This is a genomic window from Mesorhizobium sp. CA8, from assembly GCF_020164955.1.
GTDB lineage: Bacteria > Pseudomonadota > Alphaproteobacteria > Rhizobiales > Rhizobiaceae > Mesorhizobium.
Genome location: NZ_JAIUHG010000030.1, coordinates 1 through 56,073, shown reverse-complemented (window position 1 = coordinate 56,073; position 56,073 = coordinate 1). Strand labels below are relative to the sequence as shown.

The 56,073-nt window shown below is 61.3% G+C and carries 58 protein-coding genes and 2 pseudogenes (1 of these 60 only partly in view); 35 read left to right on the top strand and 25 right to left on the bottom strand.

What is annotated here, in order from left to right:
* Positions 1–1,513, top strand: the 3' portion of a protein-coding gene (locus tag LB553_RS26075; RefSeq protein ID WP_224517491.1) for a type I restriction enzyme HsdR N-terminal domain-containing protein. Its footprint begins 626 nt before the window's first position; 1,513 of the gene's 2,139 nt are visible here — the last part of the coding sequence; its start codon lies off the left edge, out of view; the stop codon is at positions 1,511–1,513.
* Between the two features lie 163 nt (positions 1,514–1,676).
* Here the strand turns inward: LB553_RS26075 and LB553_RS26070 are convergent, their stop codons facing one another.
* The gene (locus LB553_RS26070) at positions 1,677–2,366 is read right to left on the bottom strand and encodes a hypothetical protein (RefSeq protein ID WP_224517490.1); all 690 of its coding nucleotides are present in this window, start codon (positions 2,364–2,366) and stop codon (positions 1,677–1,679) included.
* Between the two features lie 574 nt (positions 2,367–2,940).
* Here LB553_RS26070 and LB553_RS26065 point away from each other — a divergent pair.
* From LB553_RS26065 to LB553_RS26045, 4 genes are all read left to right on the top strand, one after another.
* Complete coding sequence (locus tag LB553_RS26065) at positions 2,941–3,267, top strand: DUF736 domain-containing protein (protein ID WP_224517488.1); 327 nt, start codon at positions 2,941–2,943, stop codon at positions 3,265–3,267.
* Positions 3,268–3,774: 507 nt separating this feature from the next.
* Positions 3,775–4,440, top strand: a complete 666-nt coding sequence (locus tag LB553_RS26055) for a hypothetical protein (protein ID WP_224517486.1) — start codon at positions 3,775–3,777, stop codon at positions 4,438–4,440.
* 130 nt (positions 4,441–4,570) lie between these two features.
* On the top strand, positions 4,571–4,765 hold the full coding sequence (locus LB553_RS26050; RefSeq protein ID WP_224517484.1) for a transcriptional regulator domain-containing protein: 195 nt from the start codon (positions 4,571–4,573) through the stop codon (positions 4,763–4,765).
* Positions 4,766–4,820: 55 nt separating this feature from the next.
* The gene (locus tag LB553_RS26045; RefSeq protein WP_224517482.1) at positions 4,821–5,321 is read left to right on the top strand and encodes a DUF2285 domain-containing protein; all 501 of its coding nucleotides are present in this window, start codon (positions 4,821–4,823) and stop codon (positions 5,319–5,321) included.
* 20 nt (positions 5,322–5,341) lie between these two features.
* Here LB553_RS26045 and LB553_RS26040 read toward each other — a convergent pair whose 3' ends face one another.
* Positions 5,342–5,881, bottom strand: a complete 540-nt coding sequence (locus tag LB553_RS26040) for a dihydrofolate reductase family protein (RefSeq protein WP_224517480.1) — start codon at positions 5,879–5,881, stop codon at positions 5,342–5,344.
* Positions 5,882–6,191: 310 nt separating this feature from the next.
* On the bottom strand, positions 6,192–7,274 hold the full coding sequence (locus LB553_RS26035; RefSeq protein ID WP_263484246.1) for an MFS transporter: 1,083 nt from the start codon (positions 7,272–7,274) through the stop codon (positions 6,192–6,194).
* 167 nt (positions 7,275–7,441) lie between these two features.
* Here LB553_RS26035 and LB553_RS26030 point away from each other — a divergent pair, with 167 nt between their 5' ends.
* Positions 7,442–8,845, top strand: a complete 1,404-nt coding sequence (locus tag LB553_RS26030) for a PLP-dependent aminotransferase family protein (protein WP_224517478.1) — start codon at positions 7,442–7,444, stop codon at positions 8,843–8,845.
* A gap of 123 nt (positions 8,846–8,968) precedes the next feature.
* On the opposite strand, the gene LB553_RS26025 is transcribed toward LB553_RS26030, so the two are convergent.
* The 3 genes from LB553_RS26025 to LB553_RS26015 are packed head-to-tail and all read right to left on the bottom strand — an operon-like array spanning position 8,969 to position 13,088.
* Positions 8,969–10,408 (bottom strand): GH39 family glycosyl hydrolase, encoded by a 1,440-nt coding sequence (locus tag LB553_RS26025; protein WP_224517476.1) that lies wholly within the window; start codon positions 10,406–10,408, stop codon positions 8,969–8,971.
* The gene (locus LB553_RS26020; protein ID WP_224517474.1) at positions 10,405–11,949 is read right to left on the bottom strand and encodes a GMC oxidoreductase; all 1,545 of its coding nucleotides are present in this window, start codon (positions 11,947–11,949) and stop codon (positions 10,405–10,407) included. Before LB553_RS26020 ends, LB553_RS26025 begins: the two co-directional genes overlap by 4 nt.
* Before the next feature lie 23 nt (positions 11,950–11,972).
* Positions 11,973–13,088, bottom strand: coding sequence for an SDR family oxidoreductase (locus LB553_RS26015; RefSeq protein WP_318011536.1), 1,116 nt, complete (start codon positions 13,086–13,088; stop codon positions 11,973–11,975).
* On the opposite strand from LB553_RS26015, the gene LB553_RS26010 reads away from it, so the two are divergent.
* The 6 genes from LB553_RS26010 (at position 13,075) to LB553_RS25985 (ending at position 17,896) form a co-directional block, all read left to right on the top strand.
* Complete coding sequence (locus LB553_RS26010) at positions 13,075–13,470, top strand: DoxX family protein (RefSeq protein ID WP_318011535.1); 396 nt, start codon at positions 13,075–13,077, stop codon at positions 13,468–13,470. The genes LB553_RS26015 and LB553_RS26010 overlap by 14 nt on opposite strands.
* Positions 13,467–13,910: a cupin domain-containing protein gene (locus LB553_RS26005; protein ID WP_224517470.1), complete on the top strand. Its 444-nt coding sequence runs from the start codon at positions 13,467–13,469 to the stop codon at positions 13,908–13,910. Before LB553_RS26010 ends, LB553_RS26005 begins: the two co-directional genes overlap by 4 nt.
* Before the next feature lie 4 nt (positions 13,911–13,914).
* Positions 13,915–14,817: an SMP-30/gluconolactonase/LRE family protein gene (locus LB553_RS26000; protein ID WP_224517468.1), complete on the top strand. Its 903-nt coding sequence runs from the start codon at positions 13,915–13,917 to the stop codon at positions 14,815–14,817.
* Positions 14,808–15,860: a VOC family protein gene (locus LB553_RS25995; RefSeq protein WP_224517466.1), complete on the top strand. Its 1,053-nt coding sequence runs from the start codon at positions 14,808–14,810 to the stop codon at positions 15,858–15,860. The genes LB553_RS26000 and LB553_RS25995 overlap by 10 nt, the downstream gene beginning before the upstream one ends.
* Positions 15,861–17,171, top strand: a complete 1,311-nt coding sequence (locus tag LB553_RS25990; RefSeq protein ID WP_224517464.1) for a glucoamylase family protein — start codon at positions 15,861–15,863, stop codon at positions 17,169–17,171.
* Positions 17,172–17,599: 428 nt separating this feature from the next.
* Positions 17,600–17,896 carry a hypothetical protein gene (locus tag LB553_RS25985; protein ID WP_224517462.1) on the top strand — a complete coding sequence of 99 codons (297 nt, stop codon included), beginning with the start codon at positions 17,600–17,602 and terminating at the stop codon, positions 17,894–17,896.
* A 498-nt stretch (positions 17,897–18,394) separates the two neighbouring features.
* Here LB553_RS25985 and LB553_RS25980 read toward each other — a convergent pair whose 3' ends face one another.
* From LB553_RS25980 to LB553_RS25970, 3 genes are all read right to left on the bottom strand, one after another.
* A complete protein-coding gene (locus LB553_RS25980) occupies positions 18,395–18,859 on the bottom strand; it encodes a hypothetical protein (RefSeq protein WP_224517459.1) in 465 nt (154 codons plus the stop codon).
* Positions 18,860–19,037: 178 nt separating this feature from the next.
* Complete coding sequence (locus LB553_RS25975; protein ID WP_224517456.1) at positions 19,038–19,526, bottom strand: hypothetical protein; 489 nt, start codon at positions 19,524–19,526, stop codon at positions 19,038–19,040.
* 65 nt (positions 19,527–19,591) lie between these two features.
* Positions 19,592–20,434: a PRC-barrel domain-containing protein gene (locus tag LB553_RS25970; RefSeq protein WP_318011534.1), complete on the bottom strand. Its 843-nt coding sequence runs from the start codon at positions 20,432–20,434 to the stop codon at positions 19,592–19,594.
* Between the two features lie 782 nt (positions 20,435–21,216).
* On the opposite strand from LB553_RS25970, the gene LB553_RS25965 reads away from it, so the two are divergent.
* The 8 genes from LB553_RS25965 to LB553_RS25930 all read left to right on the top strand — a co-directional run bounded on the left by LB553_RS25965 (position 21,217) and on the right by LB553_RS25930 (position 27,613).
* On the top strand, positions 21,217–21,543 hold the full coding sequence (locus LB553_RS25965; protein WP_224517454.1) for a DUF736 domain-containing protein: 327 nt from the start codon (positions 21,217–21,219) through the stop codon (positions 21,541–21,543).
* A gap of 295 nt (positions 21,544–21,838) precedes the next feature.
* Complete coding sequence (locus LB553_RS25960; protein ID WP_041002472.1) at positions 21,839–22,120, top strand: helix-turn-helix transcriptional regulator; 282 nt, start codon at positions 21,839–21,841, stop codon at positions 22,118–22,120.
* A gap of 17 nt (positions 22,121–22,137) precedes the next feature.
* The gene (trbF, locus tag LB553_RS25955; protein ID WP_224517452.1) at positions 22,138–23,142 is read left to right on the top strand and encodes a conjugal transfer protein TrbF; all 1,005 of its coding nucleotides are present in this window, start codon (positions 22,138–22,140) and stop codon (positions 23,140–23,142) included.
* On the top strand, positions 23,139–24,197 hold the full coding sequence (gene trbG / locus LB553_RS25950) for a P-type conjugative transfer protein TrbG (protein WP_224517450.1): 1,059 nt from the start codon (positions 23,139–23,141) through the stop codon (positions 24,195–24,197). The genes trbF and trbG overlap by 4 nt, the downstream gene beginning before the upstream one ends.
* Positions 24,194–25,330 (top strand): TrbI/VirB10 family protein, encoded by a 1,137-nt coding sequence (locus LB553_RS25945; RefSeq protein ID WP_224517448.1) that lies wholly within the window; start codon positions 24,194–24,196, stop codon positions 25,328–25,330. Before trbG ends, LB553_RS25945 begins: the two co-directional genes overlap by 4 nt.
* Position 25,331: 1 nt before the next feature.
* Complete coding sequence (locus tag LB553_RS25940) at positions 25,332–25,553, top strand: DUF2274 domain-containing protein (protein WP_224517446.1); 222 nt, start codon at positions 25,332–25,334, stop codon at positions 25,551–25,553.
* Between the two features lie 468 nt (positions 25,554–26,021).
* Entirely contained in the window at positions 26,022–26,939 is a 918-nt protein-coding gene (locus tag LB553_RS25935; RefSeq protein ID WP_224517444.1) for an NADP-dependent oxidoreductase, read from the top strand.
* Positions 26,940–27,475: 536 nt separating this feature from the next.
* Positions 27,476–27,613, top strand: a complete 138-nt coding sequence (locus LB553_RS25930; RefSeq protein WP_224517442.1) for a hypothetical protein — start codon at positions 27,476–27,478, stop codon at positions 27,611–27,613.
* Here LB553_RS25930 and LB553_RS25925 read toward each other — a convergent pair.
* On the bottom strand, positions 27,610–27,936 hold the full coding sequence (locus tag LB553_RS25925) for a hypothetical protein (RefSeq protein ID WP_224517440.1): 327 nt from the start codon (positions 27,934–27,936) through the stop codon (positions 27,610–27,612). The two genes, LB553_RS25930 and LB553_RS25925, sit on opposite strands and share 4 nt — an antisense overlap.
* On the opposite strand from LB553_RS25925, the pseudogene LB553_RS25915 reads away from it, so the two are divergent.
* The 3 genes and pseudogenes from LB553_RS25915 (at position 27,927) to LB553_RS25905 (ending at position 29,868) form a co-directional block, all read left to right on the top strand.
* A pseudogene (locus LB553_RS25915) lies at positions 27,927–28,427 on the top strand (glycosyl hydrolase 108 family protein). The gene LB553_RS25925 and the pseudogene LB553_RS25915 sit on opposite strands and share 10 nt — an antisense overlap.
* A 66-nt stretch (positions 28,428–28,493) precedes the next feature.
* A complete protein-coding gene (locus LB553_RS25910; RefSeq protein WP_224517436.1) occupies positions 28,494–28,703 on the top strand; it encodes a hypothetical protein in 210 nt (69 codons plus the stop codon).
* Between the two features lie 922 nt (positions 28,704–29,625).
* Entirely contained in the window at positions 29,626–29,868 is a 243-nt protein-coding gene (locus LB553_RS25905; protein WP_224517435.1) for a hypothetical protein, read from the top strand.
* A gap of 177 nt (positions 29,869–30,045) precedes the next feature.
* Here the strand turns inward: LB553_RS25905 and LB553_RS25900 are convergent, their stop codons facing one another.
* Positions 30,046–31,239, bottom strand: a complete 1,194-nt coding sequence (locus LB553_RS25900) for a cation:proton antiporter (RefSeq protein ID WP_224517434.1) — start codon at positions 31,237–31,239, stop codon at positions 30,046–30,048.
* A gap of 321 nt (positions 31,240–31,560) precedes the next feature.
* Positions 31,561–31,794 (bottom strand): polymerase, encoded by a 234-nt coding sequence (locus LB553_RS25895; protein WP_224517431.1) that lies wholly within the window; start codon positions 31,792–31,794, stop codon positions 31,561–31,563.
* Between the two features lie 399 nt (positions 31,795–32,193).
* On the opposite strand from LB553_RS25895, the gene LB553_RS25890 reads away from it, so the two are divergent.
* The 5 genes from LB553_RS25890 (at position 32,194) to LB553_RS25870 (ending at position 35,288) form a co-directional block, all read left to right on the top strand.
* Entirely contained in the window at positions 32,194–32,712 is a 519-nt protein-coding gene (locus LB553_RS25890; RefSeq protein ID WP_224517429.1) for a sigma-70 family RNA polymerase sigma factor, read from the top strand.
* Positions 32,699–33,484, top strand: a complete 786-nt coding sequence (locus tag LB553_RS25885; protein WP_224517427.1) for an anti-sigma factor family protein — start codon at positions 32,699–32,701, stop codon at positions 33,482–33,484. The genes LB553_RS25890 and LB553_RS25885 overlap by 14 nt, the downstream gene beginning before the upstream one ends.
* A 489-nt stretch (positions 33,485–33,973) precedes the next feature.
* Positions 33,974–34,273: a hypothetical protein gene (locus LB553_RS25880; RefSeq protein ID WP_224517425.1), complete on the top strand. Its 300-nt coding sequence runs from the start codon at positions 33,974–33,976 to the stop codon at positions 34,271–34,273.
* A complete protein-coding gene (locus LB553_RS25875) occupies positions 34,270–34,524 on the top strand; it encodes a hypothetical protein (RefSeq protein WP_224517423.1) in 255 nt (84 codons plus the stop codon). Before LB553_RS25880 ends, LB553_RS25875 begins: the two co-directional genes overlap by 4 nt.
* A gap of 44 nt (positions 34,525–34,568) precedes the next feature.
* Positions 34,569–35,288 (top strand): DUF4336 domain-containing protein, encoded by a 720-nt coding sequence (locus tag LB553_RS25870; RefSeq protein WP_224517420.1) that lies wholly within the window; start codon positions 34,569–34,571, stop codon positions 35,286–35,288.
* A 168-nt stretch (positions 35,289–35,456) separates the two neighbouring features.
* Here LB553_RS25870 and LB553_RS25865 read toward each other — a convergent pair.
* The 5 genes and pseudogenes from LB553_RS25865 to LB553_RS25845 all read right to left on the bottom strand — a co-directional run bounded on the left by LB553_RS25865 (position 35,457) and on the right by LB553_RS25845 (position 39,603).
* A pseudogene (locus LB553_RS25865) lies at positions 35,457–36,809 on the bottom strand (chloride channel protein).
* A 284-nt stretch (positions 36,810–37,093) separates the two neighbouring features.
* The gene (locus LB553_RS25860) at positions 37,094–38,284 is read right to left on the bottom strand and encodes an FAD-binding domain (protein ID WP_224517419.1); all 1,191 of its coding nucleotides are present in this window, start codon (positions 38,282–38,284) and stop codon (positions 37,094–37,096) included.
* A 14-nt stretch (positions 38,285–38,298) separates the two neighbouring features.
* Positions 38,299–38,862 (bottom strand): SH3 domain-containing protein, encoded by a 564-nt coding sequence (locus LB553_RS25855; protein WP_224517417.1) that lies wholly within the window; start codon positions 38,860–38,862, stop codon positions 38,299–38,301.
* A 13-nt stretch (positions 38,863–38,875) separates the two neighbouring features.
* The gene (locus LB553_RS25850; RefSeq protein ID WP_224517415.1) at positions 38,876–39,184 is read right to left on the bottom strand and encodes a DUF982 domain-containing protein; all 309 of its coding nucleotides are present in this window, start codon (positions 39,182–39,184) and stop codon (positions 38,876–38,878) included.
* Complete coding sequence (locus LB553_RS25845) at positions 39,184–39,603, bottom strand: hypothetical protein (RefSeq protein ID WP_224517413.1); 420 nt, start codon at positions 39,601–39,603, stop codon at positions 39,184–39,186. The genes LB553_RS25850 and LB553_RS25845 overlap by 1 nt, the downstream gene beginning before the upstream one ends.
* Positions 39,604–40,786: 1,183 nt before the next feature.
* On the opposite strand from LB553_RS25845, the gene LB553_RS25840 reads away from it, so the two are divergent.
* On the top strand, positions 40,787–40,927 hold the full coding sequence (locus LB553_RS25840; protein ID WP_224517412.1) for a hypothetical protein: 141 nt from the start codon (positions 40,787–40,789) through the stop codon (positions 40,925–40,927).
* Between the two features lie 277 nt (positions 40,928–41,204).
* Here the strand turns inward: LB553_RS25840 and LB553_RS25835 are convergent, their stop codons facing one another.
* The 4 genes from LB553_RS25835 to LB553_RS25820 all read right to left on the bottom strand — a co-directional run bounded on the left by LB553_RS25835 (position 41,205) and on the right by LB553_RS25820 (position 46,160).
* Complete coding sequence (locus LB553_RS25835; protein WP_224517410.1) at positions 41,205–41,903, bottom strand: ABC transporter ATP-binding protein; 699 nt, start codon at positions 41,901–41,903, stop codon at positions 41,205–41,207.
* Positions 41,900–43,741 (bottom strand): ABC transporter permease subunit, encoded by a 1,842-nt coding sequence (locus LB553_RS25830; RefSeq protein ID WP_224517408.1) that lies wholly within the window; start codon positions 43,739–43,741, stop codon positions 41,900–41,902. The genes LB553_RS25835 and LB553_RS25830 overlap by 4 nt, the downstream gene beginning before the upstream one ends.
* A 13-nt stretch (positions 43,742–43,754) precedes the next feature.
* Complete coding sequence (locus LB553_RS25825) at positions 43,755–44,630, bottom strand: branched-chain amino acid ABC transporter permease (RefSeq protein ID WP_224517406.1); 876 nt, start codon at positions 44,628–44,630, stop codon at positions 43,755–43,757.
* A 174-nt stretch (positions 44,631–44,804) separates the two neighbouring features.
* Positions 44,805–46,160 carry a substrate-binding protein gene (locus LB553_RS25820; protein WP_224517405.1) on the bottom strand — a complete coding sequence of 452 codons (1,356 nt, stop codon included), beginning with the start codon at positions 46,158–46,160 and terminating at the stop codon, positions 44,805–44,807.
* 213 nt (positions 46,161–46,373) lie between these two features.
* On the opposite strand from LB553_RS25820, the gene LB553_RS25815 reads away from it, so the two are divergent.
* The 5 genes from LB553_RS25815 to LB553_RS25795 all read left to right on the top strand — a co-directional run bounded on the left by LB553_RS25815 (position 46,374) and on the right by LB553_RS25795 (position 49,529).
* On the top strand, positions 46,374–47,111 hold the full coding sequence (locus LB553_RS25815) for a Crp/Fnr family transcriptional regulator (protein WP_224517402.1): 738 nt from the start codon (positions 46,374–46,376) through the stop codon (positions 47,109–47,111).
* 293 nt (positions 47,112–47,404) lie between these two features.
* Positions 47,405–47,791: a cupin domain-containing protein gene (locus LB553_RS25810; protein WP_224517401.1), complete on the top strand. Its 387-nt coding sequence runs from the start codon at positions 47,405–47,407 to the stop codon at positions 47,789–47,791.
* 123 nt (positions 47,792–47,914) lie between these two features.
* Entirely contained in the window at positions 47,915–48,439 is a 525-nt protein-coding gene (locus tag LB553_RS25805) for a TetR/AcrR family transcriptional regulator (protein WP_224517399.1), read from the top strand.
* An 88-nt stretch (positions 48,440–48,527) separates the two neighbouring features.
* A complete protein-coding gene (locus LB553_RS25800; RefSeq protein ID WP_224517397.1) occupies positions 48,528–48,797 on the top strand; it encodes a hypothetical protein in 270 nt (89 codons plus the stop codon).
* Between the two features lie 96 nt (positions 48,798–48,893).
* Positions 48,894–49,529, top strand: coding sequence for a DsbA family protein (locus LB553_RS25795; RefSeq protein WP_224517521.1), 636 nt, complete (start codon positions 48,894–48,896; stop codon positions 49,527–49,529).
* Between the two features lie 146 nt (positions 49,530–49,675).
* Here the strand turns inward: LB553_RS25795 and LB553_RS25790 are convergent, their stop codons facing one another.
* Together LB553_RS25790 and LB553_RS30855 are read right to left on the bottom strand one after the other, a co-directional pair.
* Complete coding sequence (locus LB553_RS25790) at positions 49,676–52,216, bottom strand: membrane-bound PQQ-dependent dehydrogenase, glucose/quinate/shikimate family (RefSeq protein ID WP_224517395.1); 2,541 nt, start codon at positions 52,214–52,216, stop codon at positions 49,676–49,678.
* 284 nt (positions 52,217–52,500) lie between these two features.
* On the bottom strand, positions 52,501–52,920 hold the full coding sequence (locus LB553_RS30855; protein WP_411962229.1) for a BA14K family protein: 420 nt from the start codon (positions 52,918–52,920) through the stop codon (positions 52,501–52,503).
* 488 nt (positions 52,921–53,408) lie between these two features.
* On the opposite strand from LB553_RS30855, the gene LB553_RS25780 reads away from it, so the two are divergent.
* Positions 53,409–54,092, top strand: a complete 684-nt coding sequence (locus LB553_RS25780; protein ID WP_224517393.1) for a DUF4396 domain-containing protein — start codon at positions 53,409–53,411, stop codon at positions 54,090–54,092.
* An 898-nt stretch (positions 54,093–54,990) separates the two neighbouring features.
* Here the strand turns inward: LB553_RS25780 and cyoD are convergent.
* A complete protein-coding gene (cyoD, locus tag LB553_RS25775; RefSeq protein ID WP_224517391.1) occupies positions 54,991–55,401 on the bottom strand; it encodes a cytochrome o ubiquinol oxidase subunit IV in 411 nt (136 codons plus the stop codon).
* The gene (cyoC, locus tag LB553_RS25770) at positions 55,401–56,066 is read right to left on the bottom strand and encodes a cytochrome o ubiquinol oxidase subunit III (RefSeq protein ID WP_224517519.1); all 666 of its coding nucleotides are present in this window, start codon (positions 56,064–56,066) and stop codon (positions 55,401–55,403) included. Before cyoC ends, cyoD begins: the two co-directional genes overlap by 1 nt.
* Positions 56,067–56,073 lie beyond the last annotated feature (7 nt).

The window sequence follows — 56,073 nt, the reverse complement described above, 5'->3', positions numbered from 1 at the left end:
ACAGCTGGGCAATTTCGAGATTCGGTTCACCACACGGCACTGGAAGGACGACCAAGCGAAGATCGAAGTGCTACGGCTCGCAGACCTGCCGGCAGTCACTGCCGAGCGTGTTATTGATGTCGAAGAGCGTGATCCTGCCTCAGGGGACCGTCTCGGCACGCGGCAAACATTCAACCTCTCCCACTATCAGCTCGATGCCGAACAGTATGATCTTCCGCGCAACGCCATCGCCTTCTGTGCCAAGTCCACGCCTGTGAAGGACATCACGGGTCACTACCTCAGGACGCGTACCGAGCAAAACAACCCGGTGGGCGGTTTCCATCATATCGTGCTGATCGAGGCTGACTATCTGGACGCACGCGTCAACGAGCAGCGTGACGACTTCGACAATATTCCCGACGAGATTCCGAGCGGCGATATGTTTTCGTCGGAAAAATTGTCCTACGCCGACATTCATGAGGCGCTCGATCCGGTCATCGACGAGATGGTCACTCCTGCCGACTGGAAGAAGGAGGCGGTGCTCAAGGAGGCCACCCTCCAGTTCGGCATCAGCGAAGCGATGCTACAGGATACCAAGACCAGGATCGTGTACGGCGAATCCGCCCAGTCGGTCGCTGAACGCGTGTTGAGCAAATACCAGAAGGCCGTCATCGACGAGACTGCCGCGATCTTCAGCCTCAAGGAGGAGATCATGGCAGCCGAGCCGGACTCCGACGAGTTCCGCCAGAAGATCCATGAGCTTTCCTGGAAATATACGTCATCGCTCAAGAACTTCGACATGGCCAACCTGTCGCAGCTAATCGTGCGTCGCGCCGCGATCGTCGATATCCTCGATCTCGCCTGCGGCCAGCGGCTTGCCATGCAGGCGGCCGCCGACGGCATCAGACGCAAGGATGAGCAGATCATCCACAGCATCTTTTTCCCGATGCGCAAGGACAGCACCGAAACGACTGATCACGATATCTGGTTGCTGAGCGAAGAGTACCGATATTATGACTATATCGCGTCGGACTTGCCGCTCGCGAACATCAAATGGAACGATGACACCAGTGTATTCGAAAGTGATATCGATGAGGCACTTCGAAAAATTCTTGCGAAACGCACGAGTGACAACGGGGGCAAGCGTCCCGACATCGCGGTGTTCAGCAAGGAGGGCTCGGCGATCATCGTCGAATTCAAGGCGCCTGGTGTTTCCACTGATGAGCATATCGGCGATCTTTCTGAATATGCTCAGCTGCTTGCGGCGAAATCCGGCGGCAAACTTAGAAAATTCTATGGCTATCTGATCGGCGATAGCGTCAATACGCTGCGTCTGAGCGGGAACTGGACGCCGTTCCCGACCGGCAAGGGCTGGTTTCAATCAAGCGAACTGAAGGATCCCGAGACGCGACAATCGCTGGGCGAGACCTATTTCGAGATACTGCATTTCAGTGATGTGATCGACCGCGCCAAAAAACGCATTGGCGTCTACCAGGAGAAACTCAAACTGGACTTCCGTCGCAACAACATTTGAACTGCGACCGCGCCCGTTGGATACGCCTAGTCTAGCGCGTTTGAGTTCCGGGAGCGGACTGGCAGGACTTGGCCCCTCGGGCACCAGCTAAACGTCGACGATAACGGGAGGTCCTAAGCCGCCAACCCGTAGTCGTTTCAGTGACGGGCTGCTGAGATCGACTTCAATTTCTGACGTGAAGGGAACTGCGTAAGTTTCGGCGTCGAATCCCCTGAAAGCGACTCCGGCAGCCTTCATCGCCTTGAATACCTTGCAAACGGCAGAAACGAAGATGGGCATCAAGTCCAAATAGATTGATCTTCGGGTATCGGTCACGTAAGCCGCGGTCGCGGATTGCCGGAAGTTTGAGCTGCATATCGATCCCTTCCATCCTCCGCACTGCCTTGTCGCTGCCGACGGTGGTGTCGAGGTACGGCGAGGCGCATGAAGGATCAAGCCGCGCGTCAAGATCGTCCAGCCTGACGCAATGGGACGTCTGGATTGGAGTGCCATGAAGCGTGGGGTGGCGCGCAAGAAGGAAGGAAGCGCCGCACCAGCGATCCAGATCGGTATCGAGGTACAGACGACGATTCAAACTGTGGAACAGGGGATGATTACGATGATGGATGGCATTGCGTACCGCTAAGAGCACGGTGGTATCGCCGCGACCGAAATATGGGAACAGACCCTTCGAGACATCATAGAGCGTGTGAAAGGCCTCAAGCTTCATTTCGAAAGTGCGATCTAGGTTGTCAATCGCCTCCTCGGGATCAACTTTGAATAGCTCACCAAAGCGCATATGCGTCTCGACATACATTCGCATGATGTTCGCTAAGCTGCCCATCGCTCTTTCTATGATCTGATTGCTGCTCAATCGTGTCGTTCCGATATGGTGGCCATCGTGCAGTCGCCACGCCAAGCCGTTGTCCCAACGACGCGTGCCGCGGAGCGCTTCTTGTAGACCGACGGTCTTGGTTGACCAAGATCAATGGCAGCCTTCCGACCTTTGAAGTCCAGCAGCCGCCAGTCCGCTTCCGGCCCAAATAAGACGTTCATGGTCGTCGTTATGGGCGCTTGTCGCCGGGTAGGCGAAGGCTTGATGTAGGCAAGCCGTTGTAGCTCATAACTTGACGGACCAATCCGCTCTGTTTCTGAGCCGCCATGCCGCCATTGCCTCCGTGGCCACTTCTCAGAGCGCACCAGCGACCTCTCGAACGGGCTGATCTGGCCGAAGGACGGCTGAAGCCTCGACCGCCTATGCCGCAATGGCGCGTCGCGAGTTTCTTCCCCTGGGCTAAGCCCATTCCTCGCGCAACCAAGAAACGCGCGCCTGCGCCATCCTCCGCTCTGCTGCGGTCGCAAGCGATGCGGCGGCGGTCGCCTTCGGCCTCACGATCGCCATCGAGGCCGCATGGTGCGGGCTCGGAAACGAAAACGGAGACTGAAAAATGGCCACCATCGGCACCTTCAAGAAGACCAATGCGAACGAGTTCACCGGCGAGATCATCACCCTCAGCGTCCAGGCCAAGGGCGTGCGCATCATCCCCGACACCCGGGCCAGCGGCGAGAACGCCCCAAGCCACCGCGTGGTGGTCGGCAAGGCCGAGATAGGCGCCGCCTGGTCCAAGCGCTCCAACGAAGGCCGCGACTATCTCGGGCTCAAGCTGGACGATCCGAGCTTCACCGCTCCGATCTACGCCAATCTCTTCGCCGACGAGGAAGGCGAGGGCCATAGCCTGATCTGGTCCCGCCCCAACCGCCGCAGCGGCGAGTGAATCGGCAGACGCCTCGCCCGACACCGGGCGAGGCGTCCTCTGATGCTGACTGCGAAACCTTACTACGATGGATCAGAGCGGCTGGCGAGCCGGACGCCCGCACCACCGCCATTCTCCGGGATGAACTGAATGCCTGCGGATTCGAGTGCGCGTCGCAACGCGTCAATGGTTACCCTGTTTGCACTTATTGGACCGGTTAGAGGCTCTAGTCGTTTGATCGTAGCGAGCGAAACCTTGGACCGTTCCGCAAGCGTTTTCTGATCCCATTGAAGCAAAGCACGTGCGGCTCGAATTTGTCCGCTTGTAAGTTCAGCTATACCAAAAGTATCATTTGATGCCATAGGGCTTGATTTTTTGCCTGCGTTCACTTAAATCACCGCTAGTTGCCACCGCCTGCGACCCACGAGAGATCATCTCCAGGTCATGGACGGGGGTGAAACGGTCGAGCAGGGTGCAGGAACACCTTGCCCGACCTGACCAAAGCCAAGCTGTGTGGGAGCTCGGATCATGGCTGATTCCGACAATACCACGACTTTGCCTTCCGTCACGCTTGGACGGGAGATGCAATCTCTGTTGACCAAAGACCGTGCTGGCTCTTCAGCCGAAGCTCCGTCGTCACTCGATCCCGCACTTCTCCTGTCCCTTGCCTGGATTGATGCCCATATAGAGATGCTGGCTTCGTGCGTCCGGCAGCAGCATGAAGAAGAGGAGAGGCTGTTACAGCACGAATTCTTGTCCGTCGGCGCTCTTATTGGGCGCGGGGAGGGGGCTAGCGCCGACTGCGACGATCTCGATGGCCGGGAAGAGAATGCCGCGGACAAGGCCGACGCCCTGTTGGCTGAGATTGCCGCGACGCCGGCACAATCGTTGGCAGGCGTGGTCGCCAAGCTTGCGGTCGTAGTTCGGGAAGCGAAGGACAACACCGATCTTTGCGAATTTCCGCTTCCGCAGATCCGCTCTGCCTTGGCCGATCTGCGGCGCCTCGCTGATGTCACGATATGCGACCAGCCGGTCGGCTGGCCCGCCGGCGACCAGTCGATCGGCTCGCTGTTCGAGCAGCCCGCCTCGTCCTTCGCGGCCTGGCGCGCCTTCAGCGCGTGGAGCCAAGGTGATGACGAGGCCTATCGCAGCTGGACGAACACATTCAAAATACTGCAGGGCGCAAGCCAATAGGCCTTGCTAGCGCCCCGGCCTGATCGCTCGCCGCCGGGTTCTCTCCTCGTCCGTTCGTCAATGACGGAATCCAAGGATTTCGCTTAACGCCGCATCTCCCTATCAAATCCTTGAGAAGGGAAGGATGCGGATGAAGCCGGATACATCGCAGTGGCGTGACCCACAGGCATATGCATTCATCAAAGGCGCAGCCGCCGATGAGATTGCCTGGGAATTCCTGCGCCGCAATCCGCGGTATCAGCAGGACTTCGCCACCTCGCGCTCGGCTAAGGCGATGCGCGCATTCCGCAAGCGCTGGGGTTTGCAGTTTCGCCGCCCGGCCTGACCAGTCCGCGGTAGAGCAGCCCGTCTATTGGGCACCGGAGATCAACCCTGGGGTCGTGAACCTTGTCGAGGTTCCGCCGGATCTGCAAACGCGGGAGGGCAGCGCCTTCGACGTACCGCTTGCCGCGGGCCGACGTGACGAACTCGGCCTTCACATGCGCTCTTCACCGGGCGGCACGCAACTGGCGCTTCTCGGCGACACCAAGCCAGCCGAACCGCTTGCCGCCATCATCCCGCTCGACGACATGGCGCACGATCGGCTGCAAGCCATCGAACGGTTCATCCGCTCGATCCACAGGCCGCACCTTCCCGACGCGCGGTTGACCGCGGCGCAGCGCCGGCGCCTTGCCCACATGCTGCGATGCCTCGATGGTCGGGAAGAGCAGGCGTCCCATTTCGAAGTCGCGACCGCTTTGTTCGGCCGACGGCTGGTCAGCGCCGCCGACTGGCACGACTCGGCTTTTCGCTATCAGACGCATCGCTTAGTGCGCGACGGCCTGAAGATGGTCGAGCGCGGCTACCGCCAATTGCTCCGCGCGCGACGGCGTCATTCCTGAAGGTTCAGACGCCGCCTTGCTCAGTGCGGACGATATGTGAGCGCCACGACACCATTCGCGAAGCGGTGCGTGCGGACGAGTTCCATGTTCATCTTGTCCGCATCGATGTCCGCAAAAGCGCGCCTGCCCTCACCGACTTTGGTAGGCATGATTAAAAGGTCGTATTCATCGACTAAGTTGTTGTCCAACAGTGTCTTGTCTAGCCCGGTGATACCGTATTTCAGGATATGCCCGCCGGCCTGCCTCTTGAGCGTGGCAAGTCCTTCGGCCACATCGCCTTTGATAAGTGACGCGTTCCACTTGACCTCGTTGAGCGTCGTTGACGCTACCAGCTTCTTCAGCCCGTTGATGCGATCCATGTAAGCGCTTCCGGTCGCGTTTGGCCACACCGGAACGAAGTATTCATAGGCTTTGCGCCCGAGAAGGAAGAACTCGACGTCGTCTAGCTTCCGATGGGCAAACGCTTTGACCTCGTCGTCGAAAAACCGTGAGGCCCAGGTCATCGGCGACTCGACGATGCCGTCGAGGGAGACGAAGCTCGAAACCAGCAGTTTTCTCATGTCATCACTCCTTGTGTTGCGTGCCAAAACACAGGCGGGCCCATCTGGGTCGCGCCTTTTAATCTCTCCACCTGTCGTCGGCGAGGAGTACTCGATTGCGCTAACCATCGCCGGTCCCGTCGCCCTTCTTGCGAAGCGGATTGGCTACCGACATGACGCCTCAGCGCGCCGGTAGCGATCGGCACATGGACGTCGCTGTGGCGAACATCGATCAACCGGCGCCCCTGGCGCGTTCCGGCCCGATTCAGTCCAGGGATCGCATCCATCTGGTCACGAAGTCCGGTGACGATATCTGAAAGAAATTGGCGCCTCAGCATTCACGGCCCCCTCTCGTTGTGGCGAGATGGAGGAGGGCAACGAGCGTGAAAACGCCAGCTGTCGCGACGGACGCCGTACTGAACCCGATCGCTGTCGCAAGGCCGCCGAACGCAAACCCGCCGAGACCGAGGCCCGCGTCATAAGCGCCGTTCCACAGTGCGCTTGCACCATCCACCTGCGAGGGAGCCGCGCGGGCGAGCAGCTCGGCGAGCGTCGCGGTTTGCAGCACGCCGAAGGCTATCCCGCTCAAGAGCATGCCGGAGAGCACCTCTGCCTCGCCCGTGGCGGCCAGGCCGATTGCGGCGACGACACACGCGGCGAGGCCGGCGAGCATAGGTAGGCGCGTGCCGTGCCTGTCGACATGCCGTGCCGAAAGCCAGCGGCTAACGGGTGCTCCCAAACCCTGAAGCAGCAGGCCCAGTGTGATCGTCCCGCTGGTCGCCTCCGGATGGGCGAGAGGAAGGAAGGTGACCGTTGCACCGACAAGGACCGCGCCGCAGCCGAGCGAGATTGCCGGCCAGATCGCCACGGCCAAAGGCGGAAAGCAATGAGCCTCGTGCGTTCCGATCTTCCTCTCGGAAGGAAGGACCGCGGTCGCGGCAAGGGCGGCAAAGGCAAGCGCCGCCGCGCAGACGGCTGTCCCCGGTGCAGCGAGATTGGTCAGCACCCAAGGGCCAAGGGGAACGGCCACGATCGCCGGAACCGCCGACGCGACCCCATATATGCTCATGGCTTCGGCACGCCGCGACGGCGGTGCCATCTGGGCCGAGAGACCGCTGGCGGCGACGAGCAGCACGCCAAGTGCAAGCCCGCGAACTGCGCAATTCAGGAGCAGCAGCGCAAGCGAAGCAGGAAAGGCCGTAAAGCAGGCTAGGCCGAGCAACCCGAGGGCGAGCGCCAGCGCGCCCTTGCGACCGACGCGGTTGGTCACATGCGGCGCGGCAATTTCGCCGACGATGGTGGCCGCCATCAAAGCGCCGGTTGCGGCGCCTGCGCCGCGGGTCCCTCCGATAGCCGACGCATGCGCCGGAATGGCCGACAGGAGCAGATAGAAGCTGCTCATTGCCGAAAGCATCACTCCTGCAACGCTCAGCATGGGAGCCATCAAAATTGGTTCAGGAGCGGTTCGCGCCCGTGGCGCGGTAATTGCGGTTGTCGGCATGGCCTTGTTCTCACAGATGACGAGGCCAGGCTTACCGTGCTACTGGTCTTAACGACATGGCCAGTTGTCGAGGAGTTTTGTTGACCAGTTTGAACGCGGATATCGCTCTCAGCCTTGACCGCTCCATCGATGAGAGCCTCGGCAGCCAGCTCCGCCGCGGCCTGCTGACCCGAATTCGATCCGGGGCCTTGCGGCCTGGCGTCCTCCTTCCCTCGACCCGCGCGCTTGCCGCTCAACTGGGTGTCTCGCGGCCACTTGTGGTCGACGTGTATGCGCAACTCGCCGCCGAAGGATTCCTGACCGTGCGTCAGGGCGCACGGCCGATGGTCGCCGCCGGCTTGGCGAATGTCGCCGCCCCGGCAGAGCAGCGGTCCGCCGATCAAGTGATCCGCTACGACCTGCGACCGGCCATGCCGGACGTGGGCCATTTTCCGCGCAAAGCTTGGGTGAGCGCCGTCAGGCAGGTACTCCAGACGCTTCCGGCGAGCGATCTCGGCTATGGCGAAATTCGCGGGAGTTCCGTGCTTCGGGTTGCGCTCGCCGATTATCTCGGCCGCGTGCGCGGCCTCATCGCCGACCCCTCATGCATCTTCATCACCAGCGGCTTTGCCGAAGGGCGCGCGCTGGCCTGTGTTGTTCTGCATGCGGTCGGAGTGCGCAGGGTTGCGGTCGAGGATCCGGGCTACAGCGATTGGGTCGCGGTCGACAAAGCCGGGTTGGTCCGGGTGCCGGTGCCGGTGGATGAGGATGGGATCGACGTCGACCAGCTCATCGCGACTGGCGCCGATGGAGCGCTGGTCACGCCCTCGCATCAGTTTCCGGTTGGCAGCGTGCTCAGCGCGGTTCGGCGACAGCGCCTGGTCAAATGGCTTCATGAGACGGACCGCTACATTCTTGAAGACGATTATGACGCGGAGTTCCGCTACGATCAGGCGCCGGTCGGGGCGCTGCAGGGTCTTGCTGCCGATCGCGTCATCTACGCGGGAACCGTAAGCAAGACGCTGGCACCAGCGTTGCGCCTTGGCTGGCTTGTCGTTCCGCCGCAATTGGTCGCGTCGATGGTTGGAGAACTTCGGCGATGGAGTGAAGGACCTCCGCGCATCGATCAGGATGCGCTTGCGCACCTTCTGCAGTCGGGCACCTATGATCGGCATTTGAGAAAGATGCGCCGCATCTACCGTGATCGCCGGAACAGCCTGCTGAGCTGCTTGAGGGACGAACTCCCGGACGTCGAGGTCGAGGGCGCGGCAGCGGGTCTCCATGTAACAGTGCGACTGCCCGCAACCATTGATCGAGCCGGTGAGGCCGGCATCGTCGCGCTTCTGCGAAGACGGGGCGTGGCGACCGAAGCGTTCGGGCGATATTCCCAAACCGCGGCCGGGCCACGGCGCTTATTCATCGGCTACGGCCGAATTGCCGACAGCGCCATTGCTTCCAGCGTGCGTTTGCTCGCGCAGACCATCCGTGACGTCTCGACCCGGTGAAGTCCGGCGATCGCGTTCGTTGCATGCATTTTTGCCATCGCGCTGAGCCCTCGATGCATGGTTCCGATCCGCGAGCTTCTAACCGAACGTGCCAAGTTTTTGAATTGAGGTGAGCCGGTATTCTTAGCTATGCAAGAAATGAATTGCAGTGACCGATTGAGGGGGTGTCGAAATGTTCAGGCGCAAGGTGTCCCCCTCCAGGCTACTCACAAACGGCTCGCTTCGTAGCTCCGACACCTCTTTGAGTTCATCGACCGCCGCGGCGCTCAAATACTCTGGCTTGCCCATCTCTTCCCAGCGGCGCTTGGCGTTGGCGTGCTCGGTGTCGATCCGCTGAACAGAGGCGGACGTGGCAGGTGGTGCGCTCGTCAGGGTGAAGCATACCTGCTCGGTGACGATCGGATGACGCGGCAGGGCGAAGTTCGTAAGCATTAGAGTGGAGCCGCCGTTGTCGCCTCGCACGAACCATGCGTCCACGGTCTCGTGCGCTCCATCGACCTGGACCATCTCGGTGCCGAGTCCATGGAGCAATTGGAAGGCGCGGTAGGCGGGCTTGGCGATGCCATGGATGTTCAGAAGTCCGAACCCGCCCTGGAAAGGGACCGACGGAAAATAGTTCTCCTCGAAAATGTCAGAGAAGGTCCAGTAGCTGTACCCTCGCACCAATCCGTTCGCTTCCAGCACGGTCTTGACGATAAACGCGGCCGCGTATGGGTCGTCATGCATGGAATCGCGCGGATTGGAGGAGGTGGACCATTCAGTGTAGTACACCGGAACATTGCCCGCCTGCTTGCGCACGAGGCGAGCTTCTTTGCGCAAGGCGCTGCGCCTGCTCGCGGCGAGCTGCGCTTCTGTGTCGTCCCCCGGCTGGCCGAAATCGTCGGTCGGGTAATGGTGCGTGCTGACGAAATCGGCGGGCAGGTGGGCGGCTCGGCAGAAATTCAGAAAATCCTCAATCCACGCGTTATCGGCGGTCGCCGGGCCGCCGACCTTCAACGCGGGGTCGATGCCTTTGATGGCTTCGGCAGTGTAGCGGTAGAGCTCGAAATAGTCACTCTGCTTACCGGTGCCGAAGGCCGTCAGGTTCGGCTCGTTCCAGACTTCAAAGAACCATTGGCGCACCTCGTCCAGCCCGTAGCGGTCCACCCAGTGGCCCACCAGCTTGCGGATCAGTACCGCCCATTGCGCATAATCCTTCGGCGGTGTGACGTTGGCGCGGTAGTGGAAGACGGTTTTGTCGCCCGACGCCAGGACGCCTGGCATGAAGCTCAGCTCGACGAAGGGCCTCATGCCAATCGAGCGCAGGAAGTCGATGATCAGGTCGGCGTTGAAGAAGGAGTAGAACAACGTGTCGCCCTCGCCGATTAGAGTGCCCACGTCGTCGCACAATATGCCGTGGAATCGGACATGACGCATGCCGAGCTCGTCGTGCACCCGCTTCAGCTGCGCCTGCCAGTCGGCGCGCAGGCCAAGCGTGGCGTGGCCGCTGCCGACCGTATGTTCCCAGAAATGCGGCAGCTCCGTCGCCGGTCCGTTCAGGTCGCACGAAAACGTCGCGGTCATGTAAGCCGCTCCTTGATCCTGTCCGCCACGCGCAAGGCGTTGGCGATGATGGTCAGCGTGGGATTGACCGCCGCAATGGAGGGAAAGAAGCTCGCATCCGCGACATAGAGATTATCGAGTTCGTGGGCCCGACAATCGAGGTCGAGCACCGATGTCACGGGATCGGTCCCGAAGCGGGCCGTCCCGGCCTGATGCGCGGTGCCGCCAATCGGAATGTCCAGGCCGAAGTAGAACCTGCGCTCCAGCAGCACGGGGCGGAAGCCGGCCCTGCTCAATATCTGCTTCAGCTTGTTCCGCAGCCGGCGATGGGCTTCAAGATCGCTCTCGACCATCTCCAGGACGACACGATCTCCGTCGTACCGAATTCGGTTTTCCGGGCGCGGGAGGTCCTCGCTCGACAGCCAGAAATCCATTGAGCGGCGGGCCATGGCCTCAAAGGGCGCCTTCGGCAGCCATTCCAGCCAGTGGGGCAATGCCTCGCCCCTGATCTGCGCGCCATGCGAGGTGGCGCACATCTGGATCAAACCGAGCGGAAAGTCCCAGTCGTCCGATCCGAAGTAGAAGTCGGAGACGGCGAGCGTCTTCTGGAAGACCGTGTCGTTCGGCTCGAGCATCAACGCCATCAGCACGGATTGATCGTGACGCATGTAGTTACGGCCGACCAGGCCGGAACCGTTGGCGAGGCCGTCCGGGTGCCGGTGGCTGGCCGAGCGCAGCAGAAGCAGCGCCGTCGAAAGCGCGCCGCAGGCCACCACCACTATGGCCCCGCGGAAGCGTTCTTCCTTGCCGTGCCGCCGCACAATTACATCAGTCACCGTCCTGCCCGTGGCGTCCGTATCGAGCCTGGAGACATAGGCGTTGGTCAGCAGCGACAGATTGGGATAAGCCGCGAGCGCCGGGTCGACGCATATAACCTGCGCATCTGCCTTGCCGTTCAGCAAGCAGGGAAACCCATCGAACGCATCGCAGCGGATGCAAGTGCTGGTCGGCGCGGCTCTGCCGCCCTTCTCCTCCAGCAGGATGCCAAGCGGCAGGTGGAACGGGTGTAGCCCGTCTTTCGCCAGGCTATCGTGAAGGTCCTGAATGCGCGGCTCGTGCGACACGGGCGGGTAAGGAAAAGGGCCGCTCGCCGGAGGCTCGGTCGGGTCCTCGCAGCGCTGGCCATGGACGTGGAACAGCAGCTCCGCTTCGGCATAGTAAGGCTCGAAGACCTCATATCCGAGCGGCCATGCAGGAGATACACCGGCCTTGTGACGGAGTTCGCCGAAATCGCGTTCGCGCATGCGAAAGAGCGCCCCGCCATAGACCTTGGAATTGCCGCCGACATAGTAGTGCAGGCCGGGATGAAAGCTATCGCCGTTCTTGCCGTACCAGGTTTCCGTGGCCTGGTAAGCGCCGTCCACAAACACCGTCTGCGCGTCCCAATTTGCCCGTGACCGCGGCAGGTATCCGCCGCGCTCGATAAGCAGAATGCGCTTTCCGGTGGGTGCGAGACGATGCGCGACCGAGGCGCCGCCGGGACCGCTGCCGATGACGATCACATCATATTGCCCGTCCATCGCCCTCAGCCATTGGTCGCGAAGCCGGGAAAGAGCGTCATGCCGCCGTCGACGAACAGTGTCGTGCCGACAACGTAGTCGGATTCGTCGGACGCCAGCCAGACCGCAGCCCGTGCGACGTCTTCTGGGAGCCCGATGCGCCCATAAGGTATTAGCGTCAGCAGGTTTTTCAGCGCTTCGGGCGTGTTCCAGGCGGCGGTGTTGATAGGCGTGCGTATCGCGCCGGGCGCGATGCCATTGACCCGGATGCGCTTGGGAGCAAGCTCTTGGGCAATGCTTTCCATCAGCAGCTTGATGCCGCCTTTCGAGGTAGCGTAGTTCGCATGCCCCGCCCACGGTATTTCCTGGTGCACCGAACTCATGCAGATGATCTTACCGGCCGCGCATGAGACGGAAGGCACGACGCCGCGTCGCAGGAACTCCCGCGTGGCGGCCTGGGCGCAGAGGAATTGACCGGTCAGATTGACCTCAAGAACTTTGTTCCATTTTTCCAATGACATCTCGGCGAACGCGCAATCGCGTTGCAGGCCGGCATTGGCGACGAGGATGTCGATGGTCCCGAATTCGCGCACGGCGCGCTCGAACATGTCCTCGACCTGATCCTGCGCCGAGACATCGGCCCGATGTGCCACCGCCTTGCAGCCGGCCTGATGGATTCGGTCGACGACGCCGTTCGCCGCGTCCTCGTTCTCGACATAGTTCACCACCACGTCGGCGCCGGCCAGGCCGAGCGCGATCGCGACGCTCTCGCCGATACCTGAATTAGCCCCGGTAACGATGGCTTTCTGCCGCGCCAACGGCTTGTGGTCGGACATTGGAAGCTCACTGGAACAACGTGTCTGCCGGCCGAAACCGGCACCGGGTACAACGGAGTTCAGGGGCAAAAGCTCCGGCTTCTTCCGCCACCAGGCGGTGCGGGAACGCGAATGTGATCTCGGCTCCCGAACCAAATTCGCGCTCCAACGTATGAGAGTTGGAGAATATCGCGCCCGATCAGCGGGCGCGGATCCCGTGTCGAAGGATATCGCAATGCCCGCTGTCCTGATCGCGTTCGCAACGCGCTGCTTGCTGGTCGGGTTGTTCTTGCCTTTCAGTGCGCTCGACAAGGTGTTGAACTTCAAGCTGGCGACCGACCAGGCATCTCAGGTGATCTCTAGGCGCTGGCTCGCCACGGTGATGATCATCGGCGGCTTCTGCATCGAGCTGTTCATGTCACTTGCGATTCTGAGCGGCGTTGCCGATCGGCTCGCTGCCTTGATCCTTGCTGGCTATTGCCTCGTCACGGCGCTGTTGTGGAAGCAGTTCTGGAATCGGCCCGACTTCAGGCTCAAAGGCAAGAGCAGAGGCAGGGAAGTCTTTTGGGATTTTCTCAAGAACCTCGCCCTTGCCGGCGGCTTTCTTCTTCTCACCTTCGGATCCGGGGCGGCCGGGGTCGAGCGTTTCTTGCGCCACCCGCTGGCGTCCTCCCACCCCTACCGGACAGTTCAGGGGGACCTGCAGTGAGCACCGCGCCGGCAGTCCCCTACTGGCATCTGTGGACGGATGCTGACGGGATCAGCCACCAGAGTCGTTGCGCGATGACGGAATTCGACCTGGAATCGATCAAGCCGCCCGCCGAGCCCCAATGGCAAGGCTGGCGCGCGAGCGGGCGCATGACGGTGCTCCTCACGGTTCTGCCCGTCGGCTGGATAGGTACATGGCACGAAAACCCGAAGCCACAATGGATCGTCCCGCTCTCGGGACGCTGGTTCGTGGAATCCATGGACGGAGCGCGCGTCGAGATGGGGCCGGGCGAGCTGTCCTTCGGCGGCGATCAGAATTGCCGACAGACGGACGGCAAGCGGGGCCACCGCTCCGGCACGGTGGGCGATGAGCCGGCCGCGTTGATCGTGATCCAACTGGAGGATGCCCCCACGCAGTCACTGGCTTGCGAATTCAGGTAGACAGATGAACGACTTCGAGATCGTCGATCGACGGTTTGCCCACTATATCCTGGAGAACGCTCCGCTCGAAGAACTTGCCGGCGGCTTTCGCTGGATCGAGGGACCGGTCTGGATGGGCGACGCGAATTGCCTGTTGTTCCAGGATCTTCCGCGCGACCGAACCATGCGCTGGATCGAGGATGCCGGCATATCCGTCTATCGCTCGCCGTCGGGATACGCCAACGGGCAAGCGCGCGACAGGCAGGGGCGGTTGATTTCCTGCTCGCATCGCGAGCGCTGCCTATTCCGGACAGAATGGGACGGATCGCTGACACGGCTCGTCGACCGGCACGAGGGCAAGCCTCTCAACGCGCCCAACGACGTCGTCGTAAAATCCAACGGCTCGATCTGGTTCACCGACCCTCTCTATGGCATTCAGAACGACTATGAAGGCGGCCGACAGCTTTCCGAGCAGCCACCCGCACTTTATCGGTTCGACCCGCAAAGCGGGCACATTGCGATCGCCGCAGGCGACTTCGACGGGCCGAACGGCCTGGCGTTTTCGCCGGACGAAACCCGTCTATACGTATCGGAAACAGGCGACCAAACCACCGACGCCCCCCGGCAATATATCAGGGTCTTCGACGTTGCAGCGGGCGACAGGCTATTTGGAGGCGAAGTCTTTCATAAGATCGAGCCGGGCTATGCCGATGGGCTGTGCGTGGACGAGGACGGCAACATCTGGTCGAGCGCGGCGGACGGCGTGCACTGCATTGCGCCCGACGGCGAACTGCTCGGCAAGATCCTCGTTCCGCATCGCGTGTCCAACCTGACGTTCGGCGGCTTCGCTCGCAACCGACTGTTCATCGGCGGCTCGCATACGCTCTATGCAGTCTTCCTCAATCGCCGGGGGGCGACATGGCCATGAATGCCGCAACTTTGCGCGTCGAAAGGCTCATCCGCTTCAGCCTCACCACGGCCGACGCCGAAAGCGCATCCCGATTCTACGAGGCCGCTTTCGGTTGCCGCCGGACCGCGGTGGACCGGCTGGCTGGCGAAGCATTCGAGCGCCTGATGGGCGTCTCCGGTGGCGCCGATCGCATCACCCTCCGGCTGGGACGGGAAACTCTGGAACTCCTGCAGTTTGACGTATCGGGCAGCCCCTATCCGCGACAGGCATCCTCAACCGATCTTTTCTTCCAGCATTTCGCGATTGTAACCTTGGACATGGAAGGAGCTTTCGAGCGGCTTTCTAGCGTGGCGGGCTGGAAGCCCATCTCTGTGGGCGGGCCGCAGCATCTGCCGGCCTCTTCCGGCGGCGTCACCGCGTTCAAGTTCCGCGATCCGGAGGGGCATCCCCTCGAACTGCTCGCGTTCCCCAAAGGTGGCGATCCCCGCTGGTCTAAGCCGCCGTCCGGCGAGCCCTGTCTTGGCATCGACCATTCGGCGATCAGCGTTTCCGACACTGGCCGGAGCGTTGCCTTCTACGAAGGCCTTGGCCTTTCCGCGTCGGCGCATTCCCTCAACCACGGCGTCGTCCAGGAGATGCTGGACGATGTCGATGGCGCCGAGGTTGACGTCACCGCGCTGGCCCCGTCCTACGGTACGCCGCATCTCGAACTGCTGTGTTACCGAAACAAGCGTGGCCGCGACGAGTACGTCATTCCCGCGCCGCGAAACAACGACATCGCCTGCACCCGACTGGTCTTCGAGCTTGCCCCGGTTCAAGCCCGCAACGATGGCGAGCGCCTCGTGCGCGATCCGGACGGTCACGCCTTTCTGCTCGTTTCGCGAGCGTCGCCGCGCTGGGCGGCCTCAGGGGATGCGGAGCGGAGCAGGGGCCTGGAACCGACATCGCCAATAAGGCAGGCGCGAGCGGTGAAGTCCGCTCGCCCTGACATCGTTCTCCGTCCCATTGTCGGGTCGGCGAAGCGAACGCGCGACGCCGGAGTTTTTATGGAGCGGCCTTGAATGCAGAACAAGCCCAAACAGGTCGCGCCCGGCGATGAGTTTTTGGCGGCTCTCCAGACCAGGACGTTCGACTACTTTCTTTATGAGGCCAACGAGGCCAACGGTCTCATAGCCGATCGGACCAGAAAGGGTTCGCCCGCCAGCATCGCGGCTGTCGGACTGGCTCTCTCGTCCTATCCGGTCGGCGTGGCCCGAGGCTTCATGACGCGCCAGCGCGCTTGCGCAAGAACGCTCGCCACTTTGCGCTTCTTGCGCAACAGCGCCCAAAGCGCCCAACCGGACGCAACCGGCTACAAGGGATTTTACTACCATTTCCTGGACATGGAGACGGGCCGGCGCGTCTGGCAATGCGAACTGTCCACGATAGACAGTGCGCTCCTGATCGCAGGCGTTCTGACGGCCGGCGCCTTTTTCCAGGAAGACAGCGAGGAGGAGAAGGAGATCCGCACGCTTTCCGAGGCGCTTTACGAGCGGGTGGACTGGGATTGGGCGCGCAACAGCGGCGCCACCGTCACCCATGGCTGGACGCCGGAAAACGGATTCATTGGCTACCGCTGGGAAGGCTATGACGAAGCCCTGATCCTGTATGTGCTCGGACTCGGTTCGCCCACCCACGCTCTGCCGCCCGAAAGCTACGCGGCATGGCTCCAGTCTTATCGGTGGAAGAAGATCTACGGCCAGGAATTCGTCTACGCCGGGCCGCTCTTCATTCACCAGCTTGCACATGTCTGGCTTGATTTCCGTGGCATCCGGGACTCCTTCATGCGTGAACACGATTGCGACTACTTCGAGAACAGCCGCCGTGCCACCTATGTCCAGCGAGAATATGCCATCCGCAATCCACTCGAGTTCGTCGGATATGACGAGACGAGTTGGGGCGTGAGCGCCAGCGACGGCCCGGGCTGGCGGACGTGCCGGATCGACGGCGTCGAGCGGCGGTTCTACGGCTACAGGGCTCGGGGCGTGCCGTTCGGACCCGATGACGGCACGCTGTCGCCCTGGGCGACGGCGGCATCGCTGCCGTTCGCTCCGGAGGTCGTCCTGCCAGCCTTGCGCCACTTTGATGAGATCGATCTCAATCTTGACAATTCCTACGGTTTCAAAGCGAGCTTCAACCCAACGCTCAAATCAGATAGCGGTCATATCGCCGGTTGGGTTGCGTCCGATCATCTCGGACTGAACCAGGGCCCTATCGTGCTAATGATCGAGAACTACCGATCCGACTTTCTCTGGCAGCTGATGCGCAACTGCCCACATGTAGTGCGCGGACTACGCCGGGCTGGTTTCACCAAGGGCTGGCTCTCTTCTTGAGCCCAACCGGCGCGGAAGACAGCTGACAAGTCGCTGGCAGAGGCCGGCTCTCCGCCGATATGGCTCGAGCCATTTCGAACAGTTCGCGGGCAAACGCCTGTGGCTTCGGCAACGGCCGCCGGCGTCTCGCCGCTCCCGAACTGCTTTATAAGAACAAGGTCCGCTGGTCCTTCTCGCGATTGGCGTAGGACAGGGCAAGCAATCCTGCGAGCGCCCGCATTGGGTCGCTGATCACATAAAAATTGCACGCAATTTCGGATGAAATTCGTTTGCATGAATCCACCGATGGCGGGAAACTGCCGGATAAGAGCTGCGCAACTCCGGTCTGGAGACGGAGGCGGAACTAGGAAGCCCTCTCGAGCACCGGCAAGAGCGCAACGGGTCGTCGCCAAGCAGGTAGGTCGTCGTGACGGAAAGGAGTTTGAGTTATGTCCGGATTGCAACAGGAATTTCAGGTCGCCACGGATTCGCGCGTCGTTGCGCCCATTCGGCGTAATTCAAAGATCGTCAAGTTCGCCAAGGAGGTTGCAGGCGAAGAGTCCCATGAGATGCCGACCTCGGTTGAAATCTTTTCGGACAGGGGGCGCTGGTACTGTCAGGTCCGTCGCGGGAATGAAAAGACGCGGCCGATGGGCCCCTATACCAAACTGCAGGCTGAACGGATTCAGGAAGCTCGGAGAGCGTTGATCGCCAAAAGGGGCACTGCTCGGATTATTTTCGACTAGAAAGTATCCAGCAGCTTCAAGGAAGCGTTGTTTGCGAGTAGCGGACACGATTTTACCTGGCGTAAGCGGCGCTCCAAATCGCTTCGTCGGCGCTGCCAATCTGAAACGTCCACCATTGGCGTCATTATCTCGAACACGACGATGTCATCCCGGTCTGTTTCTTCGCCGGCCTTCCAAAGACCCACCGCAGGCACCTGGAGATTAGGCGGTCACTCCGAAGCGAGCCGCAAGTTCTTCTTTCGGACGGTCGAAATCCCTTCCGGGAAAGGTTTGCCCTTGGTTGTCGGAACGGGGGCAACAGAATTTCGACGAGGTACATAGTGTCACCGCTATGCTGCGGATCTGAGAGGATTGCTTGAGAGAGTGATCGCGGCCACCCGGACGAGGCAAAAAGAATACGGGCGACGCTCGCCCGTATTCTCATAATTACCGGTCTTCGGCCCAGACGCATCTGCTTGGACCTTTCGCTCGCTGCCTTTTCAGCTTCCCGAGGCGACGCTACTCCCTCGCATGGCTCAAAATGCGAAATACCGGCCAATGAGCAATCGCTTCACGTAGTCTGCTGAAAAGCTTCCCTTCCATGCCGATGGCAGACCGAATTTGGACGGCAGCCCATCCGGCTTTCATGGTCGCGCCGACATGGCAATGGCAGACGACAGCGTGCAACTGCCAATCCGTAAGCTCGAAGAAGCGTTTCGCTTCGCCATAGGTATCATTCTTCAATCCTTGCGCGCGCAATATTGGATCAGCGAAAGCAACGCTGAGCGCGGAGTCCAGGGACCGCGCCTTGTCACGCACGTCCAGGGTCATGTATTCCGTCCCGGGGAAGGCGGCGAGGCACCGCTCGGGATTTCGCTCGAGCAGCATGGCCCAATGTTCCAAACGCTGCCCTCGCGTCATAGCCGGAAAGGACACTTCGACTTCCGCGACCTCGTGCAGTTCTTCAAGTGTCTGATGTTTCATGGCAGTCTCCTGTTGGCGAGGCGCTCTGCCTGCAGAATGCACAGGTCGGAATGGGCCTCGGTCGTCCCTACGCATGCGAACCAGCGGTGGGTCGGGAAGTTCCATTGGCGAGAAAATTTGACCGTGTGCCTGCCTTAATTTCCCGCTGTCTCTGTGCCTTGGAGCATCCCGCAACGAGCTACTGCGATGCTTCGACCAGCCGTCGGAGCAATGGGTAATCCTTGAGATCCCTGTAAGGCGTAAGATCTAACTCCCCTGGCACACACCGAAGCATTTCCTCATCGATCGCTTTCTCGTGCCTCTTGATGACGGTTTGGTAGTGCCGCCAGGTCAGACCAGCCCCTCTCACCGCATCTCTTTCGATGCGCGAGGCAATTTGGTGGGCGTGCAGATAATGAAGCCGCAACTCGTCCAAGAGAGCTTTTTCAACAATTTCGTGGCACACCAGAAATGGTTCGAGCCGCACGTCCTTGCCTCTCCACCTGATGGTGCGCGGCAGATGTCGGTCGATGTAAATCGTCGTTGCATCCCTGCTGTACCCAGCAATGTAGGGAATATCGAACTCGTGGCTGACCTTAACTCGTCGATGAAGCGCAGAAACGACATCAGACAGGACGAGGTCGCTGATATCTTCAGAGCTGTGACGGACCTCGTCGGCTAATTTCAAGTCCGCTCCTGCGTTTTCCAGTCGAAGCGCCCGCCGCCACTCGGGCGAGCGCTTAGCGATGAGTGTTACTTGTTGACGATGATGCGCTGCTTGTCCCGATTTTGTGCGTAAGTGGCCTTGTCGTAGGCAGTCTGCGCCTCCAACTGGTCCTTGGTGAAGTTCGTATAGAGGTAACCGCTACCGTTCTTGTCGGTCATGAACTTGAGGTTCTCCATACCGACGGCGACCTTCTTTTCGCCGATGCCGAGGAAGCCGCCTGCATCAACGATTATCGCGTCGACTTTCTTGTCGCCAGTCAGGATGACGTCGCCGATCTCACCGACCTTCGCATCATCTGCGCCATAGACGTTGGTGCCGATCAGATTTGCCGCGCTGATTTTATCTGACGGCATTTCGGTCAGGGACGACTTGTCGATCGAGGCTGTCGAGATCGCATCGGTTTTACCATTAGCCGCTTGGCTGTTAGTCGTCTGCGCCGTGGGTGCTGCCGCGTTATCATAAGCCTTCGTATCGAAGTTTGGTTGAGCTTTGAGCTCATCCTTCGTCGTCTTTGCGACTAACCAGCGATCGCCCTTCTTGTTGACCCATTCAAGCTTGCTGAAATCATAGGCCACGTTCTTTTCCCCCACGCCGAGGAATCCGCCGACGCCGATAACGACGAGTTTGGCGTTCCCGTCCTTGTCCAGGACGATGTCATTGACATCGCCAATCTTCGTCGCGTCGTCGGCGGTGCTGTCATAAACCGCGGCTCCCATGATCTTGGAGACGAGCTTGCCATCAGTGACCGGGACAACAGCCTCCGCCTGGGTAGCGGGGTTGCTGGTATTTGCGGCGTGAGCACCCGCCGTGCAGAGCGCCGTCGACATGAGAGCTGCCGTCGCGGCCGTAGCTAGTATCTTGCGGACCATTGTGAAAGGCTCCTGGCCTGGTCGATTGACGTCGGCAGCTGCCAACGCAATTCATCCAACGGAAGGAACTGCCTTACGTTCCGGGAGGAGGCTAATGGTCGCAACCGGTGCCAGACTGAAGGCTCATGCAGAACCTGCACGGCTCTACCGCCCCCCCATCACCAGCGAGTCAAGTGACCCGACCTGCGAACAGGATACAACTGCCGTCGATGCCAGGGATCTGGCCTAATTATCCGAAAGAGGACGTTCCGTCATCGGCCGCAAACCCGACGGCCGCAAAATGCGGCCGCTCAATACCAAAAGCCGGTATTTTGGAGCGCGTGTCTGGACCAGCTTCGATAGCAGTCAGCAACGACATTACCCAGTCATGCACGCGAGACGAGGTCGATCCCGTCCGCGATCGCCAGATGGATCCAGGCTCTGATTGTGAACACGTCAGGCCGCGGTAACACCTGCACGGCGAAACGTTCCACATCCTCTCCTTTTGGCGCAGATGATCCAATCGTTCCGGTCTCTACATTTCACGGAGCGCACCAACGACCTCTCGAACGGGCTGATCTGGCCGAAGGACGGCTGAAGCCTCGACCGCCTGTGCCGCAACGGTGCGTCGCGAGTTTCTTCCCCTGGGCGAAGGCCCATTCCTCGCGCAACCAAGAAACGCGCGCCTGCGCCATCCTGCGCTTTGCTGCGGTCGCAAGCGATGCGGCGGCGGTCGCCTTTGGCCTCACGATCGCCATCGAGGCCGCATGGTGCGGGCTCGGAAACGAGAACGGAGACTGAAAATGGCTACCATCGGCACCTTCAACAAGACCAATGCGAACGAGTTCACCGGCGAGATCATCACCCTCAGCGTCCAGGCCAAAGGGGTGCGCATCGTCTCCGATACCCGCGCCAGCGGCGAGAACGCCCCAAGCCACCGCGTGGTGGTCGGCAAGGCCGAGATCGGCGCCGCCTGGTCCAAGCGCTCCAACGAAGGCCGCGACTATCTCGGGCTCAAGCTGGACGACCCGAGCTTCAGCGCTCCGATCTACGCCAACCTCTTCGCCGACGAGGAAGGCGAGGGCCACAGCCTCATCTGGTCCCGCCCCAGCCGCCGCAACGGCGAGTGACTTCGAAGACGCCTCGCCCGGCACCGGGCGAGGCGTCTCCTGATGGCGCGAAAGCCTTCCGCGGCCCGGTCTGTTCGACGGGTTTCCCTGTTACAGGATGCGCTGCTTGATACGGGATGGCGCAAAATGCACGAGCGCGGCTACCGTCGATCGATGGACGCGCCCGGCCACTGCCCAAGGCCTCTGAGCGGTGCGAAATAGCGCCCCTCAATTGCGCACCTGATCATTGTTCCCTCGCTTCTCCATCCTGCCCGTCGCTAGCCGTTCAACCGCAACGGCCGGAAGGAGATACCTCATGAACGCCGACGCCGCGCCACTGCCGCCGCGCTACCTGCGCACTTCTGAAGCCGCGCATTTCCTCAGTCTCTCGGCGCGCACGCTCGAGAAACATCGCACCTACGGCACCGGGCCAGCCTATCGCAAACTTGGCGGCCGCGTCGTCTACGCCGTCGACGACCTGCAGCTCTGGGTCCAGCGCGGCGCGATGACGTCGACATCCGATCCGCATGGCTCGGTGCTGCCCGCCAAGCCTCAGGCCGCCCGCCTGATCCCCTATGCCGGGCGCGAAAGGCGCTGAGCCTGCTGATTTCCCCCTTGTCGGCCAGACCACGTCAACCATTGGAGCGCGAACAGCTCGACCTGTTTCAGGCGCTGCCGGGCGTCGTCGCGCCACGCGATGCGCAGGACCTCATGGCCTATCCCTTCTTCTCCCTCGCCAAATCCAGGCGCATCGCGCCGATCGACTTTCGCGCCGGCGATGTGGCGATCCGTGTCGAAGCGATGCCCGATCACGGCATGGCGACGATCTGGGACGCCGATATCCTGATCTGGGCCGCGAGCCAGATCGTCAGCGCGCGGGACGCCGGGTTGCGCACATCCCGCCTGATGGCTGCAACGCCATACGAGATGCTTACCTTCATCGGCCGCGGCGTCTCCAAGCGAGATTACTTGCGCCTCAAGGCGGCGCTCGATCGTTTGCAGTCGACAAGCGTCGTCACCTCCATCCGCCAACCCGCCGAAGGCCGTCGCCATCGCTTCTCGTGGATCAACGAATGGCAGGAGCGCTCGGGTCGCAACGGCCGCCCGCTAGGCGTCGAACTGGTCCTGCCCGATTGGTTCTATCGCGCCGTCATGGTCGACAAGCTCGGCCAGGCTCAAGCGATCGGGCCCGCAACCGCCGACTATAAGCCGACCGATCCGCAGATCGCGTGGCATCTCGCCCGCTTTATCGAGCAGGTACGCTCCATCCCCGCTGACCCGATAATCCTGCGCCAGGACTGGCTGCGCGCCTATGATTGGACCACCGACCAGGGTGCCGCGGCGCTCAACGACTACGCTCGCGCTGCGGATCCTTTCTCCAAGATCGGCAAGCAGCAGGTCGCGGTGGACGTTTCCTCCGTCATCAGAGCCTCGCCGGGCTCCTTTCGTGTCGCCTGGATCGAACACCACTACGAAAACGGTCAGCTTTCAGGCACCGAGCGCTGGACCGCGATCCTGACGATCGTGACGCAGATGCCAAGCGACGCCGAACGTCTTCGCGCCAATCCCCTTGGCATTTACGTCAACGCCATCAACTGGTCGCGGGAGATGAGCCAATGAGCCCGAGATCGCGTCTTGTTGCCGGCACGACTTTCTCGAGATATCTGCTGTCGGCGCTGGTCTCGGGGACGACGCTGGTTGCGGGTTGCGCGACCCCTGCGAAGAAGCCGCCGAAGATCAGCTACGATACCTACGTTCCGCCCTTGCCGCCGGCTCCGGCCGCCGCGACCGACCAAAGGCCGAAACCTCTTCGCGTGCCGCCAGGCTGGGCGCCCGCGCGGGGCGGCGCCATCGGGCAAACGCCGGCAGCTCGTGTCGAGAACGCAAACGCCGCGGCGCGCGTGGAGCCCCGCCGTGAGGGCTACTACAACGCGATTCAGATCTACCCATGGAGTGAAGGAGCGCTCTATCAGGTCTATGCCTCACCTGGCCAGATAACGGACATCGCGCTTGAGCCGGGCGAGAGCCTGACCGGTGATGGTCCGATCGCGGCGGGTGACACCGCGCGCTGGATCATCGGCAACACCGAAAGCGGGTCCGGCATTGCCCGTCGCGTCCACGTCCTGGTGAAACCCTCGCGGGCAGACATCACAACGAACCTTATCATCGCCACGGACCGGCGCAGCTATATGCTTGAGCTACGCTCAGGCGCGAAGCCCTACATGCCCGCCGTTGCGTGGTCCTATCCGGCTCTGAAGGCGAGCCTCCTGCAGACGATCCCCACAACGCCGGTCATACCGGAGGTTAGGGCGCGAAACTATCGCTACGGCCTCACCGGCGACAGCCCGCCCTGGAAGCCGGTGAGCGCCTACGACGATGGCCGCAGGGTCTATATCGAGTTTCCGCGCGGCATCGTGCAAGGCGAGATGCCGCCGATTTTCGTCATCGGTCCGGACGGCGAGGCTGAAATCACCAACAGCCGCGTCTATCAGAACATTCTCATCGTCGACCGCCTTTTTGGTGCGGCCGAACTGCGTCTTGGCGCCGGCAAGCGGCAGCAGACGGTCAGGGTCGTGCGCGTCGATGGAAGAACCGATGGGTTGTGGCGCGGCCTAAGCGACAGCGACGCGTCGAAGCTGCCGAGCGCAGCGCACGAGGGAGCGCTGCAGCCATGAACGAAAAGAATATGGCCGTCGAACCCATGCGGCTTCGTGCCGCCCCCCCTCGTGTGACGCGTCTGTCGCGCAAGGTGCTCGCAGGCATCGGCTTCGTCGCCTCACTCGGTCTAGGCGGCGGGTTGATTTATGCTCTGCAGGACGCCAACACGTTCAAGCAAGGCGAGGAGCTCTACCCTACCTCCAATCGGCCGCCCGCCGACGGGTTGGCAAGACTGCCGCGCGATTATGCAGGCCCGATCCTTGGGCCGCCGCTGCCTGGCGATCTCGGCAGGCCGATCCTCGATGCTCAGAACAAGGGGCAGGCCGTCGAGCCGCCCTCAATCGCAAGCCCCGCGATTGACGAAGCCGAGCAGCGCCGGCGAGCCGAAGAGGAAGCGGCCAGAAACTCGCGCGTGTTCTTCCAGACAGCGCAAGGAGATCGCAGGATCGCCGAAGCGTCCGCTCCTGCTGTTAACGACGTTGCCGGTCAGTACGGTCAACCAAGTGCGCAGGATCGCCAGCTTTCCTTCCTGTCCGCCGCCGCTGACCGGCGGACCGTGGCCCCGGATCACATCACGCCTCCCGCGTCGCCCTATATGCTTCAAGCCGGTGCCGTCATCCCGGCCGCGCTCATTACGGGTATCCGGTCGGACCTTCCCGGGCAGATCAGCGCTCAGGTGACCGAAAATGTCTATGACAGTCCCACCGGCCGCTCGCTGCTCATCCCGCAAGGCACTCGAATTTTTGGGCAGTACGATAGCGGGATCGGCTCCGGGCAGCGCCGGGTGCTGCTTGTCTGGAACAGGCTGATCTTTCCCGACGGACGCTCCATCGTGCTGGAGCGGCAGCCTGGCGCGGACGCTCAGGGCTATGCCGGCCTGGAGGATGCCGTCGACTATCACTGGGGCGAGTTGTTCAAGGCTGCTGCCTTGTCGACCGTTTTAAGCGTTGGCGCGCAGGCCGGTTCTTCCGATCAAGGCAGCGATATCGCGCGTGCTTTGCGAAGCGGCGCTTCCGACAGCGTCAGCCAGGTAGGCCAACAGGTCGTTCAGCGGCAACTCGCTATCGCCCCGACGCTCACGATCCGGCCGGGGTTTCCCGTTCGCGTCCTCGTTACCCGCGACCTTACCCTTGAACCCTACGGAGGCTGATATGGCCAAGTTGAGACTCGCAACGATTGCCGACGACAAGCCAGTCAAGATTACGGTGGAACTCCCGGCGCCCCTGCATCGCGATCTGGTGAAATACGCAGAGATCCTCGGGCGCGAGACCGGGCGGCCATCTGCCGATCCATCGCGCTTGATCGCTCCGATGCTTGAACGGTTCATCGCAACCGACCGCGGCTTTGCGAAAGCGAAGAAGGAGCAGGCCTGAACCGACTTTCCGACGGCCGCCAACCGGCGAGCGCCTTGAGCCGAGACGACGATAGGAGCTCTCCTGTCGATGGTTACGGCCCAACACGAGGCTCGAACGGCTCGTTCGCTCGCTGCTCGAGGCCTGGACCGATTGGATCCCTGCGCGTCGGGAATGCCGGCTGGTTCGACTGTGTGGGTGGAACCAGAGAAGTTGGAGGAGTGGCGCTATGTCTGGCGCCCGCAGCTGATCAAGCTCTGCGATAAAGCCACGACATACATCAGCCGGATGGCTGACGGTTGCCGTCTCATCGACAGATGAGCTGCACGACGTGACGGCGCCTGACTGTTGAAGCGCCCGCCGCCGTCGCACGGCAGTCGATATCAAGCCCGGAAGGCGCCGAGCCGAGACATCGACTGCCTGAGAACCGAAAACGCGTTACGCCTGCAATTCAGCCAAACCAGAAATATATCTGAGGAGACAATTCCCATGAAAGCAATCGTTGTAACGGACCAGGCGGAGGGAACGGCCGGCATGACACTGGTGGAGCGGCCCGAACCACAGGCAGCGATAAACGACGTTGTCGTTCAGGTGCACGCGGCGGGCTTCGTCAACACCGAACTGGAGTGGCCTTCGACCTGGTCGGATCGGGGCTTTCGTGACCGGACACCATCGATCCTCGGCCATGAACTGGCGGGTGTGGTTACCGCGCGTGGCTACGGTACCACGGGGCTGTCGATCGGTCAGCGAGTGTTCGGCCTGTCGGACTGGCATCGCGACGGCACGCTCGCCGAGTACGTCGCAATGGAGGCACGCAACCTTGCGCCACTGCCCGGCGATGTCGACTTCACGGTGGGCGCAAGCCTGCCGATCTCGGGCTTGACTGCATGGCAGGGGCTGTTCCAGCACGGCCGCCTTCAGGCGGGGCAGAGCGTGCTTGCGCATGGCGCGGCCGGTGCCGTCGGTTCGATCGTGGCGCAGCTCGCACGGGAAGCCGGAGCCTATGTCATCGGCACCGGACGCGCCGCCGACCGCCAGAAGGCTCTCGACTTCGGTGCAAATGAATTCATCGACCTTGGGAACGACACTCTGGAGGACATCGGCGGCGTCGATCTGGTTTTCGACGTCATCGGCGGCGACATCCAGAAGCGGTCGGCAGCGTTGATCCGGGCCGGAGGAGCGCTTGTGACAGTCGTCGGACCGACGGATGTTCGACCCGCTGACGGCCTGGCGATCGACTTCGTCGTTGAGGCCGATCGCGCCCAGCTGTCCGAGATAGTCCAGCGGATACGAGATGGAAGATTGCGGACCAATATCGGCAAGGTAGCATCTCTCGACGATGCCGTCGCAGCTTTCAATTCGACCGAGCGGCGCGCGGGAAAGACGGTCATCCGCCTTCGTCCGTAATAGCTGGAAAGGGCGCCGAAACTGAGGCCGTCCTGCTCAACCCCGGATGGCAAGGAGAAATCCCTGAAGGCAGGGCCGAAAACCCCGTTTGCAAAGCGGCGCCGCAAACCCTTGAGCGCTTTGAGAGCGATTGCAACAGGTCGTCTTCGTTGGATCAGCCGCTCTCGAACTTTTGGATAACCTCGCGTGCGAGATCGTCCCTCTGATCTTTGTCTCTAAGGGCCAGACGGCGCTCTTTGCAGAGCCTATCAAAGACAGTTTGGAGAAGCGTCAGTTCGGACGGCGTGAAAATGCCGCTGTATCGCGTAAAAACCACGCAGCTTCCTCCCTCAGATGGGCGGAAGCGTGATCTACTCTCCCAAGCGTCCGTGTGCCCCGGCTGGGTGCGGACGACTTTTTCAATCTACACCCCAGGACGAAGCGTTGCGACCCGTTCCTAGTCGAAGAGGGAAGTTACAAAACGACGGCGCGCGGCAAGGGGTCCCGGCTCGGTCACCATCGAAGGCGAGCCCACCGCCGGGCCGGAAGGCACGGCGATGATCAACCTGCGCGCCGGCGTCGATGGCGGCGACACCATCGCACCGATCACCAACACGCTCGACCGAGGCAGCGGCTGCACCAACCAGATCTCGCTCGGCAACCCGCAAGGCTCGGCCGGGGCGGACAGTCGCTAGTTCGAGAGCAGTTTCACCATCGTCAGGCGCATGCGCGCCAGTCTTCGTGCCGAACTATGGAATGCCTCCCGCTCGGCTTCGAGCAGAAATTCAAGCGTCATCATGTCAAGCAGGAATTCATCCACGGCTTCAGCCAGTTCGTGCGACTTGCCTTTGATTTGAGCAAGCAGCGCGCGTGACTCCGCGACCAGGTTGGCGCCGCCGTCCTCGATCAGCCCCTCAAGCTTACTGAAGCAGTCCAAATCTGAAGTCCCCCTGCGGCGACCCTCAATCGTCGACGAGCCGGAAAGTTCCCAAGCGAAACAAAAGTTCGATGACCGCATCTCGCGAGCAGGAATCGCTCGCCCGCGTGCTCCCGCATGAGGGCGGCTACAGCAATCATCCGACCGATCCGGGCGGCATCACCGTGAAGGGGTGACCCAGCTGGTTTATGATGCCTATCGGAAGGGCGAGGGCCAAGCGAGGCCTGGGGGGCACTTCGAGCGACGAGCTCTTCGAAATCTACGAGCGCCAGTGTTGGGACGCTGTGGAGTGCGACCAACTGCCGGCCGGCGTCGACTATGTCGTTTTCGACGACGCGGTGAAATCCGGCCGCATCCGCACTGAGGACGTGTACGACTTCCGGCGTCAACAGTGTGCCAGCCCGTTGATCGAGCCTTCGGTAATAGCCTGGCGGTCGCGCAGGGTGAGACACTGGCCGACCAGAACAGGATTGACAGAACGATGGCGTCAGGCTGCACCATCGGTCTCACACGCCGCCCGAATGCGACGGTACACTAGGCAAGCGCGGCTCTGCCGGTGGGCTTTTTGTTGACAACTAACTTTGATGAAGCCCAGATTTGCGGGGTTTGAGGGATCGACCTATTTAGGGAGGGACTTCATGCCAATTAATGCGAGAGCCAGAGAAGCAGGCATCTTCAGTTCGTCAGAAGTCGCACTACTCGGTCGCGTGTTCGACAGATTGAAAGATGAACATCAGTCCCCCAAGCGACGCGAAGCTCTCGCTTCTCGCGTTCTGGCCAACTACCTGGCGGGGATCAGGGACGAGGCTGAACTGCTGTCCGTTTCAAAACTTCCGCTCGGGCGCTAGACAGTATCCTTACTCTGTGCGGGCGGTGAATTCCCCTCGTCGTTGCACACGAGCTACAGCCCGGTCAGAACTGCATTAGAAAAGCGTTGTGCGGGGTTTCTCGATCCGGCGGACCATCCGGGAAGCGGAGCACAATCCAATTTAGTTTGAGGGAAGAGGGCCCGTTGGCTTCGGTCGGCGGGCTTTTTTCACTTTCTACGCCTGATCGCACCCGAAACCTTTCCCGCTCACATCCAGTTCGGCGCGATTCATGGAGTTTCCGTTGCGTCGCGCAGCAAGAGACGACGAGAAAGACCTGGCTGATCTATTCGTTCGGCGGCTGGTTGAGGAGACGGGGTTTCCAAAGACCAAGCCCGAGAGCTTATCGAGATGATCGGCACTGACTGGGCATCGCTCATGCGAGAAGCGCGCTTCCTGAAGCGAGCGAATTGATCCCTACGGAACATTCCCGTCGCGCCGATGTTGAGTAGCTGCGACGCGTCCCCTCCCGAGCATCCCACGACGTCGCGTCGGGGTTTGGCACTTTCCCGACATGAGCCCGCATCGTTCCCCCCGGTGCGGGCTCTTTCATTGCCGCCCGCGCAATTCCGTCGCGAGCGCCTCAAGGGCTTTCACGTCCTCTGCGTAGGATGCTACCTGTCCAGGATACCGCTCCATCTGCTGGCGATAGAAATTCAGCCACTTCGGCAGGTCCGCAATCGGGAACGTTCCTCGCCAGACGCCTTTCTCCAGCGTGAAGGAGCTGGCAGCCGAACTCGTAAGTCGCTATCGTCTTCATGCCTGCGTCATAGCAAGAGTTGGGAGAGTGTAAGACCCTCGGCAGCGGTCAAGCCCCCCTTCGCCAATGCTCGGCGGGGAACCATGCCGGGCGCTAGATGTTCCCCTTGTGACTTGGTTGGCGAGGTACAGATATGGCGGCGCCTTGCAGATTCCAGCTCATCAGATTGAATTCGATCTTCCCCAAGCCGACGACATTCGCATCAACGATCCGGCGCTAATCACGCGGGTGGCGGCGATGCAATCGAGCTCCAGTGACGTTCGGCTTTCCGCTCTCCGGACCGAAGGAGGGCCGGTATTTAACTGCCGCTCCGAAGGCCGCCGTTTCGCCGACAGCAAACGCTGCCTCATGCCAGCGCCGTTTTTCGAGTTCACGGGCACGAAATAGGCAAGTGGTCGCTCTTCAACCTCAGGCAAAGCAGCTATGATTAGGCGAGGGGAGACCTTGATGAAAAAGCAATTCACGCTCATCCTCCCCGCCACGGGAGGGATGGCCGTCCCGCATGGCCCGTGCAGTGCCGGCTGCCGAAGCACGAAGTCCCCCTTCGCGGCAGCCGGCGCGCCCTCATGCAGCTTGCTCGGCAGTCAGTCCCAGCTTCTTGATAAGCCATGGCATTGTCAGGCCCTGGACGAAGATCGAGAACGCCACCGCGGCAAACGCCGTGACAATGATATCCCCACGCTCGGCTATGTCCTGTGGCAGCGCAAGGGACAGGGCAAGCGCGAGCGCGCCGCGCAGGCCGCCCCAAACGAGGACATGCTGGTACTTGAGATCCACCTTCAGCGAAGTCGGCTTGAGGAGCGCGCAGAGCGGGTAGATGGCCAGTATCCGGCCGAGCAGTACGAGTACGACGGCGACCGCCGAGCTACCCGCAAAGATCCCGAGCGGCTGGTGCGCCTCATGGCCGCCAATCAGGATGAACACGATCGAGTTGGCGAGGAAGGCGGCATAGCCCCAGAATGCCAGCACGTGGCTTCGCGCGTTGGCCGATATGGCGCCTTTCCAGCCCACATTGCCAACCAGAAGCCCGGAGGTGAGCGTTGCAAGAACGCCCGACATGCCGAATTTCTCGGCGATTAGAAATGACCCATAGGCCGCGATCGTCGTTAGCGTAATTTCCACCAGATGGTCCTCCGTCCGCCCCGCGATGAGAAGGAGCACCGCTGCGACGGCCGCACCGATCGCGATGCCGCCCGCGACAATCCAGACGAAGGAAGAGGCGATGGCCACGGGCGTGGCGCTTGCGCCTGATGCGATCGCAATCAGGATGGCAAAACCGACGGCCGCCGCGCCATCGTTGAGCAGGCTTTCGGATTCGACCAGAAGCCCAAGCCGCGGCTGCACCTTCATCGCCTTGAAGGCAGCCAATACCGAGACCGGATCCGTCGCCGCGATCAGCACGCCAAAGAGGCTTGCGCCAATCCAGCTCCATCCGAGCAGCCAATGCATCCCGAGTGCTACAACAGCAGCAGCGATCGCCACTCCCGGAAAGGCAAGCAAAGCAGTCACCGGCAGGTTGACGCGGAAATGGCGCCATTCGATTTCAAGCGCCGCCTGGAAAATCAGCGGCGGCAGAAATACCGTGAAGATCAGGTCCCGGCTGAGTGGCAGCTCGGTTCCACCCGGGACAAAGCCGAGCGCTATGCCGGCAGCTACCAGCCCGACGCTGTAGGGAAGGCGCAGCCGGCTCGAGATCATCGCGACAAGCGAGGCCGTCAGGAGTATGAGCCCGAGCGTTGGAATGGAGAGTTCGTCCATTCCGGATTATGGCTAGGTGGGAATGGATTCGGCAAGCAAAAGCCGTTGTCACCAACAAGCGCGGTCGTGGATGGGCGCCAGCTGTGGACACGAGAGCGTGGACAGGCCAGAAAGGTCTCGACCGATTTCGCCGTCGAGGACGGCTTAACCTGCCGTCTGATGACGCGACACCGACGTCGGCGAATGCAGCCGGGTACCGGTGCCTTCGCACGCACGGCGCCTCCAAGACGGCAGTGCCGCCGTCGGCTTCCTGCCCGCCCGGCGGAGGTAGGGCGTTATGCGTGCGTGCAGCCAAACGCTCCCCTGGCCGCAGGAGACGGTCTATCGCAACGCCGTTGGTCTTCTTGGTGCGAGCGCAACGTCGAAGTAACCTGGCAGTTGCTGGCGCGCGTCGCGGATCGAAGCCGTCTTGTCCGGATCGGCCGGCAGAAGGACGACCACTCGTGCTTGGCGCCTCGGGAAGAGCGGTCTGCCGCCGACGAGGAAAATCAGGGCGACGCCACATATTAGCAACATAGCGGCGAACGTGTTTGCAATGATCTCGCCCAGCCGCATCCCGACCCGCCTCACTCTTGCTCCAGCCGGGGTTGTCGACGAGCCGGCTCCACGTTGATACCGTCGAGCAGCGGATTCTATTTCAGCTTGCTACACCGACGAGCGTCGGCTCGCGCTTCCAAATATTTTCGTTGTCGCCTGGAATAGTTTCCGGCCAGCCTTGGTAATTGGTGCAAGGAGGGGGAGCACAAGACCTGTCCAAGCCAATATCGGACACGGGAGCGGCGCAAGCATCTGAGGATACATGGCACCCAGATCTTGGAACCGGGAGGAGCACGCTCCCAGTCGGCCCAGCGGAAGCTGTCCCTGCCCGCTGGGCCGTCTATCTGTCAGCGAGATGCAAAGTGGAGATCCTGAAGTGACGCAAAAGAGTATATCTTTGGTGATATGAAGACCAGGTTGGACGTCATACCGCACCTCGAGGATCTTTGGCGTTACGGTCGCGTCCTCACCGGCAACGATTCTGACGCGGACGATTTGGTCCAGGAGGCGCTTGCCCGCGCGCTGACGATGGCCGCCAGCTACGACACCTCACGTCCCTTGCTGCCCTGGCTCATCACCATCGTCCGCAACACGTTCCTCACGAATGCCAGCCGGGCCGTTGCCACCCGGCAGCGCATGGCGTCCATTGCAGATGTAGCGGAGTCGGCCTTGCCGCCCTCGCAGGAGCATTCGGCTGAACTCGCGAAGGTGCAAAGGGCGTTGACGCGAATGCCGGCCGAGCAAGCCGAGATATTGCATCTGGTCGCGGTGCTGGGTTTCACATATTCAGAGACCGCCAATCTTTTGGGTGTGCCGGCAGGGACCGTGATGTCGCGCCTCAGCCGCGCCCGAGCGGCGCTGAAGCACAACCTGGAAGACAAAGACGGCGGGTCTTCCCGTCTCAAGATCGTGGGAGGGCGCGATGCGGCCTACTGATGGGATTTCCGAAGAGGATATCGGTCGCCTTCTGGATGGTGAGCTTTCCGCGTCGCAGAGATCGGAGCTGCAAGCCCGCCTCGCACGTGAGCCGGAGCTGGCGGCGGAGGTCTTTGCTCATGCACAACGCATGGAGGCGTTGCGCGCCTCACAGCCACAGCGGCTGTTTCCGCCTGCCGCGAGCGTGGAGAAGGCGAAGCGCCTGGAGAGTGCGTTTCGCCGCGGAAAGATGTTTGCCCTACTGAGGCTCCAAGTCGCCGCCGTGTTGCTGGTTGCGATCGGCTGGGGCGCGAACTCTTTGACCGTGCCGCTCCGCCAAGGCGGCAAGACGGCTGATGAGACCTTCATTTTGGCCGCGCGAGACGCGTTGCGGGTCGCGCAACTGAATGCGGGCCCGGACAGAGGCGTCGAGCCGAAGCAGGACAAGATCGAACGACTGGTTGGCGCCGTCAACGTCAGCATGCCGACCCTGCCATCGGTGTGGGTGGTGAGGGATGTTCAGGTGCAGCCGTGGAACGGGAAACAAAGCCTCGTCGTCACGGCCGATACGCCAAGCGTTGGTCGCATCACGCTGGTGGCAGCCCCGATGAATGGCGAGGACGCAGTGCCTCCCACCCCGGCGACGGACGGCCGCGTGCCAACGGTCTACTGGCAATCTGGAGGCACCGCCTATGCCTTGATGGGATCCGCTGCGCCGGACCGGCTTGAAGTGGAAGCAAAGCAGATTGAAGTCGCCACGCGCAGGAATGTTGCCCCGAAGACAAGAGGTTGATCGTCGCCTAACATTTGACCCGCGTTCCAGTCCTACCGATCGGCTGCCGCCGCTGCCTCAGTCTCGATGCGTCGCTCTCGACAAGATCCGAAAGAAGCTCGTGTGATGAACGTTTTGTCGTTCGAGAGAAGATATTATCCCTCAAAATGTCCGATCTGCGCTGGAGCCGGCTTGGAGGCAGATATCGCGCTGCGCAAGGTCGAGTTCCAATGCGCTTCTTGCGGCCCCTTTGAAATCACTTCGCCAGCGCGCACCGCAATGAAAGGGCTCTCCGAGGAGAACCGAAGGATGTGGCTGTCGCAGGCTCGGCAACAGAATTCGACAATCCCGGTCCTTGCCTGTGCAAACGAAACGCTGTCGCGGGGTGGATCGTGAATCCGCCCCGCGACAGTGCGGAAGTGCGCGCCCGCGTGGGCACTTTCCTTGTGGGGTGGTGCCGGGCCGTTCGAGATGTTGTTGTGTCCGATTGAACTACCGAAGGTATCTGGCTTGAGTGCAGCAAACGCGATCCGCAAGCTTGAAGACTACGAGGAAGTTGGGCTCATCGGGTATCCCTGCGATGGAGATTACATCGCGGTGGTTGGCGCCAAGGCCCGTGAAGACTGGCTGCTCGGAGGCGAGCTTTGCGGCTTGAACGGTGCTGTTATTGCCGAACAGGCAGCGGCGCTGCCACGCTATTATCCGCAAGGCTGCCGCCTCGTGCTCGCCACGATCAGGAAGGACTGGGTTGTCGCCATCCGGAGTTACGATGACACTCAGGCCAACGAGCGGCCGGAGTTGCCGTCATGACCACCGGATCAGACGCCCGAGATGCGCTCGCCCTTGATGCGCCTTCCGAGATCCGCGCCGCGGCAATGCTGCGAGAATCCGGGTCGATGTCGTTCGACGCCGGCGTCGAAGCGGCGTTGGTCGCAGCCGCCGCTGAAATGAGGGTCGCAAAATCGGAGATCGTCCGCCTTGCTGTTCGTGAATGGCTGGCGGGCGCCAGCGCGGAACCGGCTGCTGACCACGCCGGGACATTCCCGAGGATTGAGAGCTGATGCCGAGGTCTGAGGAGTCTCTGAACGGTCGGTCCGCGTTGAACTTGTATGAGCCGATCAATGTTCTCAAGCCGGTCGCACCGGACGTGTGGATCGTGGATGGACCGCGGATAGACTTTGACCTCGGCTTGATGAAATTTCCCTTCAGTACCCGCATGACGGTTATGCGGCTCCGCAATGGCGATCTGGCGCTCCACTCGCCGGTACCTCTGACCCCGGCGCTGCGATCCGCCGTCGATGTGCTCGGCCCGGTCCGTTTTCTGATTGCTCCGAACTCATTGCACTACCGGTGGGTGCCGGACTGGAAGGCCGCCATTCCCAGCGCCGAAGTTCTGGCCGTGCGCCGTTTGCAGAAGCGGGCGAAACGTCCGATAGCCGTGGACCGGCTTCTGGTCGGGCGGCACTCGCCATGGCCTGGCGAAGTCGACGTTTTGGTGGTTCGCGGCGCTGTGCTCACCGAAGCTGTTTTGTTCCACCGCGCCACGCGAACCCTGATCCTCACCGACCTGATCGAGAACTTCGAGCCAAAGCGGGTGCACAGCTGGTTCTTGAGACTGCTCGTAAGACTCGCAGGCGCCGCCGACCCGGACGGCAAGGCACCCATCGACATGCGGCTGAGCTTCTTCCGACGCCGCAGGGCGCTGCGCATGGCAGTGCAAGAGATGCTCGCCTGGCATCCGGAGCGTGTCATCATCTCGCATGGCCGATGGTATGACAAAGACGGCACTGCCGAGTTGAGGCGGGCGTTCCGCTGGGTGCTGTGAGGCTTTACGTCATTTGATTGGAAGTGAGACGCGGGCGCTGGCTGGTAGAAAATCACGCTGTTGTTGACTGCCGCGCCGACAGCCTTCGGCGCCATCGACGCCGTTCCTCGAAGCCCGGGTTGGTGCGGGCTTTCGATCGCTCGTGCGCAACTATATTGCCCCTGGCGGCTAAGGTTTGACTGCATCGTCAGCACCATCCAGCCTGCGCCTCCGGATCGCCTCGGCCACGAACACGCGATAGCGCGTGATAGAGCGGCTCGCGTGAGACGAGGCGAGCCGTGCCGTAGCCCAACATCGCCGCGCGCATCAGGGCAATGACGTTGTCGTGGTTGCCGGTCATTTCGAGGATGATGACGAAAGCCGTCATTGGTGCCTGCACCACGCCGGCGAAATAGCCAGCCATGCCGAGCAGGGCCGCGATGCCCGTACCGGTGCCCAGGACCAGTCCGAGTGTGCTGCCGATCCCTGCTCCGACCGCAAGCGACGGCGCGAAGATGCCTCCCGGATACCGGACATCATCGACAGGACGCCGGCCGCGAATTTCTCCAGGAAGAAGAATGCAGGCAAAGGGGTTCCCTCGATAGCCACGCGGGCCTGCGTGTAGCCAGTGCCGAAGGTGAGTCCGCCCGATGCGATTCCTGTTACCGCCACAGCAAGCCCGCAAACACCTGCCACGACCAGTGTTCGCCAGAGAGGTTGCAGCGCGTTCCAGCGCCGGATCCGGCGTGTGGCCGTCAAAGCAAGCAGCGAAAACAGCGCGCCGAAGCCACCGCCGATGACACCACAGGCGATCACCAACGGCCAGTCGGCGGCGAATGCCACCGTGTCCTTGGCGATGCCAAAATAGCTGTAGTTGCCGACGAGGCCGAGTGAGGCAAGGCCGGCGAGTATCACCGCGGTAAGCACAAGTCCGTTGGTACGCGCCTCGTAGGTCCGCCCCATCTCCTCTATGGCAAACACGATGCCGGCAAGTGGTGTATTGAAGGCCGCGGCAATGCCTGCGGCCGATCCGGCCAGGATGAGGCCGCGTGCCTGTGCCATGCCACCCCAGCGCGCAGCTTGCAGCATCAGCGAGGCGCCAACCTGTACCGTCGGCCCCTCTCGTCCGATCGAGGCCCCGCAGAACAGACCTATCACCGTAAGCGCGATCTTGCCGGCTGCCAGCCGCAGCGACAGGATACGGCTGCGATCGTGTTCGTCGCGCAAGTGCCGGGCGGCGATCGCCTGCGGGATGCCACTGCCTTGCGAGCCCGGGAAGAATACATGCGCCAACCAGGCGCAGAGCACGAAGCCGAGCGGCGTCATCACCAACGGCAGGTAAGAGCGCCAGCCGGTGTCCCTGCCGACAAGAGCACGAAACAGCCCCTGTGCCTGATCTGCGAGTGCCGCGAACAGCACGCTGATCAATCCGATCGAGATGGCTCCAGCCCAGAAGACAAGCCGCGGTTGCCAGATGCGACGCGAGGTCCACATTGCCCGCGAGCGCCGCAGCATGGGGTATTTTCGTGAGATGCCTGCCATGCCTGTCCTCGTGGGAAAACCTGCCCTAACACAGGCACGGCGCTGATCAAATCGGCCGAGCCGAACTAGCGGACCAAAGAAGGGAAACGAGGATCAAATACCCGTCTCAGCAGCTGGGCTCTTGGAGGCAGTCGTCCGCGTGAGTTACCCATGCCGGGCACCGACCAGAGCAGCGGCAACCTGCCTTCCGAGAAGTGGAGGCTTGCAGCCCGATCTACCGCCAGGCAACGGCTTGGGAGTCGCTTTCCAAGAGAGATGTTCGGTGCTGGCGGAGCTAGGACCGGCTAACGCCAGTGATAGTCGGGGAGGTGCAGTGCGTCAGTAATTTCTTTTCCGACCACCAGACGCGCCAGGCCGGGTATTATAAATGCATTTGTCACCAGATTGCGGAACAAAAGTCCGAGCCGCGTTCTGGGCGCCAGGGCGCTGGCGAATCTCGCTGCTCCGTGCTGCTTGGTCCGTATGTAGTTCCGTAGAAGCGCTTCGTAGCTGCCGAAAGCCTCTTCATGTCGAGCATCGGCTTTTAAGAGCTCCCCTGCCAGGACGTAGGCGGAAATCATGGCCAGGGCCGAACCCTGTCCGGCTAGCAGGGAAGCGCAAAATGCGGCATCGCCGGTCAACGCTACGCGACCTTTGGACCATCTGCTCATCGCGATCTGGCTGACGCTGTCGAAGTAGAGCTCATCGGTATGGCCCAGTTCCTCCAGGAGGGGAGGGCATTCCCATGCGCCGTCGGCATACTCGTTGCGCAGCATCTCCTTTTGCAGGTCCAGGGCCCTTGGCAGAGGACTCTCACCAACAGTGAAGACGAACAGGAAAAGGGTGCGGTTGCCATGCAGCGTAAAACGGCCGAGCATCCGCCCCGGCAGGCCGTACATCAAATACAGATCTTCATCGCGCGGCCGGTAACCCTCGACCTCGAACGCCGCGACGGCGTAGCCGAGTTTCCTCTCAAACTGGTGCTGGGGCCCGAACGCGAGCCGCCGAACGCCTGAATGCAAGCCATCGGCGCCGACTATCAGGGAGTAGTCGCGTTCGCCTCCACGTTTCAATTGCGCCCGAACACCGTCCGAGTTTTGTTCGAGCCCGACGATCTCATCGCCGAAAATGACCTCGGTGGTGTCTTTGATCTTTTCGAAGAGCAATCGCGAGAGATCGCTGCGTGCGATGGTCACGTAGCGGCCGTTTGTCAGCTCGCTGAGGACGTCTGTGCCAAAGCCTGCGACACGCTTGCCGTTCTCACCCACGATGCGCATTTCGCGCACGTGATATCCTATGCGATTGATCTCTGCCTCAAGGCCCATCCACGAGGCGATGTCATAGCCAAGACCCCAAAAATCAATGACATACCCCCCGGTGCGCAGTTGGGGCGCCTGTTCGATCAGCGTCGGCCGGAATCCGGCGGCTGCAAGCCAAAAGGCCAGTGCCGGTCCGGCAATTCCTCCACCTGAAATCAACACCGTTCGGTCCGCCACGTAGAGTCACCAATCTAGAGCACTTCACCGGGGTAGACGCCCCACAGCCCCGCTTGTTTGATAAAGCCCATTGAGGGACCGGCCGCGACCGCGCACCACTGTCCGTCGCACCAGCTCAGCCTGAGCTCAACGCGAGGCTCGAGCCAAGCAACGATGGCGCTGTCCGCCGCCGGCTTCGCATACAAAGCGAGGCGATCTTTTGACCAGGGAGCGACGATGCCAGTTCTGCGTCCTGACAGGAGCGAGTGATGGATCCAGCCGGAGCTTCCGTCCCAATCTCTCACCCGGCGCCAATTGCCGTACTCCTGATAGATCTCCAGGGGGATGCCACGTCGTTTGAAGACCCATTTGATGCTATAGCCCACACCTGGCCCAACACGCAGATTGGCGGAGGAAGCCTTTAGCGAGACAAAACGAGGCAGGGGAAACGAGCCAGCTTCTGCTCGGCCCCCCGTGGCGTTGGCCGACGCTGCGACCAACAGAATAGCAAGGGTGACACGGACGAAACCAAGCCGCCCGCGAGGTCTATTTTGCCGTCTGGCCGGCAGGAAGCCGAACGGAGCTCCGCGTTTTGCCATGGCGACGCGCAACTTACTCGACGAGCATATGGGCCTCTCGAGCCGCGTCGACCAAGGCGTCCCTGGCGACGTCAGCCGCGATACCACCGTTCATCGCTTGCCGGCAAGCCCTGAGCGCCGCCATATGCTTCGGGCTTCCCGCACTTCGCCAGTGGTTGGAAAGGAGGTCGACGGCCTGCCTGGCATTGGAAAGGTTGTTGATCTCACCGGACACGCCGGTGGCCACTGGCACGGGCCTTGAAAACCACGCTTCATACATGGCTGCGCCTCCGTCGCGAGTTGCGCCCGGCGACAAACGTCCGCCGGGCGAAACCAAACTCATCAGCTCTTGGTGTTCTCCTGAGCCACGCCGTTCGTCGGGATAGTGTCCATCGCTGACAGTTTATCGGCACACAGATCCGCCGCACCCGGCACATCGCTCCTTATCCCGGCCAGTTTCACCCATCCGCCGTCGCTGATGAAGCTGTCTCGCTGATAAGAAGAGGTTTCCTTCAGCTTGGCGAGGTTGTCGCTGGCATCGGAGGCTGTAATGAATTTCTGGACGCAGAGATTAGCTGCCAGCTCGGCCTTTGCCTTGAGGGCGGATGTCTTGGCCATCTCGGCTGCCGTTCCAGCCGTCGTCCAGCCTCCGGCCGTGAAGCCGATGATCATCGTCAGCACAACGGCACACACGACCGTCCAGAACCACAGGGTCTTGGACGGTCGGTAAGCGTCGAAGCGTTGTGAAAGCGGTTGTTCCATAGTTTCCTCCCTTTGAGACGCCTGTGTTTCAGGTTGGTTTCCAGCGCCCGGGTGGACGCTGATCATGTGGCGATCGGCCTAGCGACCGACATGGTGAGGTCTTCTTGGCGGGGGCGACCCAGATCAAGAGGCGGGGCAGGGGGATGCCGGGTCCGAGTGGCAGAACTTTCGATCTCGAGCGCGTCGATGGAGATCCTCGTGGGTTCGTGTCCCACATTGCAGCGCCAGAAACGCTATGCCTGAGCACCTGAAAATTGCACAAAGTGGCGAGCACGGACAAACTTCACCTCATTGCCGCATATACCGAGCTCGATCCGAAACTATTCCATGCCGCCGCGATTATGTGAGACTCCGCAACATCGCTGTTCCGGAAGGTACCGTTCGCTATTCGCCGGCCCGGAAGCCGTCCAGGCCTTCATGTCGGCCTCGGCGTCTGCGATCAGGCCCGGCGCTCTCCTTGCAAAAGATTTTCAAGAAAACGTCGTCAGGCCGGGAATAGTTCGCCCGCCTGCCTGGTAAGTCGAACAGCAAGGGCGAACCTTCGGCCTGTCCGACAAACCCAGCATGCCTGTCGGAGGAGGTACCGGGGGTAACGGACCGAGTCATGACGGCGAGCGCTTTGCGTTCGGAACGACGCTCCCGTCAGCCCAGCGGTTGTTGTCTCCATGCAACCGCTGGGCCGCTAGAGGGTGCGCAAGTGTACGACAGAACTTAATCCTAAAAAAGCGGTGCCCGCGAATGAACGTTTTGCCGTTTGACAAAGGCCGTAAATATTATCCATCAACTTGCCCGATTTGTGAGGGAGCCACCCTGGAAGCCGATCTGCCGCACCGGCAGGCAGAGTTCCAATGCGCCTTTTGCGGCGCGTACGAGATCACCCCCGCGGCGCGCTCCGCCATGAGAGGTCTTGCTCAGGAGCATAGAGCCGTATGGCTGTCTCAAGCCCGGCAACAAGCCGGAGCCACGCGACAACTTGCGCTCGTGGCTTGCGCCAACGAGTCGTCGATGCCTCGGTCGAGCAGCTCTCGATGACCCACCAGGTGTGTTCGAGGAAGTGCGACCGCGCGGGCACTTCCTTGCGGCCCGGCACCCGTTGGGGTGGTGCCGGGTCGCCCACGACAGGCGCGGGATCTTGCCACCCATAGATTTGAAATCGATGTCCTTCGGAGAGATGTAAACGAACATGCGCGAACTGGAAGAATATGAGCAGATAGGCTTGATGGGTTACCCGGCCGACGGGGACTACATTGCCGTCGTGGGCGACAGGATTGGCCAGAATTGGTTGCTCGGGGTGCGTTATGCGGAATTGATGGTGCAACCATAGAAGATCAGGCGGCGGCATTACCGAAATACCATCCGAACGGCCGGCTCGTGGTGGCTACTGTCCGAGGCAGCCGTCTCGTCGACATTCGGGACTATTGAATGGAATTACAGCAGGAAGGAGAATTTCCGCTCTCATCGGATCGGTCCAGGCCTGTGGATAGACAGCTGGCCTGCTTCTCCAAAGAACACCACGGCAAAAGCTCGGGCCTGGTTGGGAAACTCGCGTTACGCGACCTGCGAGCGAATTGGTTTTCCGCTACTTGCGCGGACAGCTCCCATCAAACCCCGAGGTAGCGTTGCAGGAGTTCGGGCCTGGCCTTGACCTCGGCTGCCGTCCATTCCTGGGCGATGTGCCCGTTGTTGATGATATAAACGCGCTGTGCAAGCGCCAGCGTTGCGGCAAGATTCTGTTCCACCAGGACCATGGTCCGCCCGGCCTCGGCAAGTTCGCGACAAGCTTTGACGAGATCCTGGACGATCACCGGCGCAAGCCCTTCGAACGGCTCGTCGAGCAGTATGATCTTGGGGTCACGTACGAGCGCGCGGGCAATCGCCAGCATCTGCTGTTCGCCGCCGGAGAGGTCAGTCCCGCGGCTGGCGCGCCGCTCTTTCAGACGCGGAAACATCTCGTAAATTCTCTCGAGGGGCCACCTGTTCTCGGCTGTCAGGCCGGCGAGGATCAGGTTCTCCTCAACATTCAGGCTGCCGAAAATGCGCCGCTCCTCGTGCACCAGCTGCATACCGATCCGGGCGATGCTGTGCGCCTTTTTGCCCGCCAGTTCCTCGCCGCCGAGCTTGAGGCTGCCTGAACGCGGCGCGACGATACCCATCAGACTCTTGAGGGTCGTGGACTTTCCGGCGCCGTTGCGGCCGAGAAGCGCGACAACCTCGTTCTTCTCCACGCGTAGCGATACGTCGAACAGAATATGGCTGTCCCCGTAGTAGCTATTCAGTCCTTTGACTTCGAGAAGGCTCATGCCATCTCTCCGTGGACGCCGCCGAGATAGGCTTCCTGAACCTGGGGATTGAACTTAATCTCTTGGGGCGTGCCATGAACGAGCACGCGGCCCTCTTGCAGAACAGTGACCGTTTCGACCAGTTCGAACAGGGAATCTACGTCATGATCGATGATGATCATCGTGCGACCGCGCGCGATCGACTTCAACAGGGCCACCGTCTCGATGCGTTCGCTCGGGCTCATGCCGGCAAGCGGCTCGTCCAGCAACAGCAGGCTCGGCGAGGTCGCGAGCGCTAGCCCGATCTCCAGCCGCCGCTTCTCGCCATAGGCGAGATCCGAAACCGGCGTGTCCAGGCGGTGCATCAGGTTCACCAGAGCCAGCGTGCGCTCCACCTGCTCGGCAAGGCCAGGGATTTTGTGGATGTTGCGGAAAAGGTCCAGTCTGAATTTGCCTCGGATTTCGCCGAGTGCAGCAATCGTGAGGTTTTGACCGACGGTCAGCCGATCGAAGAGCTGGTTGATCTGATAGCTTTTGGTCAGTCCGAGTTGGCAGACGTCCGTCACGCTCATGCCGGTAATGTCACGATCCTCGAACATGATCTTGCCCGAGCTTGGCGGGACCTCACAGGTAAGCATCTTGAAGAACGTGCTTTTACCGGCGCCGTTGGGACCGATGATACCGCGGATTTCCCCATGATTGACCGTGAAATCGATATCGCTATTGGCCATCAGACCACCGTAGCGCTTGCTCAAACCCGTAGCCCGAAGGATAGGGCTGGAAGCGCTGTGCGTCGGACGGGGTGGCGGCAGCAACGCCTCGGTGGCAACCGGCGTGATCACCGGGGCGGCCATCGGCTTCTCGGCCGGTTCCGTCGCGTTCCTTGCGCCTTTAGCCATGCGGTAGAGATCCGCAATGGCGCCGACGATGCCGCGCCTCAGAAAAACGACAAGCAGCACGAACACGATGCCGAGAACCAGCTTCCATGTCGCGCCCAGGTGTAGTGTGTTCTGGAAGAAATCGCTGAGGAAAAGCCACACCGTCGCGCCGATCAGCGGCCCGAACAACGACCCGGCTCCGCCTATTGCAGTTTGCATGACGAGTTGGCCTGAAGTGTCGAACATGAAAGCGTCCGGCGGCATGAATCCCTGCATCACGCCAAGCAGTCCGCCGGCAAAGCCGGCGTAGATCGCGGCTGCCACGAAGGCAGTGTGCTTATAGGCGTGGATGTTGTGGCCGAGTGCCGCCGCACGCAGCGGATTGTCGCGGATGGCAGAAAGGATCGCCCCAACCGGCGAACGCACGATGCGAAGCGCTACCACCAGGCCGACGAAATACCAGAACGCCAGGAAAACGTACATGGCCCTGTCGGAATGGAACGTCAGCGTGGTGAACCCAAGAAATACACTCGGCGTCGGCACGCCCGGCAGGCCATTCTCGCCTCCGGTGTAGCGAGACAGCGGGTTGAATTCGACGAAAAAGAAAACTTCCGAAATCGCCACAGTGATCATGGCGAAATAGATGCCTGTCCGCCTGAGCGCGACAAGCCCAACAAGGTAGCCGGCCAGGCCGGCGACGATGGCGCCTAAGATGATTGCGCCCATGACGTAAGGAAAGTCCAGTTCGGTCAACAGATAGGCAGCGAACATGCCGCCGGTACCGAAGAAGGCGGACTGACCGAAGGAAAGCAGGCCAGTGTAGCCGAAAAGGATGTCGAATCCGAGCCCGAACAGCCCCCAGATCAGGATGCGATTGATGGTTGTCGGTGCGAAGCCGAGGTGCGGCAGGATGAAGGGTGCGGCGATCAACGCGATCGCTGTCAGCACCTCGACGACGAGAAAGGGATGCTTCTGGTTCATCAGCGGACCGCGTTCACTCGCGCCCTGCCGCGCCAAGCAGTCCGTAAGGACGCCATACCAGCACGACGGTCATCGCCACGAAAAGCATGACATACGCATAGCCAGGGTTGAACATCGAGGTGATGGAGATGATCTCGCCGGCGATGATGCCGCCCAGCACCGCACCCGGGAACGATCCGACACCGCCGATGACGACGACGACGAAGGTCTGTACCAGGATTGCCTCGCCAACGTCCGGCGCGATCGACACCACCGGCGCATTGACGATGCCGGCGAAGCCAGCCGCCATGGCGCCAATGCCGAACACCAGCATGAACACCTTGTAGACGTCGATCCCCAGCGATCCGACCATGACGGAGTCCTCTATGCCGGCACGCACGATCATGCCGAGGCGGGTGCGGTAGAGGACGAGATAGAGCGCCAGCAGCGCCACCGTGACAATGCCGAGCGAGGCGAGGCGATAGGTCGGATAAACCATGAAACCGAGATTGGTGATGCCCTGGAACAGCGCCGGCGGCGGCACCGTCTTCGACAGGCTGCCGAAGAAGAAGCGTACCGTCTCGACGAAGACGATGCCGAGACCGAAGGTAACCAGGATCTGATCCTCCTGCGGACGCGAGTAGAAATAGCGAATGATCAGCCTCTCCATCAGCACGCCGACCAGCATGACGAAAAGCGAGCCGGCGATCAGCGCGACGATGAAAGAGCCTGTGTAGTCATAGGCCACCCAGCCGGCATATCCGCCGAGCATGAACATCGCACCATGCGCCAGGTTCAGGACGCCGAGGGTGCCGTAGATGATCGTCAGGCCGGACGAAATCAGCGCCAGCAGCCCGCCAAGCACCAGACCGTTGAAGCATTGCGATAGGAAATTAGCCCAATTGATCACGCTGCCGCCCGAAGTGAGGTTGACGAATTGCCTGTCGCATCGCCGACTGCCCCGCGACTGTCGCTCGGCCAGAGCTCAGTGCGCGAACACATTGCTTCGCGTACTTTTGAGCTGGCCGTGACGCAGCGACGATCCTTGTTGGCGCCGGCGATGCGAAGAGGATTGTCGTGAGCGTCAGGTGTAGTCACCGAGTTGGCAGCCAAACGCATCCGGCTTCTGCATCAACCCTTCGCCAGGCACGATCTCCACGACATCCCAGAAGTCTTCCGCGTTCTTCATGTCCTTGGCAGCCTTGCCGCGGACGATGACGACGGGACGGATGAGCTGGTGGTCCTCGGCTCGGAATTTGACGTCTCCGACCATCGAGGGGAAAGTCTCGCCCTTTTCATACTGCTTGATGACGTCCGGCGGATAGAAAGTGCCGGCTTCAGAAACCATCCGCGCCCAGATGGCGAATTGCATGTAGGCGTTCTCCGCACCCCATTCGGGCCGGTAATCGTACTTCTTCTGGAAGGCATCGACGAAGGCTTTCGCAAGCGGATATTTGTCCTCCATCGTCCACCAGAAGTCCGTGGCGGCGAAGACCCCCTCGGTCAGGTCCGGGCCGACTTCTTTTGCCAGAAACGGAATTTGGTAGGGGATCACCATCTTCATGGTTGGCGTCAGGCCGAACTGCTTTGCCTGCTGCACCGAAAGCACGGCATCGCGGCCCCAGTTGACGTTGACGATGAACTCAGCGCCGGAATTGGCGATGTTGGTGAGATACTGGCTGAAGTCCTGCGTTCCGAGCGGGGAAATCTGGTTGGTGACCATTTCCCAGCCGCCTTGGGAGGTAAGATAGTCATTGACCGACTTGGTGACCGTGTGGCCGTAGGTGTAGTCGGGCGTCATGAATGCCGCCTTCTTGCCTTTGCCGAAGTTCTTGACCAGCACCGGGCCGATCGCATTGGCGCAGGTCTCTCCATAGACGCACTGGCGGAACGAATAGCGAGCGCAGTCCTTCCCGGTGGTGTCGTTGGAGCCGGAGATTGCCACCAGATATAGGATCTTCTCGCGCTGGGCGAACTTATTGAGTGCAACCGCCACTGCGGAAGAGGTAGATCCCGTCATGGCGATTATCTTGTTGTCGTTGATGAAGGTCTGCTGCGACTGCACAGCATTGTTGGGTTTGGCGGCCGAGTCGGCAACGACCAGGGCCACTTTCTTGCCGAGCACGCCTTTGTCGATCTTCGGCGCGATCTGCTTGAGCAGGTCATTCCCCTCGTTGATGTGTTCGACGGCCAGTTGCATGCCCTTGAGCTCGTCCTCGCCCTGGACGGCATAGGCGCCGGTGCGCGGCACGGTAGCACCGATATAGACCGTATCGCCTTGCGATCCAGCCGGCCATGTGCCCAGCGCCGGCTGGTCGCTGGCGGCAGAGGCCGGGCTGATGAGCGGCGAAGGCAGCATCATGCTGCCCGCGAGGCCAGCACCGGCGTGCAGCAAAGTGCGGCGAGACAGGCCGGCTCGGTTGTCATCGTTGAATGGCATCGAATTTTCCTCCCTAGGCTGAAAGCCCTGGGGCTTCGTTGTTGCCCCAATTCATCCGACCAACAGGAAAAACAAGTCGGATGGCACAAGCCATTCGCAGCCGCGTGGACCGCTCGGTCAATGCAACTTTCGTTGGATGATTTCGATTAATGATTTAGATTAACAAGTCGCCGCATGATGCGGTGGGCAAGGACCTTCGACATCGGACGCTGCATGCTGCTGAACGGTCATGCGATCAAGACCAGACTGACCCGCGTCATGAAACTGAACGCGGCCGACGTCGCAGCGCTTGAAGCGATTTTCGAACGCGACGTTTGTGTCAAGAAACGGCAAGAACTCGTCATCCAAGGTTCCCCGTTTCGGAGCCTGTGCTTTGTCCATGGTGGCTACGCCATACGCTACAGGCTGCTCCGGAGCGGCAAGCGCCAAATTCTCAAGCTCATCCTGCCCGGTGACGTGATCGGCTTTCCGGTGAGCTTTTTCGATCAGTCCACCTATGCCGTCGAGGCGCTGACGGATCTGACCTATACCGTGTGTGGGCTCGATTGCTACACCCGTCTCTGCTACGAACAGCCACAATTTGGCTTGGTGCTCAGCTGGCTGGCAGCACAAGAGGCAGCGAGCTATGCAGAGCACATCGTCAGCCTCGGCAGGCGCACACCGATAGAGCGGTTGGCTCACCTTTTGCTTGAGGTTCATGCGCGCCTTTTCGAGGTGGGTCTGGCGCAGGAGACGAGTTTTGATCTGCCCTTCTCCCAGCAAGTCATGGCGGACGCCCTCGGGCTGAGCGTACCGCATCTCAACCGCGTCATGCAGCAGCTGCGAGCCGAACAGCTGATCAGCAGCAACGCGCGGCTGATTGTGTTGAGCGACTCCGCGGGACTGGAAAGACTGGCGCAGTACCAGCCGATCAATCCTGCCCCGATCCCTCTGCTTGAAGGGAACTGCTAACGGCAGACGGCCGTCCTTGTGGGTATGGGTCTGGCCTGGATCGGATCGTCAGATGATCTTGGTAATCACACGGCTCCCTGCGCTCGGCACCATTTTGCATGTTTCCAGATGCTGATAGAGGCATGAGCCATCAAATGGCTCGTGATCGGCGGAGCTTCCGTCGAATTTGATACGGGTGCCTCAATTCATTGGCGCTTAGGCGCGCTGCGCCGCCTCAGCAGTTTCGCTTGACTCAACCGGTCGCGCATATTAGACCAATCAGTCTAGACTGAGTGGTCTAATGGAGGAACGCCATGAAAGTTGCAAAAGATGACGTCGAAGTGCGTCTTCAGCTTCCGGGAGCAGTCATAAGGCAGCGCCTGGGTTTCGGCAGCGCCGCCGGTTACGATCGGATCAGCGCCGAGCATTTCTCTCTCTCGAAGGGCGTCGACACGACGGCGCTGTTCGAAGGCCTCGACAACGACTGCTGCCAGTGCCCGCACTGGGGCTATGTGCTGGAGGGCGAGATCACCACGACGAATGCTGAGGGGCGGCAGGAGACGGTGCGCAAGGACGACCTCTTTTACTGGCCTCCCGGACATAATGTGCGCGTCCAGGAGGATGCCGCCATTATCATGTTCAGCCCACAGCACGAGCACAGCCATGTAATCGATCACATGATCGAAAAGACCCAACGGTAGCGCGGGCGATTGCGGAATTGGCAATCAGTTCTCGTTGGGTGTAATGGTCGCGCCATCCCGGCGCGATCATTTTGACAAGCGATGCACACGACGAAACAACGGCTGATTGGCGAAGGCCTGCCCATGCTGCTCAGGCAGGGATACAACAATCTCGGCCTGCAGGCGCTGCTCGATTCCGCAGGCGTGCCGAAAGGGTCGTTCTATCACCACTTCTCCGACAAGGAGGACTTCGCCGTCCAGGTGATCGACACCTACATCGCCGACGTTCACGCCACGCTTGATGCTTGCATTGCCGATGTTGCATTGCCGCCGCTGGAGCGCATTCGCTCCTTCTTCCGGCAGGTGGAGCAGAGCTATCGGCAGGAAGGCTATCTGGGCTGCCTCATGGGCGGGCTCGGACAGGAGCTCTCAGGCATCAGTGACGTCTTCAGGGAGAAGATTGAATGGTGCTTCTCCTCGATTGCACAAAGGCTCCAGCTCTGCCTCGATGCGGCCAAGGAAGAGGGCGCCATCGCGCCCGACGTCGACACAGCAAGGATGGCGGATCTCCTGGTGGATTGCTGGGAGGGGGCCGCGCTTCGCAGCCGCCTAAGGAAAAGCCCCGAGCCACTTGCAGCAATGCTGGATTTTTACTTGCGCTCGGTTTGATATTCATTTGGGAGCTGTGCGAACCGGCCGCTACGTTGGCTCATCTGCCGTAACGATTTCTTAAAGCGGATCCATGGGCAGAGCACGTGTGCCCACCAAGAATGTCGACGCACTTTTCGGCCGCAGCTCCGCAGATCGGCGCTGTGAGTTTGGTTTTCACGTTCGCCGCGACCGGACGAGCCGGGCGTCGCAAAGGGGTGAAATCGACGCAGAGCAAGTCGCCGCAAAAAACGAGGAGATGTCGAAAAATCGCAGTGAAGAGGTCAAATCCAAGACGGCTTCCGTCGCAGCACAATGGTCCTCATACCCGCAGGACAAACTGGAGAGTCCAGTGAAGCCAGACACTTCCCAGGTCTGAGATGGCGTGACGCACACTGCCATGGCAGACCGCGAGCCGCCGGGGCAGCGACCGGTCATTGATTTCCTATTTCACCGATCCGCTGTGTCGCCGTAGCTGGGCTCAAGGGCCCAGCTACGGCGACTGCGTTACGGGTTTCGGGGCAAGGTAGCCTTGCGGCTGCGGATGGGCGGCATGATTGGCATCCATCGGCCGATCCAGATGGCGCCGCTATGGGTCCAGGCCAGCGCGGTGACCGGAATGCCCGTCGAGCCGATGATCTGGGCAAACGACCCGCCCGCCTCTTCATGGCCTGCTTGCCTTGCGGTCAACGCCGCGGGGCTGCAGTCGCCCGCCGCCGGCGATCTTTATCTCCGTCAGGTCCGGCGAGCACTGATGCTCGAAGGGCGCAATGTTGCGCGCAACGAAGTGCTGGTCGAACTTGCCGGTGAGCTTGCCAAAGCTCGCCCCGACTTCGATAGCGCCCGCTTCGTGGATGAATTACCGGTCCCGAAGCGAAGGCGGCACTTCAACAAGATGGGCGTGAAGCCAGATTCGCGGCGTGGGGCGGTTTCTCTGCCTCTGCTTGTGCCGCCCTCATACAAATCCGGTTTGGATTGTTGGCTGGCTGCCCTGGCAGGCGCTGCTGGAACGAGTGCGCGACTACGCGCCCGAACTCGGTCCGGAGCGGATGCCACCTGGCCGCGAGGCCTATGCATCCTGTTGGGGCGGGGTTGTCGAGCGAGAGGTTGAAGTGGCTTTCGGTGGATCGCACGATGAAACCTCGCTCAACGGCGGGATCGTCAGGCTCCGGCTAGTCCGCGCCCGCAGATGCATCCCGGCCGACCGCGGAGCCTGGACGCCGCTCGGGGGCGCGCCTTAGCCTGAAACTGCAGCAGTCAACGAGGCAGCGCGTAGGCAATGATCGAATCGCCTGCCTTTGTGCCAGTCGACCCATGACCGCCGGCCACCACCACCAGATACTGCCGGCCATCCGCAGCTTGATACGTGGACGGCGTAGCCTGCCCGCCCGCCGGCAGACGATCGCGCCAAATTTCGCGGCCTGTGCGAAGATCATAGCCTCGGACGTAGTTGTCCATCGTGCCGCTGAGGAAGGCGACACCGCCCGCGGTGACAATGGGGCCGCCAATGCCTGGGACTCCCATCTTGAACGGCAGCGGGACAGGAGAAAGGTCGCGAACGGTGCCGTTGACATGGCGGTATACCGTCTTGCCCGTTCTTAAATCCACGCCAGCGACGTACCCCCAGGGTGGCCGCTGGCACGGCAGATCGAGAAAGGAGTAAAACGGGCCCATCTTGGCGGCGAATGGAGCGCCGAAGTTTTCATTGAACACCGGCGCGCCCTTTTTGCTGACAACGCGGGTTGTGGCGTCTGGCCTGGGCAGCAGTTGCGAGGTGAAAGCCAGATAGACCGGCATGGCGAAGGCAATGTCGTGTTGTGGATCGACGGCAAGAGCGCCCCAGTTGAAGACGCCGAAGTTGCCCGGATAGACGATGCTGCCCCGGAGCGAAGGCGGGGTGAACGCACCGTCGTATCGGAGTTGATGGAAGCGAATGCGGCAGTAAAGCTGGTCTATGGGGGTGGCGCCCCACATGTCTGCTCCGGTAAGTGGTTTTGGCCTGAACGACACCGCGGAGTGTGGCTGCGTTGGCGATGTGTGGTCCCCGCCGACAGCGCCCTGCGGCGCAGGCTCTTCCTTGACCGGCAAAACGGGTTCGCCGGTAAGGCGGTTCAGGACGAACACCTCTCCCTGCTTGGTGGGAGCCACCAGGGCCGGGACCTCTCGCCCGTTGATCGTCAGATCAACCAGACTCGGCTGAGCTGGCACGTCGTAGTCCCATAGGTCGTGATGAACGGTCTGGAAGACCCACGCCACCTGTCCCGTGTCGGCATGCAGCGCCAGGATCGAGGACGAAAACCGCTCGCTATTCGGTCCGCGGTTGGCGCCGAACTGATCGGGCGACTCGTTCCCCATTGGAAAATAGATCAGCCCGAGCTTGGGGTCATAACTGGCGACACTCCACGAGTTGGGAGCATTGTGGGAATAGGTCTGGCCGTTGGGAATTGGAGCGGTCGCATCCGGGTTTTTGCTGTCGAAATTCCAAACCAGTGCCCCCGTATAGGCGTTGAAGGCCCTGATCACGCCTGATGGCGACGTCGTCGCAACATTGTCGTTGACTGCTCCGGCGACGACGATCAGGTTCCCAGCGACAACTGGAGGAGACGTCGAATAAAACGAGCCGGGCGTGACGTTGGGCATGTTGGCCCATAGGTTTACCGTGCCGTCCGCACCGCCGAAACCGGGACAAAGCTTGCCGGAGTCGGCGCTGATCGAGATCAGTCGGCCATCCGACGTGGGGACGAAAAGTCGCCTGGTACATTCGGCGCTCAGGGTCACGTGCGCTGGAGCCTGCTCGCGGTCGACCACCGGATTGGGAGCTCCAGCTTGCGCGTGCCCGGTCACCACATTCTGCGGTACGCCAGCGGCCTGGGTCGTCACTTCGTCGACGCTCTGCTGGAGATCGGCGGCAGCCTTGGCGCCGGCCGCGGCCGAGTCAGGCGCGAGGGAGACTTCCGGCGGCAGGCCGGCCGGTGTGACCTCCTGGTAGGCCACGCCTCGGCAGGTCATATGCTGGGTGGTGTCCCGAGGCGGCTGCTTGAGCTTGGGGTCGAACCGCCATTTCTCTTTGCCTGTCTCGGGATCGAGGGCTATCACCGTGCTGAACGGAGTGCAAATGTAGACCGTGCCGTTGACCATAAGCGGAGTGACCTCATAGGTCGTTTCCTGGGGATCGTTCTGGTCACGTATCTGTCCGGTCTTGTAGGTCCACGCGACTTTTAGCTTGTCGACGTTCGCCGGCGTGATTTGAGCGAGCGGCGAGAAGCGCTGGCCCATCGAGGTGCGGCCATAGGCGACCCATTGCCCGGGCGGAATTCCCTCGTCCGTTGCCGCCGCCGCCGCCGCCATGCGCTCCTGATTGAATGTGCCAGAAACGTCGTCTGGATCCTGAAACATCGAATAGACGCCTACAGCTGCCGCCAACACGATGACTGCGGCGAGCGCTGCATTGTTGGCGTCAAACCCGGCCGTGATCCGATAGGGCGCGTTGAAGCCATTTATGATGGCCGGCAGGAGTACGAGGATACCGAGAACCAGCAGCATCCCGCCCCGCGGTGCTAGCGCCCACCAGTTGAAGCCAACTTCCCATAAGGCCCAACACAGCGTGGCCAGGATCGCCACCGCGTAAAGGCCCGCTCCAGCCGGTCTGCGCATCGCGATCAACACCCCGGACGCGGCGAGCATCGCGCCCAGCACAACATAAAACCAGCTACCGCCCAGGGCAGCCAACCAGAGGCCTCCGAGGACAAGGACAGCGCCTGTCAATATGATGATTGCCGAAAGCACAAGCCGATACATCGGGCAGCCTCCTGTTGGAAATGATTGATCGGCCCCGATCCGCGGCGGGGCGAAGGGCAATGTGCGCCAGGCTAGCCGGCGAACTTGCTGCTATGGGCGCGTATCAAGGGCGTGCGGGGTCTCTCCGCCCGATCCGCCCGCGGAAGACCCGGCGCCCCCAAGCACGACAAAGCCGGCGATCAGGACGACGACCACAATCAGGGCAATTGCTATTCCGCGAGTCACGTTCGGCTCCACACCTGCTTGGCCTGAGGTCCACCAGCTGATCTTGGCGGTCTACAAGCCTATTCATAAGGGGATCGGCACTGCCGGCGAGGGCCGTGGTAGGGCCGGAATGTATTGTCCGATGCTCGGTAAGATCGGTAGTGGTCATAGCACCATTGGACGTGCCGGCTGGATACGGGGCCATGCTGGTTGAGGGCGCCGCCGACAATGGCGCCCAAGGCGAATGCCGCTGGTGGAAACCACCATCCACTATATCGGCGATAACCCGGCCGATAATGCCGGTAGCCTCTGTGGCCGTGCCAGTATGCATGGTTCCGTCGCAGTATGAAGCGATGGCTATGGTGGTACCGCGCCTGCGTCACATAAGAAGGGACCGGCGCGCTCGAGATAACGGCCGGCGCAGCGACAGCTGAACCGACGGGTTGTGCCAGAAGCAGGCACACGACAAGGCCGCCGATGATTGTAGAACGAGTTAACATGAGTTCCTCCCGATACCGCTCTATAAGGGGCGAACCAGAGAGGATTGCGTTTGTTCCGTTCGACCGCTCAAGTTTATTTGACCATTTTTCCTCTGGCCCCGATCATGCTGTGGAAGCGGTCGCATCCCTTCATTGTCGAAATTCCGCCCCAGGGTTGCGCTGCTATATGGTTGGGCAGTGCCGTTGCGGCCTGCTTTCGATGCAGTGCAACGACAGCTCGAGAGTGACACTCTCTGGAACAAATCCGGCCGCTATCTTTAGGCGCTTGGCTCCCAAACGCGTGAGCACTCGTCAACGAAACGGCCCGGCCGCTACGACGCATCTGCTGTTCAGCCGGCTGCACCGTGACACGAGATCCCCGGCCTGGTGGGCGATTGATTGCCGACGCGAGGGCTGGGGTTATGCGGTCGCAAGCCGGATTCGGCTTGGACCTCCACCTGAATTGGGCTTGCGAAAGGTCCGGAACGACCTGGTACCCATCTGGCTGTGTGCTTTCGCTGGTCAGCGGCGTTCTGGTGGCAGGCTGGATTGGGTGGGATGAGACGCGCCGCCCGCAACCAATGTGGATCATGAACATCGTCTGGCCCGTCGCCGCGCTTTTCGGAACGGTGCTGTTGTTGTGGGGCTACTTGAAATTCGGAAGATCTGCTGCCGGCAGCGCGACCAAGTCTCGGCGGAGCACGCCCGACACACCCTTCTCTGTGATGGTCGGCAAGGGCGCGCTGCATTGTGGGGCCGGTTGCACCTTGGGTGACATCGTGGCGGAATCGCTCGCAACGTTTTTTCCCGGCGTGGCGCTCTGGTTCGGATGGCGCAATTTGTTTGACGAGAAGATGTTCGCTGTCTGGATCTTGGACTACATGCTCGCCTTCCTCCTCGGCGTCGCCTTTCAATATTTCACCATCAGGCCGATGCGGGGTCTCTCGGTGAGGGATGGCCTGATTGAGGCGCTGAAGGCCGACGCGCTGTCGCTGACGGCATGGCAAGTCGGCATGTACGGTTTCATGGCATTCGCCCAGTTCGGAGTCTTTCGGCCGGTTCTCGGCTTCTCGCTGGCAGCTGACTCGGTCGAGTTCTGGTTCATGATGCAATTCGCCATGATCGCTGGTTTCTTGACCAGCTATCCCGTAAACTGGTGGCTGCTCAAGGCCGGCATCAAGGAAAAGATGTAGGCGCGGGCCGGTAAACCGCGAGCAGCCCTCGACTTGCTGGCCAGCTTCCTGTTCAAAGCGGACGTGCCAGTAGCGAGCGCCTCGACCTGGTCGTGGGTGACATAGATGGTGGTGGCGCTGAGGCGCTGGCAGAGTTGCATGGGCGCTATCGCTTGGCCCGTCAATTCTGCGTGTTCGGCGGTTACCGGCCTACATCCCTACATCGCATGACCTAAGTTCCGTATGGGAACGGTCACCGATCATTCCCGGCCGGACGCAGTGCTTTCACGACCTTTTGCGCTCGACGAATACTGTTCAGGGCGGGGCTCCGCTTTGGCCGAAAGCGCAGTGGGATCCATGAATCGCAGCTGCAAGGAGCGTGTTCTGAAGCGGGAACGTTCGCGTCCGCACAGCCCGATAAGAATTACAATGGAGTGCTGGCAACATGTCTCAGGATCAATATCTCAATGAACGGTTGGAGTGCCCCCCGCTGCCTGAAAATCAGGCTGCGGATCCCAAAAGCTGTGTCCCTAAGCACTCCGATCGTCTGCAGTGACTGCGGAGAATATCTTGGAACGTGGGAGGAGTTGCAGGATGACTTCGAAAGGCAGGGCGGTTGTCGCGGTGCCTTTCGAATAGAATGGGGGCGGTTCAAGAAGGTCTGCTGAACTGCAAATGCGAGACTAATCGCTAGTGCCCGATCCCCGGTCGAATTTACCCGCACGGAGGGGCAATAGCTGTGCTGGTCGCAATCAGTGGGCGGTGAAGCCGCAGGATTGAACCGTTTGGCCTGGGCTCTCTGTGCCATTACGGTTCGGCCAGGATGCGGAGCGACCGCGCCGGAAGCCTGGGCAGATGAAGCTTTGGGTCGACCTTAATGCTGCGCAGCTTGCTCTTCGCCGACCTTGATCACTTTCAGCTAAGGCATCGTTGCTGCCTGATGGGCCGTCATGGCGGCCATGTTCATGTTCAGGTGGCCCATGATCCAGATTGAACCCAAAACCACCAGCGCCACGATCAGGACGCCGAAGGCGAGGGCCAGCACATTGTTGGTATTGTCGGGGCCTGTGGTGAGGTGCAGGAAGAAGACGAGGTGCACGCCCATCTGCGCGATGGCGAGCACCGTCAGGGCTGAGATCACCGCCGGCTGGTAGATCAGGTCGGTTTGCGCGGCGAGGAAGGACGCGACGGTCAACAGGATCGCCAGGCCGAAGCCGAGCAGGTAACCGGTAAGGCCGCCCGCGAGCTCATGTTCCTCGATGCGCTCTTCACCCGGTGCCACGTCGCGATGATCGAGCGGCTGGTCGTTGCGAGTGTCCGTTTCGCTCATCACGATGCTCCCAGCAGGTAGACCAGCGTGAAGATGGCGACCCAGATGATGTCTAGCGCGTGCCAGAAAAGGCTGAAGCAATGCACCCGGCGCAAGATCTCCGGCCGGAACCCCTTCACCCAAAGCTGAGCCATCATTGTGCCGAGCCACAGCAGGCCGAGCGCGACATGGGTGCCGTGGCAGCCGACAAGGGCGAAGAAGGCGGAGAGGAAGGCGCTGCGCGACGGGCCGGCCTGCTCGTTCACCATCGTTGCGAACTCCTGCACTTCCAGGAACAGGAAGGCCGCGCCGAAGAAGCCGGTGATAAGCAGCCAGAATTGAGCGGCGGCCATCGACCGGCGACGAGTCGCCAACATTGCCAGGCCACCGGTGAAGCTCGACGTGAGCAGCAGACCCGTCTGCGCCGCGACGCGCGTGAGGTCGAACAGGTCCTTGCCTGTCGGTCCGTCGGCCGTCGCCTTGGAGAGGACAGCGTAAGCCGCAAAGAAAGCCGAGAACATGATGATGTCGGACAGGAGAAAGATCCAGAATCCGTAGGCCACGGTGACGAACTTCGAAGCCGGGCCGCCCCCGCCGTGCCCGGTCGCCGAGAACAGGCCAAGCCCGTGGCTGCGGCCCAGCCGATACGGATCGCGCGGTGCGCTGCCAGCCGTGATGTCGCTCATGCCGGAC

What these genes read in the sequence shown, in the direction of transcription:
- LB553_RS25820 (WP_224517405.1), bottom strand. Translation starts at nt 46,160, where the DNA reads ATGCCATTCAACGATGACAACCGAGCCGGCCTGTCTCGCCGCACTTTG.
- trbG (WP_224517450.1), top strand. Translation starts at nt 23,139, where the DNA reads ATGAGCCCGAGATCGCGTCTTGTTGCCGGCACGACTTTCTCGAGATAT.
- LB553_RS26035 (WP_263484246.1), bottom strand. Translation starts at nt 7,274, where the DNA reads ATGCTTTCGGCAATGAGCAGCTTCTATCTGCTCCTGTCGGCCATTCCG.
- LB553_RS25970 (WP_318011534.1), bottom strand. Translation starts at nt 20,434, where the DNA reads ATGGTCCGCAAGATACTAGCTACGGCCGCGACGGCAGCTCTCATGTCG.
- LB553_RS25900 (WP_224517434.1), bottom strand. Translation starts at nt 31,239, where the DNA reads ATGGACGAACTCTCCATTCCAACGCTCGGGCTCATACTCCTGACGGCC.
- LB553_RS25990 (WP_224517464.1), top strand. Translation starts at nt 15,861, where the DNA reads ATGCAGAACAAGCCCAAACAGGTCGCGCCCGGCGATGAGTTTTTGGCG.
- LB553_RS25910 (WP_224517436.1), top strand. Translation starts at nt 28,494, where the DNA reads ATGCCAATTAATGCGAGAGCCAGAGAAGCAGGCATCTTCAGTTCGTCA.
- LB553_RS25945 (WP_224517448.1), top strand. Translation starts at nt 24,194, where the DNA reads ATGAACGAAAAGAATATGGCCGTCGAACCCATGCGGCTTCGTGCCGCC.
- LB553_RS25810 (WP_224517401.1), top strand. Translation starts at nt 47,405, where the DNA reads ATGAAAGTTGCAAAAGATGACGTCGAAGTGCGTCTTCAGCTTCCGGGA.
- LB553_RS25830 (WP_224517408.1), bottom strand. Translation starts at nt 43,741, where the DNA reads ATGAACCAGAAGCATCCCTTTCTCGTCGTCGAGGTGCTGACAGCGATC.
- LB553_RS26065 (WP_224517488.1), top strand. Translation starts at nt 2,941, where the DNA reads ATGGCCACCATCGGCACCTTCAAGAAGACCAATGCGAACGAGTTCACC.
- LB553_RS26055 (WP_224517486.1), top strand. Translation starts at nt 3,775, where the DNA reads ATGGCTGATTCCGACAATACCACGACTTTGCCTTCCGTCACGCTTGGA.
- LB553_RS25855 (WP_224517417.1), bottom strand. Translation starts at nt 38,862, where the DNA reads ATGGCAAAACGCGGAGCTCCGTTCGGCTTCCTGCCGGCCAGACGGCAA.
- LB553_RS25925 (WP_224517440.1), bottom strand. Translation starts at nt 27,936, where the DNA reads ATGCGGTCATCGAACTTTTGTTTCGCTTGGGAACTTTCCGGCTCGTCG.
- LB553_RS25815 (WP_224517402.1), top strand. Translation starts at nt 46,374, where the DNA reads ATGCTGCTGAACGGTCATGCGATCAAGACCAGACTGACCCGCGTCATG.
- LB553_RS25840 (WP_224517412.1), top strand. Translation starts at nt 40,787, where the DNA reads ATGCGCGAACTGGAAGAATATGAGCAGATAGGCTTGATGGGTTACCCG.
- LB553_RS25850 (WP_224517415.1), bottom strand. Translation starts at nt 39,184, where the DNA reads ATGAGTTTGGTTTCGCCCGGCGGACGTTTGTCGCCGGGCGCAACTCGC.
- LB553_RS25965 (WP_224517454.1), top strand. Translation starts at nt 21,217, where the DNA reads ATGGCTACCATCGGCACCTTCAACAAGACCAATGCGAACGAGTTCACC.
- LB553_RS25980 (WP_224517459.1), bottom strand. Translation starts at nt 18,859, where the DNA reads ATGAAACATCAGACACTTGAAGAACTGCACGAGGTCGCGGAAGTCGAA.
- LB553_RS26050 (WP_224517484.1), top strand. Translation starts at nt 4,571, where the DNA reads ATGAAGCCGGATACATCGCAGTGGCGTGACCCACAGGCATATGCATTC.
- LB553_RS25805 (WP_224517399.1), top strand. Translation starts at nt 47,915, where the DNA reads ATGCTGCTCAGGCAGGGATACAACAATCTCGGCCTGCAGGCGCTGCTC.
- LB553_RS25940 (WP_224517446.1), top strand. Translation starts at nt 25,332, where the DNA reads ATGGCCAAGTTGAGACTCGCAACGATTGCCGACGACAAGCCAGTCAAG.
- LB553_RS26040 (WP_224517480.1), bottom strand. Translation starts at nt 5,881, where the DNA reads ATGAGAAAACTGCTGGTTTCGAGCTTCGTCTCCCTCGACGGCATCGTC.
- LB553_RS25835 (WP_224517410.1), bottom strand. Translation starts at nt 41,903, where the DNA reads ATGAGCCTTCTCGAAGTCAAAGGACTGAATAGCTACTACGGGGACAGC.
- LB553_RS25995 (WP_224517466.1), top strand. Translation starts at nt 14,808, where the DNA reads ATGGCCATGAATGCCGCAACTTTGCGCGTCGAAAGGCTCATCCGCTTC.
- LB553_RS30855 (WP_411962229.1), bottom strand. Translation starts at nt 52,920, where the DNA reads ATGTTAACTCGTTCTACAATCATCGGCGGCCTTGTCGTGTGCCTGCTT.
- LB553_RS25930 (WP_224517442.1), top strand. Translation starts at nt 27,476, where the DNA reads ATGATCAACCTGCGCGCCGGCGTCGATGGCGGCGACACCATCGCACCG.
- LB553_RS25845 (WP_224517413.1), bottom strand. Translation starts at nt 39,603, where the DNA reads ATGGAACAACCGCTTTCACAACGCTTCGACGCTTACCGACCGTCCAAG.
- LB553_RS25790 (WP_224517395.1), bottom strand. Translation starts at nt 52,216, where the DNA reads ATGTATCGGCTTGTGCTTTCGGCAATCATCATATTGACAGGCGCTGTC.
- LB553_RS26025 (WP_224517476.1), bottom strand. Translation starts at nt 10,408, where the DNA reads ATGACCGCGACGTTTTCGTGCGACCTGAACGGACCGGCGACGGAGCTG.
- LB553_RS26000 (WP_224517468.1), top strand. Translation starts at nt 13,915, where the DNA reads ATGAACGACTTCGAGATCGTCGATCGACGGTTTGCCCACTATATCCTG.
- LB553_RS25875 (WP_224517423.1), top strand. Translation starts at nt 34,270, where the DNA reads ATGACCACCGGATCAGACGCCCGAGATGCGCTCGCCCTTGATGCGCCT.
- cyoC (WP_224517519.1), bottom strand. Translation starts at nt 56,066, where the DNA reads ATGAGCGACATCACGGCTGGCAGCGCACCGCGCGATCCGTATCGGCTG.
- LB553_RS25935 (WP_224517444.1), top strand. Translation starts at nt 26,022, where the DNA reads ATGAAAGCAATCGTTGTAACGGACCAGGCGGAGGGAACGGCCGGCATG.
- LB553_RS25885 (WP_224517427.1), top strand. Translation starts at nt 32,699, where the DNA reads ATGCGGCCTACTGATGGGATTTCCGAAGAGGATATCGGTCGCCTTCTG.
- LB553_RS25895 (WP_224517431.1), bottom strand. Translation starts at nt 31,794, where the DNA reads ATGCGGCTGGGCGAGATCATTGCAAACACGTTCGCCGCTATGTTGCTA.
- cyoD (WP_224517391.1), bottom strand. Translation starts at nt 55,401, where the DNA reads ATGAGCGAAACGGACACTCGCAACGACCAGCCGCTCGATCATCGCGAC.
- LB553_RS25985 (WP_224517462.1), top strand. Translation starts at nt 17,600, where the DNA reads ATGTCCGGATTGCAACAGGAATTTCAGGTCGCCACGGATTCGCGCGTC.
- LB553_RS25960 (WP_041002472.1), top strand. Translation starts at nt 21,839, where the DNA reads ATGAACGCCGACGCCGCGCCACTGCCGCCGCGCTACCTGCGCACTTCT.